Source organism: Streptococcus infantis (assembly GCF_047464155.1).
GTDB lineage: Bacteria > Bacillota > Bacilli > Lactobacillales > Streptococcaceae > Streptococcus > Streptococcus infantis_U.
On record NZ_JASHCL010000003.1, the window covers coordinates 227,512 to 285,182 of the forward strand.

General features: G+C 40.1%; 56 protein-coding genes and 1 pseudogene (2 of these 57 only partly in view). 44 read left to right on the plus strand and 13 right to left on the minus strand.

The window, feature by feature from the left end; translation table 11 throughout:
* The 11 genes from gndA to tig all read left to right on the plus strand — a co-directional run.
* Nucleotides 1-1,378 carry the 3' portion of an NADP-dependent phosphogluconate dehydrogenase gene (gene gndA, locus QM810_RS07365; RefSeq protein WP_414254380.1) on the plus strand. It extends 47 nt beyond the left edge of the window, so 1,378 of the gene's 1,425 nt are visible here — the last part of the coding sequence; its start codon lies off the left edge, out of view; the stop codon is at nucleotides 1,376-1,378.
* An 11-nt stretch (nucleotides 1,379-1,389) separates the two neighbouring features.
* On the plus strand, nucleotides 1,390-2,079 hold the full coding sequence (locus QM810_RS07370; protein ID WP_414254381.1) for a response regulator transcription factor: 690 nt from the start codon (nucleotides 1,390-1,392) through the stop codon (nucleotides 2,077-2,079).
* Between the two features lie 95 nt (nucleotides 2,080-2,174).
* Complete coding sequence (gene cbpF / locus QM810_RS07375) at nucleotides 2,175-3,170, plus strand: choline-binding protein CbpF (RefSeq protein ID WP_414254382.1); 996 nt, start codon at nucleotides 2,175-2,177, stop codon at nucleotides 3,168-3,170.
* Nucleotides 3,171-3,292: 122 nt separating this feature from the next.
* Nucleotides 3,293-4,171, plus strand: a complete 879-nt coding sequence (gene mvk, locus QM810_RS07380; RefSeq protein ID WP_414254383.1) for a mevalonate kinase — start codon at nucleotides 3,293-3,295, stop codon at nucleotides 4,169-4,171.
* Nucleotides 4,153-5,106 carry a diphosphomevalonate decarboxylase gene (gene mvaD / locus QM810_RS07385; protein ID WP_414254384.1) on the plus strand — a complete coding sequence of 318 codons (954 nt, stop codon included), beginning with the start codon at nucleotides 4,153-4,155 and terminating at the stop codon, nucleotides 5,104-5,106. Before mvk ends, mvaD begins: the two co-directional genes overlap by 19 nt.
* On the plus strand, nucleotides 5,093-6,106 hold the full coding sequence (locus tag QM810_RS07390) for a phosphomevalonate kinase (protein ID WP_414254385.1): 1,014 nt from the start codon (nucleotides 5,093-5,095) through the stop codon (nucleotides 6,104-6,106). The genes mvaD and QM810_RS07390 overlap by 14 nt, the downstream gene beginning before the upstream one ends.
* Entirely contained in the window at nucleotides 6,084-7,085 is a 1,002-nt protein-coding gene (gene fni / locus QM810_RS07395) for a type 2 isopentenyl-diphosphate Delta-isomerase (protein WP_414254386.1), read from the plus strand. Before QM810_RS07390 ends, fni begins: the two co-directional genes overlap by 23 nt.
* Before the next feature lie 94 nt (nucleotides 7,086-7,179).
* Entirely contained in the window at nucleotides 7,180-7,878 is a 699-nt protein-coding gene (gene liaF, locus QM810_RS07400; protein WP_414254387.1) for a cell wall-active antibiotics response protein LiaF, read from the plus strand.
* Complete coding sequence (locus QM810_RS07405; RefSeq protein ID WP_414254388.1) at nucleotides 7,875-8,873, plus strand: sensor histidine kinase; 999 nt, start codon at nucleotides 7,875-7,877, stop codon at nucleotides 8,871-8,873. The genes liaF and QM810_RS07405 overlap by 4 nt, the downstream gene beginning before the upstream one ends.
* Nucleotides 8,874-8,884: 11 nt before the next feature.
* Nucleotides 8,885-9,517 (plus strand): response regulator, encoded by a 633-nt coding sequence (locus QM810_RS07410; protein ID WP_414254389.1) that lies wholly within the window; start codon nucleotides 8,885-8,887, stop codon nucleotides 9,515-9,517.
* A 112-nt stretch (nucleotides 9,518-9,629) separates the two neighbouring features.
* Nucleotides 9,630-10,913 (plus strand): trigger factor, encoded by a 1,284-nt coding sequence (tig, locus tag QM810_RS07415; protein WP_414254390.1) that lies wholly within the window; start codon nucleotides 9,630-9,632, stop codon nucleotides 10,911-10,913.
* A gap of 47 nt (nucleotides 10,914-10,960) precedes the next feature.
* Here tig and QM810_RS07420 read toward each other — a convergent pair whose 3' ends face one another.
* The 3 genes from QM810_RS07420 to rnhC all read right to left on the minus strand — a co-directional run bounded on the left by QM810_RS07420 (nucleotide 10,961) and on the right by rnhC (nucleotide 14,916).
* Nucleotides 10,961-13,327 (minus strand): ATP-dependent RecD-like DNA helicase, encoded by a 2,367-nt coding sequence (locus QM810_RS07420; RefSeq protein ID WP_414254391.1) that lies wholly within the window; start codon nucleotides 13,325-13,327, stop codon nucleotides 10,961-10,963.
* An 89-nt stretch (nucleotides 13,328-13,416) separates the two neighbouring features.
* On the minus strand, nucleotides 13,417-14,031 hold the full coding sequence (gene lepB, locus QM810_RS07425) for a signal peptidase I (RefSeq protein ID WP_414254392.1): 615 nt from the start codon (nucleotides 14,029-14,031) through the stop codon (nucleotides 13,417-13,419).
* A 9-nt stretch (nucleotides 14,032-14,040) separates the two neighbouring features.
* Nucleotides 14,041-14,916, minus strand: coding sequence for a ribonuclease HIII (gene rnhC / locus QM810_RS07430; protein WP_414254393.1), 876 nt, complete (start codon nucleotides 14,914-14,916; stop codon nucleotides 14,041-14,043).
* A gap of 86 nt (nucleotides 14,917-15,002) precedes the next feature.
* Between rnhC and zapA the strand changes: the two genes are divergently transcribed.
* From zapA to QM810_RS07450, 4 genes are all read left to right on the plus strand, one after another.
* Nucleotides 15,003-15,305 (plus strand): cell division protein ZapA, encoded by a 303-nt coding sequence (gene zapA / locus QM810_RS07435; protein ID WP_006150060.1) that lies wholly within the window; start codon nucleotides 15,003-15,005, stop codon nucleotides 15,303-15,305.
* Complete coding sequence (locus tag QM810_RS07440; RefSeq protein WP_006150346.1) at nucleotides 15,302-15,850, plus strand: CvpA family protein; 549 nt, start codon at nucleotides 15,302-15,304, stop codon at nucleotides 15,848-15,850. The genes zapA and QM810_RS07440 overlap by 4 nt, the downstream gene beginning before the upstream one ends.
* Before the next feature lie 109 nt (nucleotides 15,851-15,959).
* A complete protein-coding gene (locus QM810_RS07445; RefSeq protein WP_414254394.1) occupies nucleotides 15,960-18,296 on the plus strand; it encodes an endonuclease MutS2 in 2,337 nt (778 codons plus the stop codon).
* 198 nt (nucleotides 18,297-18,494) lie between these two features.
* The gene (locus QM810_RS07450) at nucleotides 18,495-19,391 is read left to right on the plus strand and encodes a TDT family transporter (protein ID WP_414254395.1); all 897 of its coding nucleotides are present in this window, start codon (nucleotides 18,495-18,497) and stop codon (nucleotides 19,389-19,391) included.
* A 46-nt stretch (nucleotides 19,392-19,437) separates the two neighbouring features.
* Here the strand turns inward: QM810_RS07450 and QM810_RS07455 are convergent, their stop codons facing one another.
* From QM810_RS07455 to QM810_RS07465, 3 genes are read right to left on the minus strand one after another with little or no spacing between them, the layout of a single operon-like run.
* Nucleotides 19,438-19,779: a hypothetical protein gene (locus tag QM810_RS07455; RefSeq protein ID WP_414254396.1), complete on the minus strand. Its 342-nt coding sequence runs from the start codon at nucleotides 19,777-19,779 to the stop codon at nucleotides 19,438-19,440.
* 10 nt (nucleotides 19,780-19,789) lie between these two features.
* On the minus strand, nucleotides 19,790-20,332 hold the full coding sequence (locus QM810_RS07460) for a DUF3278 domain-containing protein (protein WP_414254397.1): 543 nt from the start codon (nucleotides 20,330-20,332) through the stop codon (nucleotides 19,790-19,792).
* 14 nt (nucleotides 20,333-20,346) lie between these two features.
* A complete protein-coding gene (locus QM810_RS07465; protein ID WP_178895353.1) occupies nucleotides 20,347-20,541 on the minus strand; it encodes a helix-turn-helix transcriptional regulator in 195 nt (64 codons plus the stop codon).
* 207 nt (nucleotides 20,542-20,748) lie between these two features.
* Between QM810_RS07465 and QM810_RS07470 the strand changes: the two genes are divergently transcribed.
* On the plus strand, nucleotides 20,749-21,582 hold the full coding sequence (locus tag QM810_RS07470; protein ID WP_414254398.1) for a metallophosphoesterase family protein: 834 nt from the start codon (nucleotides 20,749-20,751) through the stop codon (nucleotides 21,580-21,582).
* A gap of 63 nt (nucleotides 21,583-21,645) precedes the next feature.
* On the opposite strand, the pseudogene QM810_RS07475 reads toward QM810_RS07470, so the two are convergent.
* A pseudogene (locus tag QM810_RS07475) lies at nucleotides 21,646-21,869 on the minus strand (amino acid ABC transporter substrate-binding protein); the annotation flags it as partial.
* Between the two features lie 137 nt (nucleotides 21,870-22,006).
* On the opposite strand from QM810_RS07475, the gene QM810_RS07480 reads away from it, so the two are divergent.
* The 6 genes from QM810_RS07480 (at nucleotide 22,007) to brnQ (ending at nucleotide 27,126) form a co-directional block, all read left to right on the plus strand.
* Nucleotides 22,007-22,507, plus strand: a complete 501-nt coding sequence (locus QM810_RS07480) for a hypothetical protein (RefSeq protein ID WP_049494191.1) — start codon at nucleotides 22,007-22,009, stop codon at nucleotides 22,505-22,507.
* A 194-nt stretch (nucleotides 22,508-22,701) separates the two neighbouring features.
* Complete coding sequence (locus QM810_RS07485) at nucleotides 22,702-23,307, plus strand: nitroreductase family protein (RefSeq protein ID WP_045614292.1); 606 nt, start codon at nucleotides 22,702-22,704, stop codon at nucleotides 23,305-23,307.
* 9 nt (nucleotides 23,308-23,316) lie between these two features.
* A complete protein-coding gene (gene pepV, locus QM810_RS07490; RefSeq protein ID WP_414254399.1) occupies nucleotides 23,317-24,717 on the plus strand; it encodes a dipeptidase PepV in 1,401 nt (466 codons plus the stop codon).
* Nucleotides 24,718-24,770: 53 nt separating this feature from the next.
* Entirely contained in the window at nucleotides 24,771-25,361 is a 591-nt protein-coding gene (locus QM810_RS07495) for a uracil-DNA glycosylase family protein (protein WP_414254400.1), read from the plus strand.
* The gene (locus tag QM810_RS07500; RefSeq protein ID WP_414254401.1) at nucleotides 25,358-25,639 is read left to right on the plus strand and encodes a rhodanese-like domain-containing protein; all 282 of its coding nucleotides are present in this window, start codon (nucleotides 25,358-25,360) and stop codon (nucleotides 25,637-25,639) included. The genes QM810_RS07495 and QM810_RS07500 overlap by 4 nt, the downstream gene beginning before the upstream one ends.
* 164 nt (nucleotides 25,640-25,803) lie before the next feature.
* A complete protein-coding gene (gene brnQ / locus QM810_RS07505; protein ID WP_414254402.1) occupies nucleotides 25,804-27,126 on the plus strand; it encodes a branched-chain amino acid transport system II carrier protein in 1,323 nt (440 codons plus the stop codon).
* A 39-nt stretch (nucleotides 27,127-27,165) separates the two neighbouring features.
* On the opposite strand, the gene QM810_RS07510 is transcribed toward brnQ, so the two are convergent.
* Nucleotides 27,166-27,714, minus strand: coding sequence for a DUF1307 domain-containing protein (locus tag QM810_RS07510; protein WP_414254403.1), 549 nt, complete (start codon nucleotides 27,712-27,714; stop codon nucleotides 27,166-27,168).
* Between the two features lie 132 nt (nucleotides 27,715-27,846).
* Here QM810_RS07510 and QM810_RS07515 point away from each other — a divergent pair, with 132 nt between their 5' ends.
* The 11 genes from QM810_RS07515 to QM810_RS07565 all read left to right on the plus strand — a co-directional run bounded on the left by QM810_RS07515 (nucleotide 27,847) and on the right by QM810_RS07565 (nucleotide 41,160).
* Nucleotides 27,847-28,884 carry a M42 family metallopeptidase gene (locus QM810_RS07515; protein ID WP_414254404.1) on the plus strand — a complete coding sequence of 346 codons (1,038 nt, stop codon included), beginning with the start codon at nucleotides 27,847-27,849 and terminating at the stop codon, nucleotides 28,882-28,884.
* A gap of 1 nt (nucleotide 28,885) precedes the next feature.
* Entirely contained in the window at nucleotides 28,886-29,347 is a 462-nt protein-coding gene (locus tag QM810_RS07520) for an HIT family protein (protein ID WP_414254405.1), read from the plus strand.
* Between the two features lie 11 nt (nucleotides 29,348-29,358).
* Complete coding sequence (ldcB, locus tag QM810_RS07525) at nucleotides 29,359-30,096, plus strand: LD-carboxypeptidase LdcB/DacB (protein ID WP_414254406.1); 738 nt, start codon at nucleotides 29,359-29,361, stop codon at nucleotides 30,094-30,096.
* 277 nt (nucleotides 30,097-30,373) lie between these two features.
* Nucleotides 30,374-31,420, plus strand: coding sequence for a phenylalanine--tRNA ligase subunit alpha (gene pheS / locus QM810_RS07530; RefSeq protein ID WP_049494182.1), 1,047 nt, complete (start codon nucleotides 30,374-30,376; stop codon nucleotides 31,418-31,420).
* A gap of 130 nt (nucleotides 31,421-31,550) precedes the next feature.
* A complete protein-coding gene (gene pheT, locus QM810_RS07535) occupies nucleotides 31,551-33,956 on the plus strand; it encodes a phenylalanine--tRNA ligase subunit beta (RefSeq protein WP_414254407.1) in 2,406 nt (801 codons plus the stop codon).
* Nucleotides 33,957-34,151: 195 nt separating this feature from the next.
* Nucleotides 34,152-35,045 (plus strand): ABC transporter ATP-binding protein, encoded by an 894-nt coding sequence (locus QM810_RS07540; protein ID WP_414254408.1) that lies wholly within the window; start codon nucleotides 34,152-34,154, stop codon nucleotides 35,043-35,045.
* Nucleotides 35,042-36,241 carry an ABC transporter permease gene (locus QM810_RS07545; protein ID WP_414254409.1) on the plus strand — a complete coding sequence of 400 codons (1,200 nt, stop codon included), beginning with the start codon at nucleotides 35,042-35,044 and terminating at the stop codon, nucleotides 36,239-36,241. The genes QM810_RS07540 and QM810_RS07545 overlap by 4 nt, the downstream gene beginning before the upstream one ends.
* 177 nt (nucleotides 36,242-36,418) lie before the next feature.
* A complete protein-coding gene (rpoE, locus tag QM810_RS07550; protein ID WP_414254410.1) occupies nucleotides 36,419-36,994 on the plus strand; it encodes a DNA-directed RNA polymerase subunit delta in 576 nt (191 codons plus the stop codon).
* A gap of 267 nt (nucleotides 36,995-37,261) precedes the next feature.
* Nucleotides 37,262-38,869, plus strand: coding sequence for a CTP synthase (locus tag QM810_RS07555; protein WP_414254411.1), 1,608 nt, complete (start codon nucleotides 37,262-37,264; stop codon nucleotides 38,867-38,869).
* A gap of 97 nt (nucleotides 38,870-38,966) precedes the next feature.
* The gene (locus QM810_RS07560; RefSeq protein WP_414254412.1) at nucleotides 38,967-39,920 is read left to right on the plus strand and encodes a class I SAM-dependent methyltransferase; all 954 of its coding nucleotides are present in this window, start codon (nucleotides 38,967-38,969) and stop codon (nucleotides 39,918-39,920) included.
* Nucleotides 39,921-39,969: 49 nt separating this feature from the next.
* Nucleotides 39,970-41,160 (plus strand): acetate kinase, encoded by a 1,191-nt coding sequence (locus tag QM810_RS07565; RefSeq protein ID WP_414254413.1) that lies wholly within the window; start codon nucleotides 39,970-39,972, stop codon nucleotides 41,158-41,160.
* Nucleotides 41,161-41,219: 59 nt separating this feature from the next.
* On the opposite strand, the gene birA is transcribed toward QM810_RS07565, so the two are convergent.
* Nucleotides 41,220-42,155, minus strand: a complete 936-nt coding sequence (gene birA, locus QM810_RS07570; protein WP_414254414.1) for a bifunctional biotin--[acetyl-CoA-carboxylase] ligase/biotin operon repressor BirA — start codon at nucleotides 42,153-42,155, stop codon at nucleotides 41,220-41,222.
* Nucleotides 42,156-42,366: 211 nt separating this feature from the next.
* Between birA and QM810_RS07575 the strand changes: the two genes are divergently transcribed.
* On the plus strand, nucleotides 42,367-43,557 hold the full coding sequence (locus QM810_RS07575; RefSeq protein WP_414254415.1) for an O-antigen ligase family protein: 1,191 nt from the start codon (nucleotides 42,367-42,369) through the stop codon (nucleotides 43,555-43,557).
* A gap of 42 nt (nucleotides 43,558-43,599) precedes the next feature.
* Here the strand turns inward: QM810_RS07575 and QM810_RS07580 are convergent, their stop codons facing one another.
* Nucleotides 43,600-44,148 carry an NADPH-dependent FMN reductase gene (locus QM810_RS07580; RefSeq protein ID WP_414254416.1) on the minus strand — a complete coding sequence of 183 codons (549 nt, stop codon included), beginning with the start codon at nucleotides 44,146-44,148 and terminating at the stop codon, nucleotides 43,600-43,602.
* A 261-nt stretch (nucleotides 44,149-44,409) separates the two neighbouring features.
* Between QM810_RS07580 and QM810_RS07585 the strand changes: the two genes are divergently transcribed.
* From QM810_RS07585 to QM810_RS07615, 7 genes are all read left to right on the plus strand, one after another.
* On the plus strand, nucleotides 44,410-44,898 hold the full coding sequence (locus QM810_RS07585; protein ID WP_414254417.1) for a DUF5590 domain-containing protein: 489 nt from the start codon (nucleotides 44,410-44,412) through the stop codon (nucleotides 44,896-44,898).
* Nucleotides 44,895-46,073, plus strand: a complete 1,179-nt coding sequence (locus tag QM810_RS07590) for a pyridoxal phosphate-dependent aminotransferase (protein WP_414254418.1) — start codon at nucleotides 44,895-44,897, stop codon at nucleotides 46,071-46,073. The genes QM810_RS07585 and QM810_RS07590 overlap by 4 nt, the downstream gene beginning before the upstream one ends.
* Nucleotides 46,074-46,223: 150 nt before the next feature.
* Entirely contained in the window at nucleotides 46,224-47,567 is a 1,344-nt protein-coding gene (asnS, locus tag QM810_RS07595; RefSeq protein ID WP_414254507.1) for an asparagine--tRNA ligase, read from the plus strand.
* Nucleotides 47,568-47,837: 270 nt separating this feature from the next.
* Nucleotides 47,838-49,037 (plus strand): MFS transporter, encoded by a 1,200-nt coding sequence (locus QM810_RS07600; protein WP_414254419.1) that lies wholly within the window; start codon nucleotides 47,838-47,840, stop codon nucleotides 49,035-49,037.
* Nucleotides 49,038-49,104: 67 nt separating this feature from the next.
* Nucleotides 49,105-49,872 carry an epoxyqueuosine reductase QueH gene (locus tag QM810_RS07605; RefSeq protein ID WP_006154672.1) on the plus strand — a complete coding sequence of 256 codons (768 nt, stop codon included), beginning with the start codon at nucleotides 49,105-49,107 and terminating at the stop codon, nucleotides 49,870-49,872.
* A gap of 295 nt (nucleotides 49,873-50,167) precedes the next feature.
* On the plus strand, nucleotides 50,168-50,941 hold the full coding sequence (locus QM810_RS07610; RefSeq protein ID WP_414254420.1) for a class I SAM-dependent methyltransferase: 774 nt from the start codon (nucleotides 50,168-50,170) through the stop codon (nucleotides 50,939-50,941).
* A gap of 12 nt (nucleotides 50,942-50,953) precedes the next feature.
* On the plus strand, nucleotides 50,954-51,811 hold the full coding sequence (locus QM810_RS07615; RefSeq protein WP_301559069.1) for an Rgg/GadR/MutR family transcriptional regulator: 858 nt from the start codon (nucleotides 50,954-50,956) through the stop codon (nucleotides 51,809-51,811).
* Between the two features lie 324 nt (nucleotides 51,812-52,135).
* On the opposite strand, the gene QM810_RS07620 is transcribed toward QM810_RS07615, so the two are convergent.
* The 3 genes from QM810_RS07620 to QM810_RS07630 form a co-directional block, all read right to left on the minus strand.
* Complete coding sequence (locus QM810_RS07620; RefSeq protein ID WP_000775325.1) at nucleotides 52,136-52,669, minus strand: DUF402 domain-containing protein; 534 nt, start codon at nucleotides 52,667-52,669, stop codon at nucleotides 52,136-52,138.
* Between the two features lie 88 nt (nucleotides 52,670-52,757).
* Nucleotides 52,758-53,534, minus strand: coding sequence for a recombination regulator RecX (recX, locus tag QM810_RS07625; protein ID WP_414254421.1), 777 nt, complete (start codon nucleotides 53,532-53,534; stop codon nucleotides 52,758-52,760).
* A gap of 9 nt (nucleotides 53,535-53,543) precedes the next feature.
* Entirely contained in the window at nucleotides 53,544-54,320 is a 777-nt protein-coding gene (locus QM810_RS07630) for an aminoglycoside 3'-phosphotransferase (RefSeq protein WP_414254422.1), read from the minus strand.
* A 55-nt stretch (nucleotides 54,321-54,375) separates the two neighbouring features.
* Here QM810_RS07630 and rlmD point away from each other — a divergent pair, with 55 nt between their 5' ends.
* The 3 genes from rlmD to QM810_RS07645 all read left to right on the plus strand — a co-directional run.
* Nucleotides 54,376-55,743 carry a 23S rRNA (uracil(1939)-C(5))-methyltransferase RlmD gene (gene rlmD, locus QM810_RS07635; RefSeq protein ID WP_414254423.1) on the plus strand — a complete coding sequence of 456 codons (1,368 nt, stop codon included), beginning with the start codon at nucleotides 54,376-54,378 and terminating at the stop codon, nucleotides 55,741-55,743.
* A 117-nt stretch (nucleotides 55,744-55,860) separates the two neighbouring features.
* Complete coding sequence (gene tpiA / locus QM810_RS07640) at nucleotides 55,861-56,619, plus strand: triose-phosphate isomerase (RefSeq protein ID WP_000087902.1); 759 nt, start codon at nucleotides 55,861-55,863, stop codon at nucleotides 56,617-56,619.
* A 124-nt stretch (nucleotides 56,620-56,743) separates the two neighbouring features.
* Nucleotides 56,744-57,671 carry the 5' portion of an ABC transporter ATP-binding protein gene (locus QM810_RS07645; RefSeq protein ID WP_414254424.1) on the plus strand. 809 nt of this gene lie beyond the right edge of the window, so only the first 928 of its 1,737 coding nucleotides appear in the window; it begins with the start codon at nucleotides 56,744-56,746; the stop codon falls past the right edge of the window.

Consider the following 57,671-nt stretch of genomic DNA (forward strand, 5'->3'; position numbering starts at 1 on the left):
TAACCTTGCCCTTAATATCGAATCTCGTGGTTATACAGTTGCTATTTATAACCGTAGTAAAGAAAAAACTGAAGATGTGATTGCTTGCCATCCTGATAAAAACTTTGTGCCAAGCTATGATATCGAAAGCTTCGTAAACTCTATTGAAAAACCACGTCGTATTATGCTTATGGTTCAAGCAGGACCTGGTACAGATGCAACAATCCAAGCCCTTCTTCCACACTTGGACAAAGGTGATATCTTGATTGATGGAGGGAACACTTTCTATAAAGATACTATCCGTCGTAATGAAGAGTTGGCAAACTCAGGTATCAACTTTATCGGTACAGGTGTATCTGGTGGTGAAAAAGGTGCCCTTGAAGGACCATCTATCATGCCTGGTGGACAAAAAGAAGCTTACGATTTGGTAGCTGACGTTCTTGAAGAAATTTCTGCAAAAGCACCAGAAGATGGAAAACCATGTGTGACTTACATCGGTCCTGATGGAGCAGGTCACTATGTGAAAATGGTCCACAATGGTATCGAGTACGGTGATATGCAATTGATCGCAGAAAGCTATGACTTGATGCAACACTTGCTCGGTCTTTCAGCAGAAGACATGGCTGAAATCTTTACTGAGTGGAACAAGGGTGAATTGGACAGCTACTTGATTGAAATCACAGCTGATATCTTGAGCCGTAAAGATGATGAAGGTCAAGATGGTCCAATCGTAGACTACATCTTGGATGCTGCGGGAAACAAAGGAACTGGTAAATGGACTAGTCAATCAGCCCTTGACCTTGGTGTGCCATTGTCACTCATTACTGAGTCAGTATTTGCGCGTTACATCTCTACTTACAAAGAAGAACGTGTACACGCTAGCAAGGTTCTTCCAAAACCAGCCGCTTTCAAATTTGAAGGCGACAAGGCTGAATTGATTGAAAAAATCCGTCAAGCCCTTTACTTCTCAAAAATCATCTCATACGCACAAGGTTTTGCGCAATTACGTGTAGCTTCTAAAGAAAACAACTGGAACTTGCCATTTGCAGATATCGCTTCTATCTGGCGCGATGGATGTATCATCCGTTCTCGTTTCTTGCAAAAGATCACAGATGCATACAACCGTGATGCAGATCTTCCTAACCTTCTTTTGGATGAGTACTTCTTAGATGTCACTGCTAAGTACCAACAATCAGTTCGTGATATCGTAGCTCTTGCTGTTCAAGCTGGTGTACCAGTACCAACATTCTCAGCAGCGATTACTTACTTTGATAGCTACCGTTCAGCTGATCTTCCAGCGAACTTGATCCAGGCACAACGTGACTACTTTGGTGCTCACACTTACCAACGTAAGGATAAAGAAGGAACATTCCACTACTCTTGGTATGACGAAAAATAAGTAGGTCAGCCATGGGGAAACGGATTTTATTACTTGAGAAAGAAAGAAATCTAGCTCATTTTTTAAGTCTGGAACTCCAAAAAGAGCAATACCGAGTTGATCAGGTAGAAGAGGGACAAAAAGCCCTCTCCATGGCTCTTCAGACAGACTATGACTTGATTTTACTGAATGCTCATCTAGGGGATATGACAGCCCAGGATTTTGCAGAACAGTTGAGTCGGACCAAGCCAGCTTCGGTGATCATGGTCTTGGACCATCGAGAAGAATTGCAAGACCAACTTGAAACAATCCAACGTTTTGCTGTTTCATATATCTACAAGCCAGTCATTATCGATGATCTAGTGGCTCGTATTGCAGCAATTTTCCGAGGTCGGGATTTTATAGACCAACACTGTAGTCAAATGAAGGTTCCTACATCCTATCGAAATCTGCGTATGGATTTAGCAAACCACACTGTCTATCGTGGAGATGAGATGATTGCTCTCACACGTCGTGAATATGACCTTTTAGCAACCCTTATGGGAAGCAAGAAGGTCTTAACTCGTGAGCAGTTGCTGGAAAGTGTTTGGAAGTATGAAAGTGCGACCGAAACCAATATCGTGGATGTTTATATCCGTTATCTACGTAGCAAACTTGACGTAAAAGGTCAAAAGAGCTACATTAAAACCGTGCGTGGTGTGGGTTATACCATGCAGGAATAGAAAAGCAGTTGCAGTTATGTAACTGCTTTTTTTGAGTTTATTATATATTGACATATAGTCTTGTCTTTGCTACAATCATTTTGGAGGAAACAAGAATGAAATTTTTGAAAAAAATGATGCAAGTCGGTCTAACAGTATTCTTTTTTGGTCTGTTAGCAACAAGTACGGTATTTGCGGATGATTCTGATTCAGAAGGCTGGCAATTTGTCCAAGAAAATGGTAGAACCTACTTCAAGAAGGGGGAACTCAAAGAAACCTACTGGCGAGTGATTGATGGTAAGTACTATTATTTTGATCCTTTATCTGGAGAGATGGTTGTCGGATGGCAATATATACCTGCTCCACACGAAGGGGTTACGATTGGTTCTTCTATAAGGCAAGATGTTGCTTTTAGACCAGATTGGTTTTACTTTGGTCAAGATGGAGTACTACAAGAATTTGTTGGCAAGCAAGTTTTGGAAGCAAAAACTGCAACAAATACCAACAAACATCATGGGGAACAATATGATAGTCCAGCAGAGAAACGCGTTTATTACTTTGAAGATCAGCGTAGCTATCACACCTTAAAAACTGGTTGGATTTATGACGAGGGGCACTGGTATTATTTACAGAAGGATGGTGGCTTTGATTCTCGCATCAACAGATTGACTGTTGGGGAGCTCGCACGTGGCTGGATAAACGATGATTCAACTTGGTACTATCTAGATCCAACAACTGCTACAATGCAAACGGGATGGCAATATCTTGGTAACAAGTGGTACTATCTCCGTTCATCAGGAGCTATGGCAACTGGCTGGTATCAAGACGGCTCAACTTGGTATTATCTTGACACTGAAAATGGGGATATGAAAACAGGTTGGGCTTCTATCAATGGCTATTGGTATTACCTCCGTTCATCAGGAGCTATGGCGACAGGCTGGCTTCAAGACGGCTCAACTTGGTACTACCTCAACGTAAGTGATGGCGATATGAAGACTGGATGGTTCCAAGTTAACGGTAAATGGTACTATGCCTATAGTTCAGGTGCCTTGGCTGTGAATACTACTGTAGGTGGCTACTACGTCAACTATAATGGTGAGTGGGTTCAGTAATGAAAACAAGCGATTGTGAAGGAAACAATCGCTTTTTTTGTGAAAATATAATAAAATAGAAAGGAATAAAGTTCTAAAATTTTATCTAGAAAAAGACGATTTTCATCTGATAGTAGGATTAAATGACAAAAGAAGTTGGTGTCGGTCAGGCACATAGTAAAATTATTTTAATAGGAGAGCATGCAGTGGTTTATGGCTACCCAGCCATTTCCTTGCCTCTTTTAGAGGTTGAAGTGACTTGTCGGGTGGTTCCAGCAGCGACACCATGGCGTCTTTTTGAAGAGGACACCTTGTCTATGGCTGTTTATGCTTCCCTTGAGTATCTAACTATCCAGGATGCTTGCATTCGTTGTCAAATCGACTCGGCTATTCCTGAAAAACGTGGGATGGGTTCTTCAGCAGCCATAAGTATTGCGGCTATACGAGCGGTATTTGATTATTACCAAGCGGAACTTCCACATGATGTTTTAGAAATTTTGGTTAATCGCGCTGAGATGATTGCCCATATGAATCCTAGCGGATTGGATGCCAAGACCTGTCTTAGTGACCAGCCTATCCGTTTTATCAAGAATGTTGGTTTTGAAGAACTAGCCATGGACTTGTCGGCTTATCTGGTCATTGCAGATACAGGAGTCTATGGACACACTCGTGAAGCTATTCAAGTTGTAGAGAGCAAGGGTAAGGAAGCTTTACCTTTCTTGTATGCACTTGGAGAGTTGACCCAAGAAGCTGAAGAAGCAATTAAAACAAAAGATGCTGTGAAGCTGGGTGAAATTCTAACCAAAGCTCATGGAAATCTAAAAGAAATCGGAGTTAGTAGCCCTGAGGCAGATGCTTTGGTTGAGACTGCCCTTGAACATGGAGCTCTAGGCGCCAAGATGAGTGGTGGTGGTCTAGGAGGTTGCATCATTGCCTTGGTTGCTAATGCAAGCCAAGCGCATGAACTCGCAGAAAGATTAGAAGAGAAAGGAGCTGTTCAGACATGGATCGAAAGCCTGTAACAGTACGTTCCTATGCCAATATTGCTATTATCAAATATTGGGGTAAGAAAGCAGAAAAAGAGATGGTTCCTGCAACTAGCAGTATCTCTCTAACCCTAGAAAATATGTATACGGAGACGACCCTTTCTCCTTTGCCAGCAGATGCAGGCTCGGATGCCTTTTACATCAATGGTCAGTTGCAAAACGAAGCTGAGCATGCCAAGATGAGTAAAATCATTGACCGCTACCGTCCTGAAGGAGCAGGGTTTGTTCGTATCGATACTAAGAACAATATGCCAACAGCAGCAGGTCTTTCTTCAAGTTCCAGTGGTTTATCTGCCTTGGTCAAAGCTTGTAATGCATATTTCCAACTTGGACTGAATCGCAGAGAATTGGCCTTGGAAGCTAAGTTCGCATCTGGTTCTTCATCTCGTAGTTTTTATGGACCGATAGCAGCTTGGGATAAGGATAGTGGAGAGATTTATCCAGTTGAAACTGACTTGAAACTAGCTATGATTATGTTGGTCTTGGAAGACCAGAAAAAACCAATCTCTAGTCGGGATGGCATGAAACTCTGCGTGGAGACTTCAACAACATTTGAGGACTGGATTCGTCAGTCTGAGCAAGACTACAAGGATATGTTAGTCTATCTCAAGGAAAATGACTTTGAGAAAGTTGGAGTATTAACAGAAAAGAACGCTCTTGCCATGCATGCTACGACAAAAACTGCAAATCCGCCGTTCTCTTATCTGACAGATGCGAGTTATGAGGCTATGGATTTTGTTCGTCAGCTTAGGGAACAAGGAGAAGCTTGTTACTTCACCATGGATGCGGGGCCTAATGTAAAGGTTCTTTGTTTAGAAAAAGACTTGGAACATTTATCAGAACTCTTAGGTCAACGCTATCGCTTAATCGTTTCAAAGACAAAGGATTTGAGCCAAGATGACGATTGTTAAAACTTGTGGGAAGCTCTACTGGGCTGGTGAGTATGCCATTTTAGAACCAGGACAGTTGGCACTAATAAAAGCTATTCCCATCTATATGACAGCTGAGATTGAGTCCTCAGAAGTTTATCGACTCTACTCAGATATGTTTACTTATAGTGTAGACATGCGCCCGGATTCTTCCTATGCCTTGATTCAAGAAACAGTTGCCTTGGTGGAGGAATATCTGACTTCCCGAGGAGTTGAACTGCAACCTTTTTCTTTAGAGATTCGCGGGAAAATGGAGCGTGAGGGCAAGAAGTTTGGTCTGGGTTCTAGTGGTAGTGTTGTTGTCTTGGTCATCAAGGCCATGCTTGCTTTTTATGAAAGACCAGCCGAAAGAGACCTCTTGTTTAAACTAGCGAGTGCTGTACTTCTCAAACGTGGAGACAATGGCTCTATGGGAGACATCGCCTGTATCGTTTCAGAAGCCCTGGTACTCTATCAGTCATTTGATCGGGAGAAAGTGGCACAATGGCTAGAAAAGGAAGACTTGCCAACTGTATTAGCACGTGATTGGGGCTTTTTTATTAGGAGTGTTGAACCGGCCTTGGACTTTGATTTTCTGGTAGGTTGGACCAAGGAAGTAGCGGTGTCTAGTCACATGGTTAAGCAAATCAAGAACAATATGAATGCTAGTTTTTTGCGGGCTTCAAAAGAAACTGTAGGCTCTTTTGTGCAGGCTTTGCATGAAGGCCAAGAAGAAAAGATAATGGAGCTACTAGAACAAGCTAGTCAACTCTTAGAAAACTTGAGTTCAGATATTTACACCCCTTCTCTCAGACAATTAAAATATGCCAGTCATGACTTGAAAGCTGTTGCTAAAAGTAGTGGTGCTGGTGGTGGAGACTGCGGCATTGCCCTTAGTTTTGACCAAGATTCGACCACATTACTGAAAAAACGCTGGGCTGATCTAGGGATTGAGCTCTTATATCAAGAAAGGATAGGACATGACGATAAATCGGAAGGATGAGCACATCCGCTATGCCCTTGAACAAAAAAGTTCTTATAATAGTTTTGATGAAGTGGAGTTAATCCACTCCTCACTACCCTTATATGACTTAGATGAGATTGATCTTTCTACAGAATTTGGAGGGCGCAAATGGGATTTTCCTTTTTATATTAACGCCATGACAGGTGGGAGTGATCGGGGCAGAGAAATCAATCAAAAATTGGCTCAGGTGGCTGGGGCCTGTGGAATTTTATTTGTGACGGGTTCTTACAGTGCGGCACTTAAGAATCCATCGGATGACTCTTTCTCTGTCAAGTCAAATCACCCAGACCTCCTCTTTGGAACCAATATTGGCTTGGACAAACCTGTTGAACTGGGGTTACAAACGGTCCAAGAGATGAATCCCCTTCTCTTACAAGTTCATGTGAATGTTATGCAGGAATTGCTCATGCCAGAAGGTGAGCGTCAATTTAGATTGTGGCAAAACAATCTGAAAGATTATGCTGATCAAATCTCTGTTCCCCTTGTTTTAAAAGAGGTCGGCTTTGGTATGGATGTGAAGACCATTGCTAAGGCATACGAGATAGGCATACGTACGGTTGATTTGTCTGGCCGTGGGGGAACTAGTTTTGCCTATATCGAAAATCGTCGTAGCGGTCAACGGGACTACCTCAATGATTGGGGGCAATCGACCATGCAGGCTCTTATCAATGCCCAAGACTGGAAAGATAAGATGGAGCTTCTGGTAAGCGGAGGTGTTCGCAATCCACTAGATATCATCAAATGCTTGGTCTTTGGAGCCAAGGCGGTTGGACTCTCACGCACCATGTTAGAACTGGTTGAGAATTACTCAGTTGATGTCGTTATTTCCATTGTTGAAGGTTGGAAGGAAGACCTACGCTTGATTATGTGTGCCCTTAATTGTGCAAGGATTGAGGATTTGCAGCAGGTCGAGTATCTCCTTTATGGGAAATTAAAAGAAGCAAAAGATCAACTATAAGGAGGTCGGGATTTTGGTCCCGGTCTTTTTATCATTCCTCAGACTGATGTGACTTTTTGGTTTTGTGATACAATAACATAGAGAGGACGGATACATGCGAAAATTTCAAATTTTTCTATTTATTGAAGCTTGTTTATTGACAGGAGCTCTGATTATGATGGTATCAGAGCATTTTTCCCGTTTTCTACTAATATTGCTCTTGTTTTTACTGCTGATTCGATACTATACTGGTAGACAGGGGAATAACTTCATTTTAGTGGCAGTGAGCATTCTATTTTTCTTTATCATCATGCTCAATCCCTTTGTAATTTTAGCCATCTTTGTAGCTTTGATTTACAGCCTTTTCTTACTTTATCCTATGATGAACCAGGAAAGAGAAGATACCAATCTGATTTTTGAAGAAGTTGTGACGGTGAAGAGAGAGAAAAATCGCTGGTTTGGTAATCTTCACCATTTTTCAAGTTACCAGACTTGCCGTTTTGACGATATCAATCTTTTTCGTCTCATGGGGAAGGATACCATTCATCTAGAACGTGTGATTTTGAGCAATCATGATAATGTCATCATCTTGAGAAAACTGGTCGGTACGACTAGAATTATCGTACCAGTGGATGTAGAAGTCAGCCTCAGTGTTAATTCTTTGTATGGAGATTTAACCTTCTTTGACCAGCCTAAGCGAGCTTTGCGCAATGAACAATTCCATCAAGAAACGAGAGATTATCTCAAGAGTCCTAAGAGTGTTAAGATTCTTTTGACAACCATGGTTGGAGATGTTGAGGTGGTGAGAGGATGAAAAAGCAACCCTATATTTTAATTGGACTCACCTCATTTCTCTTTGTTGCTTTTCTATTTCGAAGCATTTTTAAGGTCTTAGATTTGGAGTGGACTTCTCTCTTCCAAGATTTAGAAAAGACAGAAAAAGTCCTCTTTCTAGCTTTGATGTTTAGCCTTGCCCTAGCTTTTTTATTAGTCCTATTTTGGACAATGGTTGACGAAATTTCAAGAAGAAGAATCCAAGCAAATCTTAAACGTCTGCTAGCTGGTAAAGAGATTGAAAGGCTTGGAGATGCTGATTTAGATGCAAGTTTTAGAAACTTGTCAGGAAAGCTTGGTTTGTTGACAGAAGCTATCCAAAAAGCAGACAATCAGGCCTTGGTCAAAGAAGAAGAAATTGTTGAAAAGGAGCGCAAGCGAATCGCGCGTGACTTGCATGATACGGTTAGTCAAGAAATTTTCGCTGCTCATATGATACTATCAGGTCTCAGTCAGCAAGCTTCTAAGTTAGACAGAGTGAAGATGCAGACACAACTCCAGAGTGTGACTGCTATTTTGGAGACTGCTCAAAGAGATTTGCGTATTCTACTATTGCATTTGCGTCCTATTGAACTGGAACAAAAGAGTTTGGTGGAGGGGATTCAGATACTCCTTAAAGAACTAGAAGAAAAAAGTGATCTAAAGGTAAGCTTTAAATATCAGGTAACTGCATTACCTAAAAAGATTGAAGAGCATATTTTCCGTATTGTCCAAGAATTGATCAGTAATACCCTTCGCCATGCTCAAGCTTCCTGTCTAGATGTTTACCTTTATCAAACCGAAACCGAGTTACAATTGAAGGTGACAGACAATGGTCGTGGTTTTCAGCTAAATGATGGAGACGAACTGAGCTATGGTTTACGGAATATCAAAGAACGAGTGGAAGATATGGCAGGGACCGTACAACTATTAACAGCACCCAAGCAAGGTTTAGCAGTTGATATTCGTATTCCCTTACTTGATTTAGATAAATAAGAGGAAGTAAGATGAAACTATTATTGGTAGATGACCACCAAATGGTGCGTCTGGGATTAAAAAGTTATTTCGAATTACAAGATGATGTAGAGGTTGTAGGAGAAGCAACCAATGGTGCGGAAGGGATTTCTATGGCCTTGGAGCTTCGTCCGGATGTGATTGTCATGGATATTGTCATGCCTGAAGTCAATGGGATTGACGCTACCCTAGCTATACTCAAGGAATGGCCAGAGGCTAAAATCTTGATTGTGACTTCTTACCTAGACAATGAAAAAATCATGCCGGTCTTGAATGCTGGGGCTAGGGGTTATATGCTTAAAACTTCGAGCGCAGATGAGTTGCTACACGCAGTTCGTAAGGTAGCAGCCGGTGAATTTGCTATTGAACAAGAGGTGAGCAAGAAGGTAGAATACCACCGTAATCACGTCGAACTACATGAAGATTTGACAGCTCGTGAACGAGATGTCCTTCAACTAATCGCTAAAGGCTATGAAAATCAGCGCATCGCAGATGAGCTTTTTATCTCTCTAAAGACTGTTAAAACTCATGTTTCAAACATCCTTGCTAAACTTCAGGTTAGTGACCGTACCCAGGTGGCTGTTTATGCCTTTCAGCACCACTTGGTAGGCCCTGACGAATTTTAGAGAAGTTTGAAAGCAACTTAAGCATGGAGGAAAAGCGCATCCATTACTTGAAAAAATTCGCTACTATATGGTATAATGGACTGTATTAAAAATTTTAAGGAGAAATGACAGAATGTCTGTATCATTTGAAAACAAAGAAACAAACCGTGGTGTCTTGACTTTCACTATCTCTCAAGACCAAATCAAACCAGAATTGGACCGTGTATTTAACTCAGTAAAGAAAACTCTTAATGTTCCTGGTTTCCGTAAAGGTCACCTTCCACGTCCTATCTTCGACCAAAAATTTGGTGAAGAAGCACTTTACCAAGATGCAATGAACGCTCTTTTGCCAGATGCTTATGAAGCAGCTGTAAAAGAAGCTGGACTTGAAGTAGTTGCTCAACCAAAAATTGACGTAACTTCTATGGAAAAGGGTCAAGACTGGGTTATTACTGCAGAAGTTGTTACAAAACCTGAAGTTAAATTGGGTGAATACAAAAACCTTGAAGTTTCAGTTGATGTAGATAAAGAAGTGACTGACGCTGATGTAGATGCTCGTATCGAACGCGAACGCAACAACTTGGCTGAGTTGGTTATCAAAGATGGTGCTGCTGAAAACGGCGACACTGTTGTTATCGACTTCGTTGGTTCTATCGACGGTGTTGAATTTGACGGCGGAAAAGGCGAAAACTTCTCACTTGGACTTGGTTCAGGACAATTCATCCCTGGATTTGAAGACCAATTGGTTGGACACTCAGCTGGTGAAACTGTTGACGTTATCGTAACATTCCCAGAAGACTACCAAGCAGAAGACCTTGCAGGTAAAGAAGCTAAATTCGTGACAACTATTCACGAAGTTAAAGCTAAAGAAGTTCCAGCACTTGATGATGAACTTGCAAAAGACATCGACGAAGAAGTTGAAACTCTTGACGAATTGAAAGAAAAATACCGCAAAGAATTGGCTGCTGCTAAAGAAGAAGCATACAAAGATGCCGTTGAAGGTGCAGCAATCGATAAAGCTGTAGAAAATGCTGAAATCGTTGATCTTCCAGAAGAAATGATCCACGAAGAAGTTCACCGTTCAGTAAATGAATTCCTTGGCAACTTGCAACGTCAAGGTATCAACCCTGACATGTACTTCCAAATCACTGGAACTACTCAAGAAGACCTTCACAAACAATACGAAGCAGAAGCTGAGTCACGCACTAAGACTAACCTTGTTATCGAAGCGGTTGCGAAAGCTGAAGGATTTGACGCTACTGAAGAAGAAATCCAAAAAGAAATCGAGCAATTGGCTGCAGATTACAACATGGAAGTTGCCCAAGTACAAAGCTTGCTTTCAGCAGATATGTTGAAACACGATATCACAATCAAAAAAGCTGTTGAATTGATTACAAGCACTGCAACAGTAAAATAATCTGAAAAGATAAAAAGCCCACCGGATTCGGTGGGTTTTCTTATGCTTTATTTTCCGAAAAACTCCTGAAGGTCATCCTGGCTAATTCCAATCATAGCTGGGATACTAGACCAGTTTTCTTCGGTCAGGATGTAGGATTGATGAGGGGTAGATTGATTTGTGGTTTCAAGAATAGGCTCATTTACTTCTTCAGAGCTTTTAGTTAAGTTGCTGAAACGTTCAATTAAATAGGTCTTGCGAGCTGTTCCGATGTGCTTGGTCGCATAGTCAAAGGCCTGTAGTTCACCAAGTAGGATGAGTTTGCTTTTGGCGCGAGTGATAGCAGTGTAGATGAGATTTCGCTCCAGCATGCGCTTGCTAGCACTGGTAATCGGTAAAATCACAACTGGAAACTCACTACCCTGAGACTTATGGATACTCATAGCATAGGCCAGACGAATTTTGTACCATTCATTTCGAGGATAGGATACCTCGTTGCCATCAAAATTGATCATGATTTCATCTTGCTTGGATTCAGTGTATTTTCCAGGAATCAGGTCTGTAATATAGCCTAAGTCTCCATTAAAGACATTGACTTCTGCGTCGTTAACGAGATGAATGACCTTATCGCCTGTGCGATAATGAAACTGACTTGCTTCAAAACTAATTTGTCCCTTTTGCAGAGGATTGAGCAGTTCTTGCATGAGTTGATTGATGGCATCAATTCCTGCTGTACCACGGTACATAGGAGCTAGAACTTGGATATCACGAGCAGAAATGCCACTTCTAATAGCAGCATCTAGGATTTTTTCAATGGTCGCAGGGATATGGTTACTAGCGATTTCAAAGTAGGAACGATCTGCTTTTTTCTGAGTGAAATCTGCAGGTAAAATTCCCTGACGAATCTGACTAGCAAGGGTGACGATGGTTGATTCTTCGCTCTGACGGTAGATTCTTTCCAAGCGTGTTTGAGGAATACTCGAAATCTGGAGTAAGTCAGCTAATACTTGACCAGGACTAACAGAAGGTAACTGATCGCTATCTCCAACTATGAGAATTTTACTATTAGAGGAGATATTGGAGAAGAGTTGGTTGGCTAGCCAGGTATCCACCATTGAGAACTCATCCACAATGATAAAATCAGCATCTAGATAATCTTCCAAATGACTGGTGTCGTCGTCTCCAGTCATCCCCAAGTGGCGGTGAATGGTTGCACTAGGCAAGCCTGTCAATTCATTCATGCGACGAGCGGCGCGACCGGTTGGAGCAGCTAGGAGAATCGGTAGATTGCTCTTTTTCTTGAGATCAAGTCCTTCCATTAGAGCATAAACACCAATAATCCCATTGATAACAGTGGTTTTACCCGTACCAGGTCCACCTGTCAGGATAAAGACCTTGTTTTGGATAGCGTCGCAGATAGCCTGTTTTTGAATAGCATCGTATTGGATGCCTAATTCCTTCTCAACAGTTGCGATATGCTCCTGGATGGTTTTTATTTCATGTTTATTGGGTTCTTCTTTTTCAAGGATGCGAATGAGGTGATTGTGAATCCCTTCTTCAGCGAAAAAGAGACTGTTGTCAAAGATTTTGGTGTCAACCTGTTGAACTTTTTCCTCTTCAATAAGATTGGATAATTCTTGAGCAAGTTGACTGGGTTCTAATTCTACTGGACGTGAGGATTCAAGCAAATTTAGAGTCTTCTCCAATAAATCTCTAGCTTCAACATAAGTATCCCCACTTTCCATACAAGCATTTAAAAGACTATGAACGAGCCCTGCTCGGAAACGTTCTGGAGCCTGACTTTCAATCCCCAATTCTTGCGCCAATTGGTCAGCGATAGTAAAGCCCAAGCCCTTGATATCTTCTACCAGTTGGTAGGGATAATTTTCAACGATATCGATGGTTTCCTCTTTATAGGTATCCTGGATTTGAATAGCTAATTTATTGGGAATTCCGTAGTTGGCAAGCTTGACCAAGACCATTTCTGTCCCGTAGTTGAGGCGAAGCGTGGAAACGAAGGCCTCACGACTTTTAGAAGGCAGCCCTGAGATGGTTTTGAGTTTCTCAGGATGCTCTAGGATTTCATCAATGGTATTTTCTCCATAGAGTTCTACTATCTTTTGAGCGGTTTTAAGACCAATTCCCTTGAAATGACTACTAGAGAAATACTTGACCAATCCCTTACTAGTTGGTTTTGCTCTTTCGTAACGGGTAATTTGTAGTTGTTGACCATATTTGGAGTGTTGGACAATCTGCCCCCAAAAAGTGTATTCTTCTCCCTCGATGATATCAGCCATGGTCCCTGTAACAATGATCTCGAAATCATCAAACTCCTCAGCATTGGTATCCTCTATATCTAAGAGTAGAATACGGTAAAAATTGCTGACATTTTCAAAAATAATACGTTCAATCGTACCTGTAAAATAGACTTCCATATAATTCCTTTACATTCCTAAATGAAATCAAATCATTCAGAATAGAATGAGAAGAGGCTGAGATTCGTGTTCTCGGCCTCTTAGTGTTATTAGAATGTTCCGATACGTTTGAGTGGCCAGAAACGGAATTTAGCCTCTCCAATGATATCTTTTTCTTTAAAAGTACCAACATGTCGACTGTCACTAGATACTAGACGGTCATCACCAAGTAGGAGGTATTCTCCCTTTGGAACAGTGAAGGTAAAGCTAGTATTGAAATTAACATCTAAGGTAAAGGCATCAGCTTTTTCAGCAAGGCTTCTGAAATATTCGCCTTTTTTTCCATCCCAACTTTCTCCAGTATAGGTGCTTTGAAGTTTATCCTCTTTAAAGCGTTTGAGATAATCAGCTAGGTAAGGCTCATCAGTTTCTTGGTCATTGACGTAGAGCTTATCATTTTCGTAACGGATGGTATCACCTGGCAATCCGATGACTCGCTTCACGATGTCTTTATTCCCTTCATCCTCATGAGCGACAACTATATCAAAGCGATCGATAGGGAGATGTTTGACAACGAAGAGAATCTCTCCATCAGCTAGAGTAGGGTCCATGGAGTGTCCTTCTACACGAACATTGCTCCAGAGAAAGAGACGGCTGAGACCTACTAATGCAATAATCAGGAAGAAAATTCCCCATTCTCTTATAAATGATTTTAAATATTTCATGGTTCACCTCTATAGAAGTTTTTTGGCTTTTTCAGTATTTTTAAAATGAAGTTTGGCGCAGAAGTTGAGGCCTTTCATTCCATAAGCTTGTAAAATTTGACTGGCAACCTTATCAGAAGCGGCACCAGCCCCACTCGGAAGTTGGTAGCCAAGCTCTCGCCCTAGGTTTTCAAGATTTTCTAGGAAGAGATCACGCGCAATAATGGAGCTAACTGCAACAGCCAAGTACTTGCCCTCAGCTTTTTCCTCTAGCGTGATTGGATTAGGAAAATGATTGGCTTCATTTTTTAGATACTTTTCATAATTTTGTGAGCTAGTAAAGGCGTCAATAACAATTTTTTCAGGTTCAACTCCCTTTTGAAGGAGGAGATAGATTGCTTGATTGTGAAGAGCTACCTTGACCGAAACAGCATTATAACGTTCCCCAATGACTTCGTTATACTTACTTGGCGAAAGAAGGAGTGCTTGATGCTGAATCCTCTCCTTAAGAAGGGGAGCAATCTGACGAATCTTTCGGTCAGTTAGTGTTTTAGAATCTCCAACCCCAAGTTTTCGTAAAAAGTCATGCTGATCAGGAGTTACAAATGACGCCACTACAGCCAGACCACCGAAGTAGGAACCATTTCCAACCTCATCTGTTCCAATCAAGGGGAAATTCTGCCCGCTAACTACTTGTGCTACTTGATAACCGAAAAAGCTAGCAAAGCTTTCAGCGGCTTCCCCTTGCAATAGGACTTTCCCAGATGTATAGACGGAAACACTGGCTTGAGGAAGTTTTAAAAAGTAGCGAATATAGGGATTTTTACTAGGAGTGAGTGCATGTTGATGCTTTTGAACAAAATCCTGAATTTCCTTTTCACTCGGAGTTAATGTGATACTTGCCATAGTCTCTATTGTACCATAAAAGCGCTAGAATTGGTTAAAACTGACAAACTTAGTGAAATTTGGTATAATATCGTGAGGTGAATTTTATGGCAAATTTAAATCGATTCAAGTTTACATTTGGGAAAAAAACATTAACGCTGACAACTGAACATGACAATCTTTTTATGGAGGAGATTGCCAAGGTTGCGACGGAAAAATATGAAGCAATTAAAGAACAAATGCCTGGAGCTGATGATGAGACAATAGCTATCCTCTTAGCAGTTAACTGCCTATCTACCCAGCTTAGCCGTGAGATTGAGTTTGATGACAAGGAGCAAGAATTAGAATCGCTCCGTTATAAGGTGGTTGCGGCTAAACAGGAGCAGAGTAAGATTGAGGATTCCCTATGATTTCTATCCTTCTCTTATTAATCCTTGCTTGGAGCTTTTATATTGGCTATCGCAGAGGAATCGTATTACAAGGATTTTATCTTGTGGCAACGATTGTCTCTGCTTATTTTGCAAGCAAGTCTTACCAGTCTTTAGGACAGAAGTTCAACTTACTAATCCCATATGCTAATCCTCAGGAAGGACAGGGTACCTTCTTTTTCCCATCCAATCAACTCTTCCAATTGGATAAGGTTTTTTATGCGGGTATCGGTTTTCTCTTGGCCTTTACAGTCTTTTATTGCATCAGTCGTTTGCTTGGTCTTTTTGTAAACCTGGTGCCAACTAAGATACTTGATGGGAAATACTACCGTATCGGTGCGGGTGTTCTATCAGTCGGAGTAACCTTATTTGTCCTTCAGATGATGCTAACGATCCTCGCGACTGTACCATTACAAATTGTTCAAAATTCACTTGAGAATAGCTTTGTAGCTAGACATATCATCCAAAGCATTCCATTCACAACCAGTTTGATTAAGCAGCTTTGGGTTACCAAATTAATCGGATAAAAAGGGCGGGAACTATTCCTAGCCTTTTGTTTACAATTTCAAAAGTAAGAGATTGATTTAAAAACTTGAAAATGACAAAAAGCCATAACTTTTTTACTAAGGAAATGAAATGAATACAAAAATACTAGAAACGTTAGAATTTAACAAGGTCAAAGCTCTATTTGAACCCCATCTTTTGACCGAGCAGGGAATAGAGCAGTTAAAAGAACTTGCTCCAACGGATAAAGGTGACAAGATAAAACAGGCTTTCGCAGAGATGAAGGAGATGCAGGAGCTTTTTGTGGAGTATCCTCATTTTAGCATTTCAGCAACAAAAGACATTGCTGCAACCTGCAAACGTTTGGAGATGGGGGCTGACCTTAATATCGAGGAATTTCTTCTTCTCAAACGTGTCATATTTGCCAGTCGTGAATTGAAAAACTTCTATGACAATCTTGAAAATGTACGCTTGGATCACTTAGCAAATTGGTTTGAGAAACTTCACGACTTCCCACATCTACAAGGTAATCTCCAAGCTATCAATGAAGCAGGCTTTATCGAAAATTTTGCCAGTGAAGAATTAGCACGAATCCGCCGTAAAATCCATGATAGTGAAAGTCAAGTCCGTGATGTCCTGCAAGACCTTCTCAAACAGAAGGCGCAGATGTTAACAGAAGGGATTGTCGCTAGTAGAAATGGTCGCCAAGTTCTTCCAGTTAAAAATACCTATCGGAACAAGATTGCTGGGGTCGTTCACGATATTTCTGCCAGTGGGAACACTGTTTATATCGAACCTCGTGAAGTAGTTAAGCTAAGTGAGGAAATTGCTAGTCTTCGTGCAGATGAACGCTATGAGATGATGCGTATCCTCCAAGAACTCTCTGAACGAGTAAGACCGCATGCGGCTGAAATTGCCAATGATGCCTGGATTATTGGACGTTTGGATTTGATTCGCGCCAAGGTACGTTTTATCCAAGAAACTGGAGCAGTGGTCCCTCAAGTCTCTGAGGAACAGGAAATTCAACTCCTCCATGTTCGCCATCCCTTGGTTAAGAATGCTGTCGCAAATGATGTGCACTTTGGGAAAGATTTGACAGCTATCGTTATTACAGGTCCTAATACGGGTGGTAAGACCATTATGCTGAAGACCTTAGGCTTAACGCAGGTCATGGCTCAGTCTGGACTGCCAATTCTAGCTGATAAAGGTAGTCGTGTAGGGATTTTTGAGGAGATTTTTGCAGACATCGGAGATGAACAATCCATTGAACAAAGTCTTTCAACCTTCTCTAGTCACATGACTAATATTGTTGATATTCTGGGTAAAGTCAACCAAAACTCGCTCTTGTTACTGGATGAGCTTGGAGCAGGAACTGATCCTCAGGAAGGGGCAGCCCTTGCAATGTCTATCTTAGAAGACTTGCGTTTGCGTCAAGTCAAGACTATGGCAACCACTCACTATCCTGAGCTCAAGGCTTACGGGATTGAAACAGCCTATGTTCAGAATGCCAGTATGGAATTTGATACAGCTAGCCTGCGCCCGACTTATCGCTTTATGCAAGGAGTTCCAGGTCGAAGCAATGCCTTTGAAATTGCCAAGCGTCTAGGCTTGTCAGATGTCATTGTAGGTGATGCTAGCAAGCAGATTGACCAAGACAACGATGTCAATCGTATCATTGAGCAATTAGAAGAGCAGACACTTGAAAGTCGTAAACGTCTTGAGAATATTCGCCAAGTCGAGCAAGAGAACCTCAAGATGAATCGTGCGCTTAAAAAACTCTACAACGAGCTTAATCGTGAGAAGGAAACAGAACTCAATAAGGCGCGTGAGCAAGCTGCTGAGATTGTTGAATTGGCTCTGGCAGAAAGTGATGATATTCTAAAAAATCTTCATAGCAAATCACAACTAAAACCACATGAGATTATCGAAGCCAAGGCTAAGCTCAAAAAATTAGCTCCTGAAAAAGTTGATCTTTCTAAAAACAAGGTTCTCCAAAAGGCCAAGAAAAAACGAGCTCCAAAAGTTGGAGATGATATCATCGTTTTAAGCTATGGTCAACGAGGTACCTTGACCAATCAACTCAAGGATGGTCGTTGGGAAGCCCAAGTTGGCTTGATCAAGATGACCCTTGAGGAAAAAGAATTTGACTTGGTACAAGCTCAGCAAGAAGCACCAGTCAAGAAGAAACAAGTCAACGTGGTCAAGCGCGCTGTTGGTAAAGCACCGCAGGCTAGACTTGATCTTCGTGGCAAACGCTATGAGGAGGCTATGGAAGCCTTGGATGACTTTATCGATCAAGCCCTGCTCAACAACATGGCTCAAGTAGACATCATCCATGGTATCGGTACAGGAGTCATCCGTGAAGGAGTAACTAAATATCTCCAAAGAAACAAGCAAGTCAAGAGCTTTGGCTATGCGCCACAAAATGCAGGTGGTTCTGGAGCGACTATCGTTACCTTTAAAGGCTAACCAAGCTATAGAATGAAATGTTAAAAGAGTACCTATCAAGTGATAGGTACTCTTTTGATGAATTTATTTTAATCATTATTGTTAGTGAGTATTTTAAAAGGGGACAATCGTTTTATAGCCAAAAAAAATTGATGAAGGCTTGTCTAGCTGAGCTTTAATTATGCTATACTGATAGTAACGTTATTTTCGGAGGTTAACATGAAGAAACTCCCCTTAGCCTTTTCAGGTTGCTTATTGGGATTAGCTGGTGCAGGAAATCTTATCTTAGATACCTTCCCATTTCTTTCTCATTTGCTTAGTTTGTCAGGCTTGATTCTATGGTTTTGTTTTATTTACAGTCATCTTAGTGATTGGCAAGTAAGCAAGCAAGAACTGAAGAAAGCACCCCTCTTGTCAGGAATGGCGACCTTTCCCATGGCAGGGATGATTTTATCGACTTATTTATTGCGAGTGTTACCTATGAGCTTGAGTATCATTGCACAAGTTCTCTGGTGGTTTGCCTTTCTACTGGATGTAGGTTTAATTATCTACTTTACTATCAATTACGTTCAGACTAAGCCAAGGGCTAGTGCTACACCGACTTGGACTGTTCTTTATGTAGGAATAGCAGTAGCAAGCTTGACCTACCCCGTGGTGGGGATAGTTGGTATTGCCTATGGAGCTTGGATTTTTGGTTTTATCTTAACCCTCATCCTGTATCCTCTCATTTATCAAGATTTGAAAAAGAATCCATTGCCACTAGCTTTAATGGGTCAAGAAGGAATCTATTGTGCTCCATTTTCTCTACTGTTGGCAGCACTGGTTCGGATAGGAGGCCCAGGTCTTCCTAACTGGGTTTTACTGGTCATGATCCTTGCATCACAGGCCTTCTTTTTCTTTGTTCTTAGTCGCTTACCAAGGATTTTAAAACAAGGTTTCCAACCAGCCTTTTCAGCCCTAACCTTCCCAACCATCATCACGGCAACTTCATTGAAAATGGCCCAAGGCATTCTGCAGTTTCCGGTTCTCAACCTCCTCGTTTGGTTAGAGATTATCATTTGTTTAACAATCCTCATCTACGTATTAGTAGAGTATATACGATATTTAAGGAACTAAAAGACCCCTAGCACGGAGAAGTGTTAGGGGTTTGTTTTTCTACAGATTAATAACAATCTTTTTGCTTAACTTCTTTAAAGAGTTGATAGAGAGTATAGAAGTAGACTAGACTAAAAACGATACAGATAGTTAGAAATAGTAGATATCTCCAATCCATAGAATTCGTTATTAGTTGTGGGAGAGATACGAGGATAAAGCAGAGAGATGCGTTTAAGAGGCGTATTTTTTTTGATGTGATTTTCTGAAACCTTTGTCCCTTATTCAAGACCGGAAGGGCTAAAAGGAAGATGATCAGAAAAGGACGTGTAACTTGACCATAAACTAGGAAAAAGGTAACAAAGATGCTGACCAAAATATTACTGAGAATTAAAGTTTGTAATGATTTCATAATTTTCCTCCTAATAGTCGTCTTGATCTTTTTTGGCTTTTCGAATGCGAAGCCAGACGACAGGTTGCATCATTAATCCGAAAAAGAAGGCTGCGAAAAGAATTGATGTGAAATGACCTAGATTGAAAAGAGAGGCGAAATAGTCCTTGCTATCATCTATTAAGACATTGAGAAGTGGCATGCCAAAGAACATAAAGACTCCATAGATAAGTCCAGCTTTAAGACCAGGGTAGCGCAATTGTTTTTGTTCTTTCTGGCTCAACATATCAGGGTCGATAGCAGTAATACCTGTTTTTTTAGTTTGAGTGCTGACATAGATAGCACAAACCATAGAAACCAGAAAGATGATGATTGGATATCCAAATGCGACGATTTGTGGATATTTATAAGCAAGGACAAAGGGAATGAGATTGCCAAAAACCATGAGGTAGAAGAGAACCATAAAGATTTTATTTCCGATGCGGTCCGCCTCGCGGCGTTTGTGTTCATCAAGTGGTCCAGAAATGCCGTATGTGCGTTTGATGAGTTTTTCAGTGAGAGTTTCTTTTTTCATTTTTCTTCTCCTTATTAAAATTCGTCCTCCCAAAAGAGACTGTTGAGGTCTGTTTGGAGGCTATGAGCGAGATTGAGACAGAGTTCCAGGGTAGGATTGTACTTGTCATTCTCAATCATGTTGATGGTTTGTCTAGAGACACCGATATCTTTGGCAAGTTCGAGCTGGGATATGCCCAATTCCTTGCGGAATTCTTTCACACGATTCATGCTTCCTCCTTATTTGATTATGTCACATATATTTGACTATAGTATATCTTTTAAAAAATAAAATGTCAACTATTTTTGACATATTTTTAAAAGAATCTTGGTGATAATATTTCTATGTGAAAATCTTCTACGATTTTATGCTATAATGAAGAAAAATAAGAGTGATTTGGATACCCTGAATGCTATCCAATAAAGAAAGAGCAGAAAATGAACCATAAGATTGCAATTTTATCAGACATTCATGGCAATACGACAGCCTTAGCTGGAGTGCTTGAGGACGCTAAAAATTTGGGAGCGACTGAATATTGGCTCTTGGGAGATATTTTTCTTCCTGGGCCGGGAGCAAATGACTTGGTGGCTCTTTTGAAAGACCTTCCCATTACAGCATCTGTTCGAGGCAACTGGGATGATTGTGTGTTAGAGGCTTTAGATGGGCAATATGGTTTAGAGGATCCCCAAGAAATCCAGCTTATGCGATTGACCCAGTATCTGATGGAGCATCTAAACCCAGAGCATATTGATTGGTTGAGAAATCTACCTATGGTAGCCAAGAAAGAAGTAGAAGGCTTGCGCTTTTCTCTTTCACATAATTTACCTGAGAAAAATTATGGTGGTGATTTGCTGGTTGAAAATGATACCGAAAAATTTGACCAGCTACTTGATGAAACTACTGATGTAGCCGTCTATGGTCATGTTCACAAGCAGTTGCTTCGTTATGGTAGCCAAGGTCAACAAATCATCAATCCAGGTTCGATTGGTATGCCTTATTTTGACTGGGTAGGGCTGAAAAATCACCGTGCCCAGTATGCCTTACTTGAGGTTGAAAATGGTGAATTAGTCAATATCCAATTTCGTAAGGTTGTTTATGACTATGAAGCAGAGCTAGAATCAGCCAAGACCAAGGGCCTTCCCTTTATCGAAATGTATGAAGAATTGCGGCGAGAGGACAACTATCAAGGCCATAATAGAGATTTGTTAGCTAGTTTAATTGAAAAGCATGGCTATGTGGAGGATGTGAAGAATTATTTTGATTTTTTGTAAGAGTTGCTTTGATTAACAGATACTAAATAAACGATTGGACTAGCCAATCGTTTTTAATATATCTTATTGTAATTGAGATTGATCTGGTAGGTAGGAACCACCGAGATAGGTTTTGCTGAGTTTTTCAAGGGTTCCGTCTTGGTAGAGTTCTTTGAGGACCTTGTAAAATTGTTCTTTAATTTTTTTCCATCGCTTGAGAAGATAATGTAGTTATTTGGATTATCATTGCTTTCCAAGTCGACTACGTTCAAGTCTAAACCTCGGTCTTGGATAATCTTTTGAACATTTTCGATAAATTTAATATAGATTTTAAAAATAGTGAACTCAATGAGCTTTTTAGCTTCAATAATTCGGTAAATGTTTGACAATAAAACTATTTTATTTTAAAATATAGGTATCATAAAACTATTTAAAGGAGATAGTCATGAAAAAACTTCTTACTGCGGGCCTTGTGCTCTTATCAGTTGCAACTTTAGCAGCTTGTGGAAATAAATCTTCTGATTCTGCAAGTAAAGTTTCAAGCACGACTGAACAAACATCAGCTTCATCAAAAACAGATAACTCAAAGACAAACACATCTGAAGTTACTCTTCTAACAGATGAAGAAATTGACAACGCTAAAACAATTGGAGATATGAAAACTCTTTTTGGTAAGTTGATTGACGGCTATAAGAAATATGTTGAAGAAATCGGTGACAAAGTTCCTGAGGCTCAAAAAGATGCTTATAAACAACAAGTGGAACCTGCTCTTAACTCACTAGAAACTTCAAGAAAGGCATTTAATGATGGCTTGTCAAGCGCTGGTTCTGATGATACAGAAATGCCAGAAGAAGCACGTACTGTTTTCCTTCAACAATTGAAGACTGCACGTGATGCTATGAAACAAGCGATTGAATCTGCAAGTAAAATTGTATCAGCGCAATAATATGAGTAAAGTAGGCGACTAATCGTCTACTTTTTCTTGTGCAGAAAGTTTTTATTATGGCTTACAACTAAATCGAAAAGTTTGTAATTCCTGGTTAAGAGATGGGATAAAGGTCTCTACTTATGAAAAATCTATGCAAGCTCTTTCAAAATGTGGTAAAATGGAAGCAGTAGAATTAGAAAAGGAACTTGCTTATGAAATTTCTTGAATTAAACAAAAAACGTCATGCGACTAAGCATTTTATTGATAAACCAGTTGATCCCAAGGATGTTCGAACAGCTATTGAGATCGCAACCTTGGCACCGAGTGCTCACAACAGTCAGCCTTGGAAGTTTGTTGTGGTTCGCGAGAGAAATGCTGAACTAGCAAAATTGGCTTACGGTTCAAACTTTGAGCAAGTAGCATCTGCCCCTGTAACCATTGCCTTGTTTACAGATACTGACCTAGCTAAACGAGCTCGCAAGATTGCCCGTGTTGGTGGAGCAAAGAACTTCTCAGAAGAACAACTTCAGTACTTTATGAAAAATCTTCCAGCTGAGTATGCACGTTACAATGAACAACAAGTCAGTGACTACTTGGCTCTTAATGCAGGATTAGTTGCGATGAACTTGGTCCTTGCATTGACTGACCAGGGAATTGGTTCAAATATTATACTAGGTTTTGATAAATCAAAAGCTAATGAAGTCTTGGAAATTGAAGAACGCTTCCGTCCAGAGCTTTTGATTACAGTAGGATACACAGACGAGAAGTTGGAACCAAGCTACCGCTTGCCAGTAGATGAAATTATCGAGAAAAGATAGGAAGTAAAAATGACAGTTATTGATTTTACAACAGAAGTAGAAAAACGCAAAGAAGACCTCTTGGCTGACTTGTTTAGCCTTTTGGAAATCAACTCAGAACGTGATGACAGTAAGGCCGATGCGCAGCATCCATTTGGACCTGGTCCAGTAAAAGCCTTGGAGAAATTCCTCGAAATCGCAGACCGTGATGGCTACCCAACAAAAAATGTCGACAACTATGCAGGTCATTTCGAGTTTGGTCAAGGAGAAGAAGTTCTCGGAATCTTTGCCCACATGGACGTAGTGCCAGCAGGTAGTGGTTGGGACACTGACCCTTACACTCCAACTATCAAAGATGGTCGTCTTTATGCGCGTGGTGCTTCTGATGACAAGGGGCCAACTACAGCATGTTACTATGGTTTGAAAATCATCAAAGAATTGGGACTTCCAACTTCTAAGAAAGTTCGTTTCATCGTCGGAACTGACGAAGAGTCAGGTTGGGCAGATATGGACTACTACTTTGAGCATGTAGGGCTTGCAAAACCAGACTTTGGCTTCTCTCCAGATGCTGAATTCCCTATCATCAATGGTGAAAAAGGAAATATCACAGAATACCTTCACTTTGCTGGTGAAAATACTGGTGCAACACGTCTTCACAGCTTTACAGGTGGTTTGCGTGAAAACATGGTGCCAGAATCAGCAACTGCAGTCGTTTCAGGGGACTTGGCTGACTTGCAAGCTAAACTAGATGCCTTCGTTGCAGAGCACAAACTCAGAGGAGAAATTCAAGAAGAAAACGGTCAGTACAGGGTTACTGTAATTGGTAAATCAGCTCATGGAGCTATGCCTGCTTCAGGTGTCAATGGTGCGACTTACCTTGCTCTCTTCCTCAGCCAATTTGCTTTTGAAGGACCTGCAAAAGACTACCTTGACATTGCTGGAAAGATTCTCTTGAATGACCACGAAGGCAAGAATTTGAAGGTTGCTCATGTGGATGAAAAGATGGGAGCCCTTTCTATGAATGCGGGTGTCTTCCGCTTTGACGAAACAAGTGCTGACAATACTATTGCCCTCAACTTCCGTTATCCAAAAGGAACAAGCCCAGAGCAAATCAAGTCAGTTCTTGAAAGCTTGCCAGTTGCTTCAGTCAGCCTTTCTGAACATGGTCACACTCCTCACTATGTGCCAATGGAAGATCCACTCGTTCAAACCTTGTTGAATGTTTACGAAAAACAAACAGGTCTTCAAGGTCACGAACAAGTCATCGGTGGAGGAACTTTTGGACGTCTATTAGAGCGTGGTGTAGCCTACGGTGCTATGTTCCCAGATTCTATCGATACTATGCACCAGGCCAACGAATTTATCGCCTTGGACGATCTTTTCCGTGCAGCAGCCATCTACGCTGAAGCTATCTATGAATTGATCAAATAATGATTTAGAAGTCTGAGATTTTATGCTTAGACTTCTTTTTGGAGGGAAAGTAGATGTCTCAAATCGAAAACATCAAGCAAGCCATTATGGCGGATCCACAGAATGCCAGCTATACTGAGCAAGGAATCGAGCCTCTTTTTGCAGCACCAAAGACTGCTCGTATCAATATCATTGGGCAAGCTCCTGGACTCAAAACTCAAGAAGCAGGACTTTACTGGAAGGATAAAAGTGGTGACCGCTTGCGAGAGTGGCTAGGTGTGGATGAAGATACGTTTTATAATTCAGGTTACTTTGCAGTCATGCCTATGGATTTCTACTTTCCAGGTCATGGAAAATCGGGTGACCTACCACCACGTCCCGGTTTTGCAGAAAAATGGCATCCAAAACTTTTGAAGGAATTGCCAGATATTCAATTAACACTCTTGATTGGGCAGTATGCTCAGGCTTACTATCTGCATGAAAAGGTCAGTGGCAAGGTGACAGATCGTGTGCATCGCTTTAAAGATTATTTGCCTGATTATTTCCCTCTGGTACATCCGTCACCACGCAACCAAATCTGGATGAAAAAAAATCCTTGGTTTGAAGAAGAAGTGGTTCCTGATTTGAAAGATAGAATCCAAAAAATTCTCGGAGAAGAAAAATGAAAGAAATTACTTTTAACGATTTTTACCAACTTTATCAGAATAGCCCACTTTCTGTGCTGGACGTGAGAGAAGTAGAGGAATTTGAAGCTCTTCATTTAGAAGGTGCTCATAATTTCCCTCTCAGTCAACTGGCAGATACTTATGTACAACTGGACAAAGACCAGCTTTATTACGTGATTTGTAAATCAGGAATGCGTTCAGCACGCGCTTGTCAATTTTTAACAGAACAAGGATATGAGGTTATCAATGTCCAAGGTGGCATGGATGCTTTAGAATAAGAAAAACTCCCTTTGAGACCGAAAATAAGAAAGGTTTTAAAGGGAATTTTTTTTGCTCTAAAAATCAGAAAATTGAAAACATTTTAGAATTATTTCAAGATAGCCTTTTCATGCCTTTAAACATGTTATACTAAGAAAGTATTTTAATGTTATAAGGAGAGTTTATGGCTAAAAAAGGTGCTTTAACAGGATTACTTCTGTTTGGAATATTTTTTGGAGCAGGTAACTTGATTTTCCCTCCAACTCTAGGCGCACAGTCTGGAGAAAACTTCCTTCCTGCCATTGCAGGATTTGTATTTTCAGGTGTTGGGATTGCCGTCCTAACTTTGATTATTGGGACCCTTAATCCTAAGGGCTATATCTATGAGATTTCTAAGAAAATCTCTCCATGGTTTGCGACGATTTATCTTGCAGCTTTGTACTTGTCGATTGGTCCATTCTTTGCCATTCCACGTACAGCAACAACATCGTTTGAGGTCGGTATTAGTCCCCTCCTAGCTGAAGCAGATAAGGGTTTAGGTCTGATTGTCTTTACCATTCTCTACTTTGTTGCAGCCTATTTAATCGCCCTTAATCCTTCAAAGATTTTGGATCGTATTGGACGAATCTTGACTCCAGTATTTGCGATTTTGATTGTTGTCTTGATTATCCTTGGGGCCTTTAAATATGGTGGGAACGCACCGCAAGCAGCATCAGGTGCCTACCAAACTTCAGCTTTTGGTGCAGGTTTCCTTGAGGGATATAATACACTTGATGCACTTGCTTCTGTTGCCTTCAGTGTTATTGCCGTACAAACCTTGAAACAACTTGGTTTCTCAAGTAAGAAAGAGTACATTTCAACCATTTGGGTAGTTGGAATCGTTGTAGCTCTAGGATTTAGTGCTCTCTATATCGGGTTAGGATTCCTTGGGAATCATTTCCCAGTAACAGAAGAAGCGATGAAGGGTGGAACTCCTGGAGTTTATATCTTGTCTCAAGCGACTCAAGAAATCTTTGGTTCTACTGCTCAGCTTTTCCTTGCAGCTATGGTAACCGTAACTTGCTTTACAACTACTGTAGGGTTGATTGTGTCAACTGCGGAGTTCTTTAACGGACGTTTCCCACAAATCAGCTACAAGGTTTATGCGACTGTCTTTACCTTGATTGGTTTTGCCATTGCAAACCTTGGTTTGAGCGCCATTATCAAGTACTCAGTGCCAGTACTAGTTGTCTTGTATCCAATCACCATTGTGATTGTTATGATTGTGATTGTGAACAAATTTGTACCACTTTCAAAACCAGGGATGCAATTGACTATGGGACTTGTAACTGCTATTGCCATAGCTAGCGTCTTAGGAAGTTCATTTGAAGTGACCTTCCTTGCCAACATTGTGAATGCTCTACCATTTGCTAAGGCTTCATTGCCATGGTTAGTACCAGCGATTATCGGAATTTTACTTTCTCTTGTTCTTCCTAACAAACAAGAAAGTGAAGCTTTTGAGATGTAATAAAAAACCTTGGCATCTGCCAAGGTTTTTTTATTACTCTTAGTTCGTTTTTTCAGTATACCCAAGATCCTCAAGCATTTTTTTAGTTTTTGCAAAACTTACACGTTTTCCAGCTCCAGAATATTCATTTGGCATTGCTTTTTTCATCTCATCAAGATTGACTACAGTCATGTCAATGACCATGGTATGGACGACTTTTCCATCTTTGAATTCGATATTTTGTGTAACGCCCTTAATTCCTTCATACCCTTTATAAGTTTTCACGATAAGTTCTTTAATCTCATCGGCGCTCTTATTGAGTATTTCAGGTTCAAAAACATTATAAACTTCTTGTTTCATAACATCATCGCCTTCAACAGTGTATGTCAAGGTAGAATGTCTTCCTGGATTACTGTCATGAACAAAGGCTACAGTTTTTGATTCAGCTTTCTTTTCTGTAGTTTCAGCCTCAGTAGTTTCAGTTTCGGTAGTTTTTACTTCACTTGTTTCTGCTTTTAAGGAGTTAGAAGTTGTTGATTGTTTAGAACATCCCAACAAGAATGCCAACGGTAAGGCTAAGAGAAGCGTCATTTTGAAATATCTATTCATATTTTTTCCTTTCATCATAAGAACTACTTTTATTATACCATAACATACTTTCATTATCAAAGTATGTCAGTTTTTCCTTTTTACACATACTAAAATGGGAAAAGTGATATAATGGTAAGAAGAGGTGAAGAAATGAATCAAACTGTAGAATATATTAAAGAACTAACTGCTATCGCGTCGCCAACAGGTTTTACGCGTGAAATTACGAATTATTTGGTTGAGACGCTTGAAAAACTAGGTTATCAACCTGTCCGTACTGCCAAAGGTGGTGTCAACGTAACAATCAAAGGTGAAAATGACGAGCAACAACGCTATGTGACTGCCCATGTGGATACTTTGGGAGCTATCGTTCGTGCTATTAAACCAGACGGTCGCCTCAAAATGGACCGTATTGGAGGCTATCCTTGGAATATGATTGAAGGTGAAAACTGTACGGTTCATGTGGCTAGTACAGGAAAAACAGTTTCAGGTACGATTTTGATCCACCAAACTTCTTGCCATGTATACAAGGATGCGGGGACAGCTGAACGTACGCAGGACAATATGGAAGTACGTTTGGACGAAAAAGTAACCAATGATAAGGAAACACGCGCACTCGGTATCGAAGTTGGAGATTTTATCAGCTTTGACCCACGAACTGTGGTGACTGATTCAGGCTTTATCAAATCGCGTCATTTGGATGATAAGGTCAGCGCAGCTATTCTCCTCAATCTCCTTAAAGTCTATAAAGAAGAAGGAATTGAACTTCCAGTTACTACGCATTTTGCCTTTTCAGTCTTTGAAGAAGTGGGGCATGGTGCTAACTCAAGTATCCCTAGTCAAGTTGTCGAATATCTAGCTGTGGACATGGGAGCAATGGGAGATGATCAGCAGACAGACGAGTACACAGTCTCTATCTGTGTCAAGGATGCTTCAGGTCCTTATCACTATGAATTCCGCCAACATCTGGTTGCTCTAGCAAAAGAGCAAGACATTCCATTTAAACTAGATATCTATCCATTTTACGGTTCAGACGCTTCTGCAGCCATGTCAGCTGGAGCAGAGGTTAAGCACGCCCTTCTTGGTGCAGGTATTGAGTCTAGTCACTCTTACGAGCGTACTCATATTGATTCTGTAGTTGCTACTGAGCGTATGGTAGATGCTTATCTTAAGAGTGACTTGGTGGAATAAGATGTGCTTGATTTGTGATCGAATTGATCTAATAAAGTCTGGTGATAATCCCTACTTTGTGAAGGAATTAGAAACGGGCTATGTTGTCATCGGAGACCACCAGTATTTTGAAGGCTATACTCTATTCTTAGCCAAGGAACATGTCATAGAATTGCATCATCTACATCCAACTGTCAAACTCCGCTTTTTAGAGGAAATGAGTCTGGTTCAGGAAGCTGTCTCTAAGGCTTTTACTGCTGAAAAGATGAATGTAGAGTTGTTGGGAAATGGAGACGCTCATGTTCACTGGCATATTTTTCCAAGACGAGCTGGTGATATGAAGGGACACGGACTTAATGGGCGTGGTCCAGTCTGGTGGGTTCCTTGGGAAGAAATGGTTGCTGAAGAATATCAAGCTAAGGGAAGCAAATTAGAAGACTTGATTGCAAGATTATCTGAGACTTTAAACCAGATGAATAAATGAAAGGATAACAGATGAAAAAAAGATACCTTATCTTATCAGGATTATTAGCCTTAACATTGGTAGCATGTTCGCAAGAAAAAACAGAGACTTCTGACGCAAAAACTTCTTCAGAGCAAACTACTGTTCAAGAAAAAACTGAAAGCATAAGGGAGCAAGAAGTTACAACTAGTAGCGAGGAAAGTAAACAAAAGAAAGCAGAAGTGGTTAACAAAGGAGACCACTACAGCATTCAAGGTAAGTACGATGAGATTGTTGTAGCTAATAAGCATTATCCAATGTCCAAAGATTACAATCCTGGAGAAAATCCTACCGCTAAGGCAGAACTGTTGAAACTCATTGCAGCTATGCAACAAGCAGGATTCCCGATTAGCGACAACTACAGTGGTTTTAGAAGTTACGAAACTCAAACTCAGCTTTATCAAAACTATGTAGATAAAGATGGCAAGGCTGAGGCTGACCGCTATTCTGCAAGACCTGGTTACAGTGAACACCAAACTGGCCTTGCCTTTGACCTAATTGGAACAAATGGAGACTTAGTCACTGAAGAAAAGGCTGCCCAATGGCTTTTGGACCATGCGGCTGACTATGGCTTTGTCGTCCGTTATCTAAAAGGTAAGGAAAAAGAAACGGGCTATATGGCTGAAGAATGGCACCTTCGCTACGTCGGAAAAGAAGCCAAGGATATCGCTGCAAGTGGTCTCAGCTTGGAAGAGTATTACGGCTTTGAAGGTGGGGACTATGTTGATTAGTCGCAAAATATCTTGCAAGAACGCTTGAAATTTGATAAAATGAATAATAATTAAATAGGAATCTGCAAGACTAGTATCTCAGGGGAAGTATATCAGGGAGGAGAGCCGTGACTGAAAGCTCTCTATATGAAAGCTGGGTGAATTCACTTGCGAAGGGATTCAGAAATAAAGGTCTGACTTGTCAGATGAAAACGGATGGTACCGCGTGTCAACGCTCCGAGTGGAGTTTTTGGCATGTGGTTTTCTTTTTATCTTACGAGAGACTGATGGAGGAATTATGTCAACTATTGAAGAACAATTAAAAGAGCTTCGTGAAGAAACGCTAGCTAGCTTGAAGCAGATTACTGCTGAAAATGAAAAAGAGATGCAAGAATTGCGTGTCTCAGTCCTTGGTAAAAAAGGTTCATTGACTGAAATCCTTAAAGGGATGAAGGACGTTTCTGCAGAAATGCGTCCTGTTATCGGAAAACACGTCAATGAAGCTCGTGATGTCTTAACAGCCGCTTTTGAAGAAACAGCTAAGCTCTTGGAAGAAAAGAAAGTAGAAGCTCAACTAGCAAGTGAGAGCATCGATGTGACGCTTCCAGGTCGTCCAGTTGCGACTGGTCACCGTCACGTTCTCACACAAACTAGTGAAGAAATTGAAGATATCTTCATCGGTATGGGTTACCAAGTCGTGGATGGATTTGAAGTGGAGCAAGACTACTACAACTTCGAACGTATGAACCTTCCAAAAGATCACCCAGCCCGTGATATGCAGGACACTTTCTACATCACAGAAGAAATCTTACTTCGTACCCACACGTCTCCAGTTCAGGCGCGTGCGATGGATGCCCATGACTTTTCTAAAGGTCCTTTGAAGATGATCTCACCAGGACGTGTATTCCGTCGTGATACAGACGATGCAACCCACAGTCACCAATTCCACCAAATCGAAGGTTTGGTTGTAGGGAAAAACATCTCTATGGCTGATCTTCAAGGAACTCTTCAGTTGATTGTGCAAAAAATGTTTGGTGAAGAGCGCCAGATTCGTCTGCGTCCATCTTACTTCCCATTTACCGAGCCATCTGTTGAGGTTGACGTTTCATGCTTCAAGTGTGGAGGAGACGGCTGTAACGTATGTAAGAAAACAGGTTGGATCGAGATTATGGGTGCCGGTATGGTTCACCCACGTGTCCTTGAGATGAGTGGCATCGATGCAAGTGTTTACTCTGGTTTTGCCTTTGGTCTTGGTCAAGAGCGTGTCGCTATGCTTCGCTACGGTATCAACGATATCCGTGGATTCTACCAAGGCGATGTCCGCTTCTCAGAACAGTTTAAATAAGATTGAAACCTGAAACACAGTCCTATACAGTACTAATCATCTTCTCTCAATGAGAAATGGTGAGGACTGCCTCAAAGAAAAAGAAAGGAATTGAAAAGGTCTCTCTTACTGGGATCTTACAATCAGAATTATGTTAGTATCTTATAAATGGTTAAAAGAATTGGTGGACATTGATGTGCCATCACAAGAGTTGGCTGAAAAAATGTCAACCACAGGGATCGAAGTAGAAGGTGTGGAATCACCAGCTGCTGGTCTCTCAAAAATTGTCGTCGGAGAAGTCCTGTCTTGTGAAGATGTGCCAGAAACACACTTGCATGTCTGCCAAGTCAATGTGGGTGAAGAAGAAGCCCGTCAAATCGTCTGTGGAGCACCAAATGTGCGTGCAGGCATCAAGGTCATGGTGGCTCTTCCAGGTGCTCGTATCGCAGATAACTACAAGATTAAAAAAGGGAAAATCCGTGGCTTAGAGTCACTCGGGATGATCTGTTCACTTGGTGAGTTGGGCATTTCTGACTCCGTTGTACCAAAGGAATTTGCAGATGGGATCCAAATCTTGCCTCAAGATGCTGTTCCAGGAGATGAAGTCTTCTCTTACCTAGACTTGGATGATGAAATCATCGAGCTTTCTATCACTCCAAACCGTGCAGACGCTCTTTCTATGCGTGGGGTAGCACACGAAGTAGCCGCTATCTACGACAAGGCAGTCAACTTTAAAGAATTTGCTCTTTCAGAAACAGACCAAGCTGCAGCGGACGCTCTTTCTGTCAGCATTGACACAGACAAGGCTCCATACTATGCAGCCCGTATCTTGGACAATGTGACGATTGCACCAAGTCCACAATGGTTGCAAAATCTTCTCATGAATGAAGGCATCCGTCCAATCAATAACGTGGTGGACGTGACCAACTATATCCTTCTTTACTTTGGTCAGCCTATGCATGCCTTTGACTTAGATACCTTTGAAGGAAGCGAGATTCGTGTGCGTGAAGCGCGTGAAGGTGAAAAATTGGTAACTTTGGACGGGGAAGAACGTGAGTTGGAAACAAATGACTTAGTCATCACTGTTGCTGATAAAGCAGTAGCCCTTGCAGGTGTCATGGGTGGACAAGCTACAGAAATCTCTGAAAAATCTAGTCGTGTCGTCCTTGAAGCTGCTGTTTTCAATGGCAAATCTATCCGTAAGACTAGTGGTCGCCTCAACCTTCGTTCAGAATCTTCTTCTCGCTTTGAAAAAGGCATCAACGTGGCAACTGTCAATGAAGCCCTTGATGCGGCAGCGAGCATGATTGCAGAGCTTTCAGGAGCAACTGTTCGTAAGGGGATCGTTTCAGCAGGTGAGCTTGACACTTCTGATGTGGAAGTTTCTTCAACTCTTGTTGACGTCAACCGTGTCCTCGGTACAGAGCTTTCCTACGCCGATGTAGAAGATGTCTTCCGTCGTCTTGGATTTGGCCTTTCTGGAAATGCTGACAGCTTCACAGTAAGAGTTCCACGTCGCCGTTGGGATATCACTATCGAAGCGGATCTCTTTGAAGAAATCGCTCGTATCTACGGTTATGACCGCTTGCCAACTAGTCTTCCAAAAGACGATGGGACAGCAGGTGAGTTAACAGCGACACAAAAACTCCGTCGTCAAGTTCGGACTATTGCTGAAGGGGCTGGATTGACTGAAATCATCACCTACGCTCTTACAACTCCTGAAAAAGCGGTTGAGTTTACGATTCAGCCAAGTCATTTGACAGAGCTCATGTGGCCAATGACTGTGGACCGTTCTGTTCTCCGTCAAAATATGGTTTCAGGTATTTTGGATACAGTAGCTTACAACGTAGCGCGTAAGAACAAAAACTTGGCTCTTTATGAGATTGGAAAAGTCTTCGAGCAAACTGGTAATCCAAAAGAAGAATTGCCAAACGAAATCAATAGCTTTGCCTTTGCCTTGACTGGCTTAGTTGCTGAAAAAGACTTCCAAACTGCAGCTATACCGGTTGACTTCTTCTATGCTAAGGGAATCTTGGAGGCTCTCTTTGCTCGCTTGGGTCTTGAAGTGACCTATACAGCAACCTCTGAAATTGCTAGTCTCCACCCAGGACGTACAGCCTTGATTTCACTTGGTGACCAAGTAGTCGGTTTCCTCGGTCAAGTACACCCTGTTACGGCTAAGGCTTACGACATTCCAGAAACTTATGTGGCGGAGCTTAACCTTTCAGCTATTGAAGAAGCCCTTCAACCAGCTGCTCCATTTGTGGAAATTACGAAGTTCCCAGCAGTCAGCCGTGATATCGCCCTTCTCCTCAAGGCAGAAGTAACTCACCAAGAAGTGGTAGACGCCATCAAAGATGCTGGCGTGAAGCGTTTGACAGATATCAAACTCTTTGATGTATTCTCAGGTGAAAAACTGGGTATCGGTATGAAATCAATGGCTTATAGCTTGACTTTCCAAAATCCAGAAGATAGCTTGACTGACGAAGAAGTCGCACGCTATATGGAAAAAATCCAAGCTTCACTTGAAGAAAAAGTGCATGCAGAAGTGCGTTAAAAGTCTAAAATCCATCCCTAGGGGTGGATTTTTTATCTTTGCAAATGCCGAATATTGGAAAGATAAATAAATGTAAATTTTATTATTTTTGGTATGAAAAAATCCAAGCAAATTCTACTAATAAAAATGTACATAAATCCTTGTAATGACTAAAAAAAGGAGTATAATGAGGGTAAGATTAGTAGGAGGTGGAACATGTTAGAAATCCGCAATCTTGAAAAAAGCTTTGGCCCTAAGCAAGTCTTGTTTGGCGTTGACTTTCAAGCTAAGTCTGGAAGAATTTTAGGTCTAGTTGGGAAAAATGGAGCTGGGAAAACAACCATTTTCCACAGTATTTTGAAATTTTTAGAATATCAGGGAGAGATTCAGTTTGATGGTCAGGAAATTCGTCAGGAAACCTATGCTCGGATTGGCTATCTACCCGAAGAACGTAGTCTCATGCCTAAATTGACAGTTCTCGAACAGGTGCGCTATCTTGCAACCTTAAAAGGCATGGATGCTAAAGAAGTCAAAGAAAAACTCCCTCAATGGATGGAAAAACTGGAAGTCAAGGGGAAACTGACAGACAAGATTAAGAGTCTCTCAAAAGGGAATCAACAAAAGATTCAGCTAATCATTACTTTAATGCATGAACCAGATTTGATTATCCTAGATGAACCTTTTAGTGGTCTGGATCCAGTCAATACCGAATTGCTCAAGCAGGTCATCCTCAAAGAAAAAGAACGTGGTGCAACCATTATCTTTTCAGACCACGTCATGACCAATGTCGAAGAGCTATGTGATGATATCCTGATGATTCGTGATGGGCGTGTCGTCTTGCATGGACCAGTCCAAGATGTTCGTAATCAATACGGCAAAACGCGACTCTTTGTTGCAAGTGAAAAGAGTCAGGAAGACTTGGAAAAGCTCCCACATGTCATTCATGCTAGCTTGACCAAGCAGGGAATTTGGAAGCTCATCCTAGATGATGAAAATGCTGGACAGGAGCTCTTTGCTATCTTGACTCAAGGACACTATATCGCGACCTTTGACCAGCAAGCTCCGACAATCGATGAAATCTTTAAACTAGAATCAGGGGTGGAAGTATGAGAAATATGTTGGTTGTAATCAAAGAAACTTATCTACGTCATGTCAAATCCTGGAGTTTCTTCTTTATGGTAATCTCGCCTTTTCTCTTTATCGGCTTATCTGGCGGAATTGGCTATCTCCAAGGTTCCTCTCTGGCTCAGAATAATAAGGTGGCAGTAGTTAGTTCGGTGCCTGCTGTAACAGAGAGTCTTAAATCGACCAATGGCATTAATTTTGACTATAAGGATGAAGCAAGCGCCCAAGAAGCCATCAAGGATGAAAAAATAAAAGGTTATTTGACCATTGATCAAGAAGGTAGTGTCCTCAAGGCAGTCTATCACGGTGAAACTTCACTAGAGAGTGGCATTAAGTTAGCTGTGACCACTAAGTTGAATGAGCTTCAATACCAACTCAATCGTTTGGAGGCACATTTATCTCAGGAACAGGAACAACACTTGGCACAAACGATTCAATTTACAGAGCAGATTGATGAAGCTAAGGAAAATAAAAAAATGGTCCAAACCTTTGCGGCTGCAGGACTAGGCTTCTTCCTCTATATGATTTTGATTACTTACGCTAGTGTCACCGCTCAAGAAGTAGCCAGTGAAAAAGGAACTAAAATCATGGAAGTGGTCTTCTCAAGTATTCGAGCTAGCCATTACTTTTATGCACGTATGATTGCCTTACTTCTTGTTATTTTGACTCATATTGGTATTTATGTTGTAGGTGGATTTGGAGCAATCTTATTCTTTAAAGATATGCCCTTATTAGCAAATTCAGGTGTTTTAAACCACTTGGGAGAAGCCTTTTCGGTCAATACCTTGTTATTTGTCTTAGTCAGTCTCTTTATGTATGTGGTCTTGGCTGCCTTTCTGGGCTCAATGGTTTCTCGACCTGAAGACTCTGGTAAAGCCTTGTCGCCTTTGATGCTTTTAATTATGGTAGGTTTTATTGGGGTAACCGCCTTAGGAACTTCTGGCGATAATTTGGTTTTGAAGATTGGTTCTTATATCCCGTTCATCTCAACCTTCTTTATGCCTTTTAGAGCTATTAATGGCTATGCAAGTAGTATAGAAGCATGGATTTCTCTTGCCATAACAGTCATTTTTGCAGTAACTGCAACAGTCTTTATTGGACGTATGTATGCTAGTTTGGTCCTCCAGACGGATGATTTAGGCATCTGGAAAACCTTTAAACGAGCTTTGAGCTATAAATAAAGTATTGGACCTGTGAGCCTATCTCTCAGGTCTTTCAATTAGCTGAAATATTTCACAATAATTTCTTCTAAACCTTTGACTAATAACGAAAATTATCGTACAATAAAGAGTACATGATAAAATGAGACCAGAGTTTGTATGCTTTGGCGTTAGTAGTAAAAAATGAGGAGAAACGCTTTGGAATTAGAAGTATTTGCTGGGCAAGAAAAAAGTGAACTATCTATGATTGAGGTGGCTCGTGCCATCTTGGAACTCCGTGGTCGCGATCACGAAATGCATTTTAGCGATTTGGTTAATGAAATCCAAAACTATCTTGGCACCTCTAATAGCGATATTCGTGAAGCACTACCTTTGTTCTATACAGAATTGAACTTCGATGGTAGCTTTATCTCTCTTGGAGATAACAAATGGGGACTTCGTTCATGGTATGGAGTAGATGAAATTGACGAAGAAATCATTGCACTTGAGGAAAGTGATGATGAGGAAGTAGCACCTAAAGCTAAGAAAAAACGCGTTAATGCCTTTATGGATGGAGATGCTGATGCCATTGATTATGGCGCAGATGATCCAGAGGATGAGGACGCTTACGAAGAAGATCCAGCTCTTTCTTACGATGATGAAAATCCAGATGATGAGAAGAACGAAGTAGAAGCCTACGACGCTGAAATCAACGAAATCGCACCAGATGACCTTGGAGAAGATGTGGATCTCGTTGAAGAAGATGACGAAGATTCTGAGGAAGAGGAAGAATAATACCAAACAACAAGGAAATCTCCTTGTTGTTTTCTTTTCTGCAGTAGAACTATAAATCTAGCAAAGAGTGACATTTGACAAATGTGCCAAATTGAGGTAAGATATTGTTCGGGCACCTCTTTTAGAGGTCGGAGCTCCCTAGTAATTAGGGAGCTATTTTTGTTTTTCTGGGAACTTTTATCCTGGATTGTGGTTATTGATGAAGGTCTTGTTTACTATCTCCCCTACTAGCGAACAGGACCTTGAGCATTTTAGAAAGAGGAATCTATGTCTACGAAATATATTTTTGTAACTGGTGGAGTGGTGTCGTCTATTGGGAAAGGTATCGTTGCAGCGAGCCTTGGGCGTCTTTTGAAGAATCGTGGTTTGAAGGTAACTATTCAAAAATTTGACCCTTATATCAATATCGACCCAGGGACCATGAGTCCATATCAGCACGGGGAAGTATTTGTAACTGATGATGGGGCTGAGACAGACTTGGACCTGGGACACTATGAACGTTTTATCGATATCAACCTCAATAAATTCTCAAACGTGACAACTGGTAAAATCTACAGCGAAGTCCTTCGCAAGGAACGTCGTGGAGAATACCTTGGAGCAACTGTCCAAGTCATTCCACATATTACAGATGCCTTGAAAGAAAAAATCAAGCGTGCTGCCCTAACGACTGACTCTGATGTTATTATTACAGAGGTTGGGGGGACAGTCGGCGATATTGAATCCCTTCCATTCTTAGAGGCGCTTCGTCAAATGAAGTCTGATGTCGGCGCAGAAAATGTCATGTATATCCATACCACCTTGCTTCCTTACCTCAAGGCAGCTGGAGAAATGAAGACCAAGCCGACTCAACACTCTGTCAAAGAATTACGTGGTTTGGGAATCCAGCCAAATATGTTGGTCATTCGTACAGAAAAACCTGCAGGACAAGGGATTAAAAACAAACTAGCCCAGTTCTGTGATGTAGCGCCAGAAGCTGTTATCGAGTCATTGGACGTGGATCATCTTTACCAAATTCCTCTTAATCTGCAAGCACAAGGCATGGATCAAATCGTCTGTGACCATTTGAAGATTGATGCACCTGCAGCAGATATGACAGAGTGGTCAGCTATGGTTGATAAGGTTATGAACCTCAAAAAACAAGTCAAAATTGCACTTGTTGGTAAATATGTCGAGTTACAGGATGCCTACATCTCAGTTGTTGAAGCCTTGAAACACTCTGGTTATGCAAATGATGCAGAAGTAAAGATTGATTGGGTCAATGCTAATGACGTGACAGCTGAGAATGTTGCAGAACTCCTAGCTGATGCTGATGGAATCATCGTTCCAGGTGGTTTTGGTCAACGTGGCACTGAGGGTAAGATTCAAGCGATTCGCTATGCTCGAGAAAATGATGTACCAATGTTGGGGGTCTGCTTGGGAATGCAATTGACCTGTATCGAGTTTGCCCGTCATGTTTTGGGACTTGAAGGAGCTAATTCAGCAGAGCTAAATCCTGATACCAAATACCCTATCATCGATATCATGCGTGATCAGATTGATGTTGAGGACATGGGTGGAACCCTTCGTTTGGGACTTTATCCTTCTAAGTTGAAACGTGGTTCCAAGGCAGCTGCAGCTTATCATAATAAAGAAGTGGTCCAACGTCGCCACCGCCACCGTTATGAGTTTAACAATGCCTTCCGTGAACAGTTTGAAGGAGCAGGATTTGTCTTCTCAGGTGTTTCACCAGACAATCGCTTGGTCGAAATTGTTGAAATCCCAGAAAACAAATTCTTTGTGGCTTGTCAGTATCATCCAGAACTTTCAAGTCGTCCAAATCGTCCAGAAGAACTCTACACTGCATTTGTAACAGCAGCTGTTGAAAATAGTAAATAGTAGAATAAACCTTTGAGAGTCATCTCAGAGGTTTTTAATTTGTTTTCAGTATTATGAAAATCTGGAAAATCAGCTCTGAATTTGGTAAGATAAGATTATGGATTTTGAAAAAATTGAACAAGCATATACCTATTTATTAGAAAATGTCCAAATCATTCAAAACGATTTGGCGACTAGCTTTTATGACGCCTTGATAGAACAAAACGGGATCTATCTCGATGGTCAAACCGCTCTGGAGCAAGTCAAAAAAAATAACCAAGCCTTGAAACGTTTGGCACTTCGAAAAGAGGAGTGGTTACGGACCTATCAATTTTTGTTAATGAAGGCAGCTCAAACAGAATCTCTTCAAGCCAATCACCAGTTCACACCGGATGCGGTTGGTCACTTGATGATTTTTATCATAGAGCAACTTTTTCCTGCTGAAAATATGAGTCTATTAGAGTTGGGTTCTGGAATGGGAATTCTGGGCGCTAGCTTCTTAACGTCCATGAACAAAAAGGTAGACTATCTGGGAATAGAACTTGATGACCTCTTGATTGACTTGGCGGCAAGCATGGCGGAAGTAATGGATCTTCAAATGGGCTTTGTCCAAGGAGATGCAGTACGTCCACAAGTATTAAAAGAAAGTGATATCATTGTAAGTGACCTGCCTGTCGGTTACTATCCAGATAATCAGACAGCCTCGCGTTATCAAGTGGCAGCCAAGGACGAACATACCTATGCGCATCATCTGTTAATGGAACAATCACTCAAGTATCTTAAAACAGGTGGTTATGCGATTTTTCTAGCTCCAACGGACCTCTTGACGAGCCCTCAGAGTGAACTTTTAAAATCATGGCTGACTGAAAAAGCCCAACTAGTAGCAATCATAGCTTTACCAGAGGATCTCTTTGCACACGGAGCTCAGTCTAAAACAATTTTTGTTCTACAGAAGAAGACGGGAGAAGGGATTGAACCATTTGTTTATCCACTTACGAGTCTTCGTGACCCTGAAATTTTGATGGAATTTAAGGAAAATTTTCAAAATTGGTGTCAAGAACATGAAATCTAATATAAATTTTGATATAATAGTTGAAAACGCTTAAAAAAGGGGAAACATTATGACAAAAACCATTGCAATTAACGCTGGAAGCTCAAGCTTGAAATGGCAACTCTACCAAATGCCAGAAGAAAAGGTACTTGCAAAAGGTTTGATTGAGCGAATCGGATTGAAGGATTCTGTTTCTACAGTTAAATTTGATGGTCGTTCTGAAGAACAAGTTCTTGATATTGAAAACCATACCTTAGCTGTTAAGATTTTGCTTGATGACTTGATTCGTTTTAATATTATTAAATCTTATGATGAGATTACTGGTGTTGGACACCGTGTCGTTGCAGGTGGTGAGTACTTCAAAGAGTCTACAGTTGTTGAAGGCGATGTCTTGGAAAAAATTGAAGAGCTAGGACTTCTTGCTCCATTGCACAACCCTGCAAATGCTGCTGGTATTCGTGCCTTCAAAGAATTGTTGCCAGATATCACAAGCGTAGCAGTCTTTGATACATCATTCCACACAACAATGCCAGAAAAAGCATATCGTTATCCATTACCAACTAAGTACTATACAGAAAACAAAGTTCGTAAATATGGAGCTCACGGAACAAGTCACCAATATGTTGCTCAAGAAGCAGCAAAACTATTGGGCCGTCCACTTGAAGAGTTGAAATTGATCACGTGCCATATTGGTAACGGTGCTTCTATCACAGCTGTTAAGGGAGGTCAATCAATCGATACATCAATGGGATTCACTCCACTTGGTGGTGTTATGATGGGAACTCGTACAGGAGATATTGACCCAGCTATCATTCCTTATTTAATGCAATATACAGAGGACTTTAACAAGCCTGAGGATATCAGTCGTATTCTTAATCGTGAGTCAGGATTGCTGGGTGTTTCAGGTAAGTCTAGTGATATGCGTGATGTGATTGCTGCAATGGAAGCAGGGAATCATGATGCTGCTTTGGCCTTTGAAATGTATGTTGACCGTATCCAAAAACATATTGGCCAATACTTGGCAGTCCTAAACGGGGCAGATGCTATTATCTTTACTGCTGGTGTTGGTGAAAATGCAACGCTTGTCCGTGAGAAAGTCATCTCAGGAATTTCTTGGTTTGGTTGTGATGTAGATCCAGAGAAAAATGTTTTTGGTGTTACTGGAGATATCTCTACTGATGCTGCAAAAATTCGTGTCCTTGTCATTCCAACGGATGAAGAACTTGTCATTGCGCGTGATGTGGAACGTTTGAAAAAATAAACGATAAGAAAATCGACCTCTCTATCGAGAAGGTCGATTTTTATGTTGTTGACGAGTGTTTACCATTTGGTAAGCGAAACCTCGCCACTGTTGAGCCAAATTTTTTCACCAGTAGCTAATTCTATCTGCAGTTGGCCCTGATCCGAAATGTCACACGCTTTTCCTGTGATTATTTCCTGATCTTTCTTGAAGGAAACTTCTTTTCCTAAAACGATGGAGCATTTTTTATAGAGATAAAGCAGTTCATCGGCATCTGTTTCGTAGAAACATTTCCAAATTTCAGCAATCAGTTCATTGCGTGTAATGGGGCTACTTTTAGAAAAGAGACTTCCAGCTTTTCCTTGCAGATTTTTGGGAAAATCAGCGATAGAAAAGTTGATTCCAACACCAATAATAACATCTGTAACAAGGCCGGTTTCGATAGAAGTAATGGCTTCTGTTAGGATACCGGCTATTTTTTTCTGATTTAGATACAGATCATTTACCCATTTGATGTCTAAATCAATCAAGCTCAAATTTTTAACAGCCTTATAAATAGCAGCTGCAGTTAAGAGTGTATAAGCTGGTAAATCTAGATAAGAAAGATTGGGTTTGAGGTGGAGAGACATATAGATTCCCCCCTTGTCTGGAGAGTAGTAGGGGCGTTGAAATCGACCACGGCCCATCGTTTGGCTAGTTGAAAGGTAGAGTGTATCTCCTTTGGCACCAGCTTCCATGGCCTCCTTAGCATCACTTTGGGTTGATTTGGTGATAGGTTTAAATTGAACTGAGATTGGGCTGTTAGCTTCTATTTCTTGAGGTAAGATTAGGTCACCATGAAGAAGTTTGTAACCACGGTTTTTGATGCTGTCAATTTCTAAACCTTCTTGTTGGAGGCGTTGGATAGCCTTCCAAACAGAGGTGCGAGAGAGGTTTAATATTTCAGCGATTTTCTCTCCGCTTAAATAATCTGTTTCATGAGCTAAGATTTTGTAAACTTCTTGGTAGGATTTCATACTAGGTCCTTTCTGAAACAACTAGATTTATTGTACCATATTTTTAAAAAAGGATGCGTGGTTTAAGAGATATCTTCACCCACTATAAAATTTTACCTAGTTTTAGTTAGGGTGCCATGGACAAAGTGGTTTTCAAATCATTTGAAAAATGGTAAAATGTTTTAATAGTTTATTTATCTGAGCTTTATAGCGCAGAGAGAAAGGATCTGTTGTGAAATCAATAGGTATCATTGAAAAATTGAAAGGCTTGTCTAAGCAAGAACTAGTCTTGCTAACTGTTATTCTAAGTATTTTCTTGCCTTTTTATATTTTCGTTATTATTTTTATCGCCTACTTAATAGGTCTTATATTTACAGGAGAGATGAAGGGGATATTAAAACGATTATGCCACCATTCTATCTTGCTTATATTTATTGGCTATAGTGGTGTTATCTCTCTTTTAGCTCAAAATATGATGGGGTTGGTTTCCACTTTAGGGATGTTCCTCTTTGCGATTTTCTTTTACTATTACCAGGCTCATCTAACCCCTAAATTTTTTAGATTAGTATTACAAGGAATTTTATCGCTTAGTGTGCTAGCTTCAGTTTTCGCAGCTCTGGAGCATTTTCAAATCGTTAAGAAATTTGATTATACCTTCTTATCACCAAAGATGCAGGTTTGGCACCAGAACCGAGCAGAAGTAGCCTTCTTTAATCCAAATTATTATGGAATTATCTGTTGTTTCTGTATCATGATTGGATTTTACTTAATTAGCACAACTAAATTGAGATGGTTAAGAATTTTCTCTCTGATTGCGATTTTTGCGAATTTATTTGGACTCAACTTTACTCAAAATAGAACAGCTTTTCCAGCCATTATCTTTGGTGCGATTATTTATCTGTTCACAACCATTAAAAACTGGCGTGCCTTCTGGCTCAGTATTGGAGTATTTGGTGTTGGTCTAGCCTTCCTCTTCTCGAGTGATTTGGGAGTTCGAATGGGAACGCTCGATTCATCTATGGAAGAACGAGTATCTATCTGGAATGCGGGTATGACCTTATTCAAACAAAACCCCTTCTGGGGTGAGGGTCCCCTAACCTATATGCACTCTTACCCTCGTATTTTTGCTCCTTATCATGAACATGCTCATAGTATTTACATTGATACGATATTGAGTTACGGTGTAGTAGGGACGGTATTATTAGGGATTGCCTCTTCAGACCCAATCCGAAAATTAATCGATATGAGTCAGGAGCCGAGCAAGCGTCCGATTGTTGGTCTTTATCTTTCGTTTTTAACAGTAGTTGCTGTGCATGGAATTTTTGATTTGGCCCTCTTTTGGATTCAATCTTCCTTCATCTTCCTTTTGGTAATGTGTAGTTTGCCATTAAAACATAGTATGATCGGTGAATTTGTTGAATAAACAAAAAGATAGTAGAAATGAGATTTTCTACTATCTTTTTTATTATTGAATAGCTTGAAGTAAATCTTCCGCTTGCTTTTCTAGAGAAGCAGCGACGCTATCTTCGAGGACTAATTGACCATCTGCCCAGGCAGAATCATTGATACGAGATGCAGTAAATTCACCTACAATTTGTGTACGGATAAATGGCAAGAGGTCTTTGTAAATTGCAAAGAGTTGATCATGACCTGCATTAGCTACAGAAGATACCGTAACAATCTTATCTTGAAGAGCAGATGCTCCACGAGTGTCAGATAAGTCAATTGCGCGTGAAAGCCAATCTAGTAAGTTTTTTACAGTCCCTGGAATTGAGAAGTTGTAGACTGGAGAGAAAATCCAGATAGCATCAACAGCTTGAACTGCTTCACGTGCAGCTGCAACAGTTGAAAGTGTAGGAACTTCAAAATCTTGGCTAAAGAGAGGAATAGCTGAGTAGTCAAGGTAGCTAACCTCAGCCTTACCTGCAAGAGCTTTTTCGGCTTCTAGTGCCATTTGGTGGTTGAATGAACCTTCGCGTAATGAACCAACGATAAATAATACTTTTTTAGACATAGGATGTCTCCTTTTAATTTTATTCAGATTTACTCTGTTGTTATAATATATGTTACAACAAGGCAAAATTATTTGCAAGAAATTTGCTCAAAATATAAAAAGTATTAAATTTGAAGCTATCAATCATGAGATTGTAGATAAAGAAAAGCCTATAGCTCAATAGTTGGAGCTTATATTTGAATGCCTGAAAGTAGGTTAGAGTTCAAGAATCTCCCCCTTAATTCACTTGTAATTCAATAGGATAGATGGTAAAATAGACGAGTGAAAAAGAGACAGAAAAAAGAAAAAAATTCCCTATTATTTCAGTACATTATTGGTATAACTTTGTTAACTCTAGTCACCACTTCTTCCTTTCTCTACTTGGTATGGCTTAGTATGAAACCTTATCAAACTGCAAAAGTCGAAGGGGAAAAACTTGCCAAGCAGTATGCAAATCTAGAAATGGTTAGCCAGGTTGATATCTTCAATGGTTTAGAAAGCTATTATAGTGTTTTTGGTCAAGATAAGAATCAGAAACCAGTTGCTGTCTTAATAGAGAAAAGTAGCAATAATATTTACGTATATCAACTAGAAAATGGTACTTCTCAAGAAAAAGCAGAAGCAGTTGTCAGAGAAAAAGGAGCAACTGAGATCGACAAGATTACTTTCGGGCGGTACGCTGATAAGCCCGTCTGGGAAATCGAGTCTGGAGGAGACTATTATCTAGTAGATTTTGAATCTGGTAGCCTAATCGAAAAGGAGAAGCTATGAAACTATCCAAGCGTGTATTAGAAATGGAAGAAAGTGTCACTCTGGCTAGTGATGCAAGAGCAAAGAAGTTAAAGGCTGAAGGAAAAGATGTTCTTTTCTTAACTTTAGGTCAGCCCGATTTTCATACTCCTGAAAATATTCAAGATGCTGCTGTTGCGGCTATTCGAGATGGACGAGCTTCTTTCTATACGGTAGCTTCAGGTTTGCCTGAATTGAAAGCAGCGGTTAATACTTATTTTGAACGTTATTATGGTTATTCTGTGGCGGCAAACGAAGTCACTTTTGCTACAGGTGCCAAGTTCTCCCTTTATACTTTCTTTATGGCTGTGATTAATCCAGGTGATGAGGTCATTATTCCAACACCTTACTGGGTTAGCTATGGGGATCAGGTTAAGATGGCAGAAGGTGTTCCAGTCTTTGTCCAAGCCAAAGAAGACAATCACTTTAAAGTAACTGTGGAGCAATTAGAAGCAGCTCGTACAGATAAGACCAAGGTCTTGGTTCTCAATTCCCCATCTAATCCTACCGGTATGATCTATTCTCGTGAGGAACTCTTGGCTATTGGGAATTGGGCTGTTGAGCATGATATTCTCATCCTAGCAGATGATATTTATGGTCGTTTGGTCTATAACGGAAATGAGTTTGTGCCAATCTCTAGTCTATCAGAAGCGATTCGCAACCAAACCATTGTCATTAACGGGGTATCAAAAGCCTACGCAATGACAGGTTGGCGTGTAGGTTATGCAGTGGGTGATCCAGAAATCATTGCTGCTATGAGTAAACTAACAGGTCAAACGACTTCAAACCTGACTGCGGTATCTCAATATGCAACGATTGAAGCGCTAACTGGACCGCAAGACTCTGTAGAAACTATGCGTCAGGCTTTCGAGGAACGTTTGAATACCATCTATCCACTCTTGTGTGAAGTCCCTGGTTTTGAAGTTGTCAAACCACAAGGAGCTTTCTATCTCTTTCCAAATGTCAAAAAAGCTATGGAGATGAAAGGTTATAGCGATGTAACAGCATTTACAACGGCTATCCTTGAGGAAGTTGGTCTGGCCTTGATTACAGGAGCCGGATTTGGAGCACCAGAAAATGTTCGTCTCAGCTACGCAACAGACTTGGAAACTCTAAAAGAAGCCATTCGTCGTTTGCACCAATTTATGGAAAAATAAGAAGTTAAACCTCCGTCCTTTTGGCGGAGGTTTTTGTAGCTAAAAACTTATGAATTTCTATCAAACAAGCTAGCTATCAGCCATTATTTGTGGTACAATAGTGGGTAATAATGTCTTTGGACAAGTTAAACGAAAAAAGGAAGATAAATGATGACAAAACGTGTAACAATTATCGAAGTAAAAGATTACGTTGGTCAAGAAGTCACTATCGGTGCTTGGGTTGCCAACAAATCAGGAAAAGGGAAAATTGCTTTCTTGCAATTGCGTGATGGAACTGCCTTTTTCCAAGGAGTTGCTTTTAAACCAAACTTTATCGAAAAATTTGGAGAAGAAGTAGGTCTTGAAAAATTTGACACCATCAAACGCCTAAGCCAAGAAACATCTGTTTTCGTGACAGGGATTGTTAAAGAAGACGAGCGTTCTAAATTTGGTTACGAGTTGGATATTACAGACATCGAAGTTATCGGTGAATCTCAAGATTACCCAATCACTCCAAAAGAGCACGGAACAGACTTCTTGATGGACAACCGTCACTTATGGCTTCGTTCACGCAAACAAGTAGCTGTCATGCAAATCCGTAATGCTATTATCTATGCAACTTATGAATTCTTTGATAAAAATGGCTTCATGAAGTTTGATAGCCCAATTCTTTCAGGAAATGCAGCGGAAGATTCAACTGAATTGTTTGAAACGGACTACTTTGGAACACCAGCCTACTTGAGCCAATCAGGTCAGCTTTATCTGGAAGCTGGTGCTATGGCCCTTGGTCGTGTATTTGACTTTGGTCCAGTATTCCGTGCTGAAAAATCAAAAACTCGTCGTCACTTGACTGAGTTCTGGATGATGGATGCTGAGTACTCATACTTGACACACGATGAGTCACTTGACTTGCAAGAAGCTTATGTGAAAGCTCTTCTACAAGGTGTTCTTGATCGTGCCCCTCAAGCCTTGGAAACCTTGGAACGTGATACAGAGCTCTTGAAACGCTACATTGCAGAGCCATTCAAACGTATCACTTACGATCAAGCCATTGACCTCTTGCAAGAGCATGAAAATGATGCAGATGCTGACTACGAACATCTCGAGCATGGCGATGACTTTGGTTCACCACACGAAACTTGGATTTCAAATCACTTTGGTGTACCAACCTTTGTCATGAACTACCCAGCAGACATCAAGGCCTTCTACATGAAACCAGTTCCTGGTAATCCAGACCGCGTTCTTTGTGCGGACTTGCTCGCACCAGAAGGGTACGGAGAAATCATCGGTGGTTCAATGCGTGAGGAAGACTACGATGCCCTTGTTGCGAAGATGGAATCACTTGGTATGGATCGTACAGAATATGAATTCTACCTTGACCTTCGTAAATATGGTACAGTACCACACGGTGGATTTGGTATCGGTATCGAGCGTATGGTAACTTTTGCAGCTGGGACAAAACACATCCGTGAAGCCATTCCGTTCCCACGTATGTTGCACCGTATCAAACCTTAATAGCTATAAAAACGCCGTCTGGCGTTTTTATACTCTTCGAAAATCAAATTCAAACTACGTCAGCTTCACCTTGCCGTATCTATGTTACTGACTTCGTCAGTTCTATCCACAACCTCAAAACAGTGTTTTGAGCAGCCTGCGGCTAGCTTCCTAGTTTGCTCTTTGATTTTCATTGAGTATTACTTTAAATGAAAGAGTTGGAGAAAATGTAGGCAACTCTCAGTAAGTCTTTTAGAAAAACTCATATTATATATTGAAAGAGAGAAAACGATGTTTAAAAGAACTTACAAACGCAATATTCCACTCCTGGCAGGACTGGAATTCACATCTTATTTTGGGATTACCAGTTTTTGGATTTTGTTTTTTATCCAAAATGGTCTTTCCTTACTTCAAATTGGTCTATTAGAAAGTATCTTTCATGGGACAAGTCTCTTATGTGAAATCCCATCTGGTATGTTGGCCGATCGATTTAGCTACAAGACCAATCTCTATTTGGCTCGCTTGGCCAGTATTGTATCCTCTATCTTGATTTTGTTTGGTCAGGGGAATTTTTGGATCTATGCTCTTGCCATGATGGTCAGTGCTTGGTCCTATAATTTTGACTCGGGAACCAGCACCGCTTTCTTATATGATTCTGCGGTAGAAGCGGGTCAAAAAGACCGTTATCTTCAGATTTCTAGCTTTTTGTCTGGTGTGGCAGAAGTGACTCGAACCCTAGGTACAGTTGTGGCAGGATTCTTTATTCACGGAGCCTTGGCTTGGACCTATCTAATCGCTATTGGCTTATCATTTCTTTCTATAATCTTGATTTATTTGATGAAAGAACCAATGGCTAAGAGAGAAATAAATGAAATCTTAACCTTTAAAAAGATTGTCCTGCAAGTTCGAAAAGAATGGCATGAAAAACCAGTACTCTTTTATTGGATGCTGACTTATCAGCTAGTCGGAACACTCATGTGCATGTTTTACTTTTACTATCAGCAGAAAATAAGTGACTTAGCAGGATGGCAGGTATCGCTGGTCATGCTGATTGGTAGTGGCTTAAATCTTATAGCAGTTTATGTAGCTAGTCAAATTGGTAAAAAATGGAATAGCAATCGAGTTTTTCCGACTCTTGTTGCACTAACGGGTTTAGCCTTGTTGTTGGTGTTTTTTGGAACTCCCTTTGCTTTTCTTCTCGTATATCTTTTAACCGATACACTCTATGCAGTTTATCAGCCTATCTATTTCAATGACTTACAAGGCTATTTACCGTCTAGTGTAAGAGCAACTATGCTTAGTATCAATTCTATGCTCTTTAGTTTATCTATGATTGTCATTTTCCCACTGACAGGTTGGTTGATTGATCGTTGGGGTCTTGTAGCTGTCTTTTTAGTTCTAGGTCTTATCTTGCTTTTAATCTGCCCTATCCTAATAATCGGTCTGACAAGAATGGGCAAGGTATTAAATCAGAACTTAAAAACTGGATAAAGCATGAAACCTTATTTGCCCAAAGAGCCTTCTTGTGATAAAATAACAAGAAGAAAAGGAGAAGAGCATGATTGATGTAGAAGAAATTCTAAGCAAGATGAATCCCAATCAAAAGATCAACTATGACCGTGTCATGCAAAAGATGGTCCAAGTTTGGGAAAAAAATGAAGAAAGACCAACTATTCTCATGCATGTCTGTTGTGCTCCCTGTAGCACCTACACTCTAGAGTACTTGACCAAGTATGCGGATGTGACCATTTATTTTGCAAATTCAAATATCCATCCCAAAGCTGAGTATCATAAGCGTGCCTATGTAACCAAAAAATTTGTCAGTGATTTCAATGAGCGAACTGGAAATAAGGTCCAATACCTAGAAGCTCCCTATGAACCCAACGAATACCGTAAACTGGTTCGAGGTTTGGAAGAAGAACCTGAAGGTGGGGACCGTTGCAAGGTTTGCTTTGACTATCGTTTGGACAAGACAGCGCAAGTGGCTATGGACTTAGGCTTTGACTACTTTGGCTCAGCCCTAACCATCAGTCCTCACAAAAATTCGCAAACGATTAATAGTATTGGAATTGATGTGCAGAAAATCTACACCACTCACTATCTTCCGAGTGATTTTAAGAAAAATCAAGGTTATAAACGCTCTGTAGAAATGTGTGAAGAGTACGACATTTATCGCCAATGTTACTGTGGCTGTGTCTATGCAGCTCAAGCTCAAAATATTGACTTGGTACAGGTCAAGAAGGATGCAACCGCCTTTATGGTTGATAAGGATATCGAGAAAGATTATTCTCACATCAAATTTACTGTTACAAAGTTAGATATTTAGACGAAAACCTGCCTCAAGGCAGGTTTTTTACTAGGGAAAGGTGATGGAGAGAAATCGATGGACCAATCTTTGAATTCCTACTCCTAGAATCTCAATCCTTTAATAAATCAGTGCATCTTAAAACTTGTGGATGAAAAATGAAGTTTTGATCAAAGGTTTTTTTTTGGAATTTAGAAGACTGATAAACAGTTCAATACTGCAGTAAAATTATTCCTTTTTGCATTTATACAACTTATTTAGCACTGTGTTTATTCTTGTGATATAATGTCAAATTATAGAGTGGAGGTCATTTTAAATGATTGATGAAGTAATTGAACAATATAAAAGTCATGATAATCTTGATATACGAGTGGAATTACATAAGAGGTATTCTAAAAATAAATTGGGATTTAACAATTGGATATTTTCTAACTACCAAAATACTGATGAGGTAACGATTCTAGAATTGGGATGTGGTACAGGAGAACTGTGGAAAAGTAATCTTGATTCAATAGACAAGATGAAGCAATTGATTATAACGGATTTTTCTAATGACATGGTAGAAACTACGAAGTTAGTGATTGGGAATAGAGATAATGTCAACTATGAAAGAATGGATATCCAAAATATTTCTTTTAAAAATGAAACTTTTGATATTGTTATTGCTAATATGCTTCTACATCATGTAAATGACATTGATAAAGCTATCTCTGAAGTGAATAGAGTATTAAAAAAAGGAGGAATTTTTTATTGTGCTACATTTGGTGAAAATGGAGTTGTAGATTATTTGGCAAGCTTATTTAAAGATGTGGTTAATCAAAATTTGGAAAATAAAACTTTTACTTTACAAAACGGGAAGACTTTTTTAAATAGGTATTTTGACACTGTGGAAAAATTAATTTATGATGATGAGCTACAGGTGACAAGTATAGACGATCTAGTTCAATATATTCAATCCTTGAAAGGAATTTCCGAAATAGGTTCACTAGAAGAGGAAATAATTCGTAATAGATTAGAAAGTGAGTTTAATAATGGTATGTTGATTATTCCTAAAGAATATGGTATGTTTATCGCTCGAAAAGAAAGTTAAGGGAACGAAATTGTGAAAAATTACGGAGAAGCTTTTAGATATTTTAGAAAATTAAACGGATATTCTTTAGAGTATGCTGCAGCTGATTCTATATCTAAATCTCAACTTTCTAGATTTGAAAGGGGAGAAAATGAAATTTCTCTTTCAACGTTTTTTGAATTATTATCAAATATCAATGTTTCGATCGAGAATTTTTGTAATTATCTAGAACATTATAAAAGATCGGAGCTTGATGATTTTTTGGTTAATTTATCTCCAAATTTTTATAGTTTGAATACTAAAGGATTGGAGGAAATAAAAAATGAGCAACAAAAACTTTTTGAGAAGAGTGGAGAAAAAACTTATAGAATAAATACAATTATGGTTCAGGGACTATTAAATCAGATAGATTGTAATTATGTAGTTAGTAGAGATGATCTAAATTTAGTATATGACTATTTATTCCAGAAGGAACGATGGGAGTCCTATGAGATAGCGCTGATTGGTAATTTATATCATCTTTTTGAAATAGATTATATCTACAGGGTCGGAAAAGAAATACTAGAGCGTACACATTATTACGAAAAAATCGGTAAGAATAGAAATTTAGTTGTGTCAGCTTGTTTAAATTTTTGGTTCTGTTGCCTTGAAAATTCACATCTATCATATGCAGACTACTTTGAAATGAAATTAAGAAAATTATTAAAAGATGACACAAAAGTCTTTGAAAAATCTACATTCAAGTTTGTAGAAGGATATAAAATATACCTGATCGAATCTAAAGAATCTGGAATTAAACAAATGCAAAATGTCATTAAATACTTTGAGTTTATTGAATCTAAAAATATTGCTTTATATTTTCAAAAACGATTAAATGAGCTGGTAGATTAAATAGCATTTTCTCTGTTAAGGTATCCTTTTAAAATGTTGTACTAAAAGATTGATGTTATATAGAAATACAAAAACTAAATAATTTGATACGAAGGTGATCTGAATTCTTTTATAGCAATCATCTTCGTATTTTTGTATTAAACGATATAAGTTTGTTGTAAACTTACAAGGAACAAAGAAATTAAAAAAATATTAGTCTATCCATTTATTTTGTATATCTCGCGAATTCTATCATAATGGATTTATTCCTTTTTGTGTTTATACAACTTATTTTACACTACCAAAAAAACGAGGTCAGGATTTTAATCCTGACCTCTGACAACTTTACCGATTCTTTAGTTCTACGTAGCGTTTGTACCAAATGTTGACATAGGCTTCTGAGAAAGGACCTCGCTCATTGTTAATCCAATCAACAAGAATCTTTACATGCTCTTTCAGAATATAGTCTAGATCAGAAGAATACTTCATTTTTCGCTTATGTCGTTCATACTCCTCAACGTCCAAGAGGCGTTTTTCACCATCTGTAAAAACTTTAACATCCAAATCATAGTCAATGTATTTTAAAGCTTCTTCATCCAGATAGTAAGGACTTGCCATATTGCAGTAGTAGGAGATACCATTTTCACGAATCATAGCGATAATATTAAACCAATATTTCTTGTGAAAGTAAACAATAGCCGGTTCTCGAGTCACCCAACGACGACCGTCACTTTCGGTAACAAGTGTGTGGTCGTTGACGCCGATAATAGCGTTCTCTGTTGTTTTTAGTACCATGGTGTCCCGCCAAGTACGGTGGAGACTCCCATCATGCTTATAACTTTGAATTGTAATAAAGTCGCCTTCTTTTGGAAGTTTCATAACTAACCAACTTTCTACAATTTATAAGTTTATCGTTTACTATTGTATCACATTTTTGTTTAAAGTTCTTAGTTTTTTCATGAAAAAATTAAAGATATTCTCTGAGAGCGCTGGCTATATCCGAAAAATCATAACCTTTTCTTGCTAAAACTTGTGTCAAACGTTGTTTCAGTTCGTATCCTTCATACTTTCGTGAATATTTCCGATATTGCTTGTCCAACTCTTTAAAAATTAGTTCCTGAACAGTTTCCTCTTCTACCTGACTATCCAGTTGGTCAAAGGCTGTTTTAGCTTCTGAGTAGGAAAATCCTTTATTGGTTAGGATTTGGATAATCTTATCCTGTAGAGCACGGGCAGGTAATTTATCCTGGTATTTTTTCAGTAGTTTTTCAGCCGTGCGTTCAGCGACTTCCATCATATCAAATTCTTGTAAGACTTCTTGGATGATGGATTTGGCAACTCCCTTTTGAGAAATCTTCTGCATCAGCATATAGCTTCCCTTGTCACCAGATAGCTGATTAGAGTTGATAATAGCATAGGCATATTGTCTGTCATTTATCCAGTTGTCATCTTTTAGAGATTGGATGACTTTGGGTATGATGTTCTCATCGATTTCATGTTTACTTAGATAATCTCGGACTTCTTTTTCAGTACGAGCCTTGAAGGATAAGTGGTAGAGTGCTAGATTCTTTCCGTAGGAAAATTGTGCAAAGGTCTGGATTTCTGCAAACTCTTCGGGACTAATGTCCTTATCTTTGGTCAACATAAAGCGAACAATGGTATCCTCGGTAATGTAGCAAGTTTTGTCGCTATCAAGCTCTAGCAGATAGAGTCTTTTTTTCTTTTCTAGTTTTGTGATTTTCATGGTTTTCTTTTATCCGAATGCTTCAAAGGCAGCAACGAGTCGAAGTTTAAGTATATTGACCTGTTCTCTCCCGTAATAGTCAAGAAATAGTTCAGCGTATTTAGGGTCCTTTAGGTTATAGTTGAGGGACCAAACTGCCCAAAAGAGATCGATATGTCGGTCACTAAAATCAGCCAAACCAAGGTCAATAAAACAAGAGAAGTGGTCAGCATCTTTTAGAATAAAGTTTGGTAGACAGGCATCACCGTGAATAAAGGCATCTGTTTCTAAAAGGTGCCCTTGTTCTTGGATGAGTTGGAAGGCCTCTTCGCGACTGTTAATCTGGAATTGGGGTAGGAGCGCCTTGGCATAGAACTCCCCTTTTTCATAGTTTTTAATGGCTCTTTCTTTATAGGCTTTTAAATGATTTTCTGATGGAAAATTTTGTGGGTTTAAGTTGTGAAGCTTTTTAAGAGCCTCTGCCATTGTTCGGCAGATTTTTTCTGGCTGGTCTAAAAAAGCGAGAGCATCATGACCAATAGCCTCTTTAGTCAGGAGGTAGTCTTTATCTGTAGATAGATAGTGGATGACTGGAGTTCCTATTCCCTCTTGTTCAAACCAACTTGCAATGCTAGCTTCTCGCTCTAAACTTCCCTTTCGATCTATTTTCAAGTAGTAACCTGAGTCAAGATAGAGGACCCTTGCTCCTGAATGAGAAGAGCTGTCAGAAAGGGTTGCTCCCTCTATATAAGTTCGTAATTGCTCAGGAAAATCCAATGGGGAAAAATGAGATGTCTTTGTATTCATGGTTTTATTGTAACATATTCTTAACCATTGAGAAACTACGTGGTATAATAGACTTATGAGTCTTAAAGTCAAACAAAAAATTCCATTAAAAATCAAGCGCATGGGGATTAACGGGGAAGGTATCGGATTTTACCAGAAAACACTCGTTTTTGTCCCAGGCGCCCTCAAGGGTGAAGATATCTATTGTCAGGTGACTTCTGTCAAGCGTAACTACGTTGAGGCTAAACTGCTTGAGGTCAATAAAAAATCTAAATTTCGAGTAGTTCCAGACTGTACTATTTATAATGAGTGTGGAGGCTGTCAAATTATGCACCTACACTATGACAAGCAGTTGGAATTCAAGACAGATCTTCTCCATCAAGCTCTGAAGAAATTTGCCCCTGCTGGCTATGAAAACTTTGAGATTAGACCAACTATTGGCATGCAGAAACCAAAGTATTATAGGGCTAAACTGCAATTTCAAACACGAAAGTTTAAGGGTCAAGTCAAGGCAGGATTATATGCTCAAAATTCCCATTATTTGGTCGAGTTAAAAGACTGCCTAGTCCAAGACAAGGAAACACAAGCGATTGCCAATCGCATTGCTGAGCTCCTAACCTACCATCAAATTCCGATTACGGATGAACGGAAAATCCTTGGAGTTCGAACCATCATGGTTCGTCGAGCCCGGAAAACTGGGCAAGTTCAGATTATCATTGTGACCAATCGCCAATTGAACCTGACTCAATTTGTGAAAGACCTAGTCAAGGATTATCCTGAAGTAGTGACTGTCGCAGTCAATACCAATACTGCTAAAACTAGTGAGATTTATGGGGACAAGACAGAGATTATTTGGGGGTGGGATAGTATACGCGAGGGTGTTCTAGACTATGAGTTTTCTCTTTCACCAAGAGCTTTTTATCAGCTCAATCCTGAACAGACGGAGATTCTCTACAGTGAAGCCGTTAAAGCTTTAGACGTGACTGAGGATGACCATCTGATTGATGCTTATTGTGGTGTTGGGACCATAGGTTTTGCCTTTGCTAAAAAGGTTAAAAGTTTGAGAGGGATGGATATTATTCCAGAAGCCATTGAGGATGCCAAAGAAAATGCTAAGCGTATGGGGTATACCAATACCCACTATGAAGCAGGAACTGCAGAAGAAATTATCCCTCGTTGGTACAAGGAAGGCTATTGTGCCGATGCTTTGATAGTAGACCCGCCACGTACAGGTTTAGATGATAAGCTCTTGGATACCATTGTCACATACGCTCCTGAAAAGATGGTTTATGTATCCTGTAATGTGTCTACCTTGGCGCGTGATTTAGTCCGTTTGGTTGATGTCTATGACCTACACTATATCCAGTCCGTTGACATGTTTCCACACACGGCTAGAACAGAAGCCGTGGTCAAATTAACGAGGCGTAAGTCAGCTTCCAAATAGAAAGAATAACTGGAAAGTTTTTGAAAAGAAGACTTCTAGTTACAGAGTAAGATTTGCAAGCTCCCTATATTTATGATAAAATAAGTAGAAAATAAAATGAAAAAAGAGGTATGTGAAATGTCACGTAAACCATTTATCGCTGGTAACTGGAAAATGAACAAAAACCCAGAAGAAGCAAAAGCATTCGTTGAAGCTGTAGCATCAAAACTTCCTTCATCAGACCTTGTTGAAGCAGGTATCGCAGCTCCTGCAGTTGACTTGACAACTGTTCTTGCTGCTGCTAAAGGTTCAAACCTTAAAGTTGCTGCTCAAAACTGCTACTTTGAAAATGCAGGTGCTTTCACAGGTGAAACTAGCCCACAAGTTTTGAAAGAAATCGGTACTGACTACGTTGTAATCGGTCACTCAGAACGCCGTGACTACTTCCACGAAACAGATGAAGACATCAACAAAAAAGCAAAAGCAATCTTTGCAAACGGTATGCTTCCAATCATCTGTTGTGGTGAGTCACTTGAAACTTACGAAGCAGGAAAAGCTGCTGAATTCGTAGGTGCTCAAGTTTCAGCTGCTCTTGCAGGATTGACTGCAGAACAAGTAGCTTCATCAGTTATCGCTTATGAGCCAATCTGGGCTATCGGTACTGGTAAATCAGCTTCACAAGACGATGCACAAAAAATGTGTAAAGTTGTTCGTGACGTTGTAGCAGCTGACTTTGGTCAAGAAGTAGCTGATAAAGTACGTGTTCAATACGGTGGTTCAGTTAAACCTGAAAACGTTGCAGAATACATGGCTTGTCCAGACGTTGACGGAGCTCTTGTTGGTGGTGCATCACTTGATCCAGAAAGCTTCTTGGCATTGCTTGATTTTGTAAAATAAGCTTCAAATATCTGAGACAGACAGTTTCCTCCCTCGAGGTTAAGACTGCCTGTCTTCTTTTTGGTAAAATGGCGTGCGAAAGCACGCTCTTTTCTACGTTTCAGAAGAAAAAGAAAGGAGAATCATGCTTTATATTTGGTCTTATCTCAAACGTTATCCCAAGTGGTTAGTTTTAGACTTTCTCGGGGCGATTTTCTTTGTCATTGTCAATCTGGGTCTACCAACTGTTTTGGCTCGCATGATTGACCAGGGAATCAATCAAGGTAATGAAGAAAAACTCTATTTTTGGGCCATCATCATGTTGGTTATTATTGTCTTGGGAACATGTGGGCGGATTGTTCTAGCCTATGCTGCTAGTAAACTGACTACCAATATGGTTAAGGATATGCGAAATGATGTCTATGCTAAGTTGCAAGAGTATTCTCATCACGAATATGAACAGATTGGTGTATCTTCACTGGTTACTCGTATTACCAGTGATGCCTTTGTTCTCATGCAGTTTGCTGAACAAACGCTTAAGTTGGGTGTTATCACACCCATGATGATGTTGTCGAGCATTCTCATGATTTTCTTGACTAGCCCTTCATTAGCTTGGATTGTCGCTTTTTCCGTTCCTTTTCTAGCTGTTGTAGTTTTTTATGTGGCAGTTAAAACGCGTCCCTTATCTGAGAAACAGCAGAAAACACTGGACAAGATTAACCAGTATGTCCGTGAAAATTTGATGGGCTTGCGAGTGATTCGTGCCTTTGCTCGTGAAGATTTCCAAGAAAAACGTTTCGAAGAGAAAAATGCGATCTATGCGGATAATTCAAATCGTTTGTTCAAATTGACTGGTTTGACAGAGCCACTTTTTGTGCAAATCATTATTGCCATGATTGTAGCTATCGTTTGGTTTGCTCTAGATCCTCTCAAGCAAGGAAGTTTGCAGATTGGGGATTTGGTAGCCTTCATCGAGTATAGTTTCCATGCTCTCTTGTCCTTCCTATTCTTGTCAAACCTCTTTACCATGTATCCTAGAACTGCGGTATCCAGTGAGCGTTTGAAGGAAATCA

Excerpts from the sequence above, each read along its gene's own strand:
- QM810_RS07540 (WP_414254408.1), top strand. The coding sequence starts at position 34,152 with ATGTTAGAAATCCGCAATCTTGAAAAAAGCTTTGGCCCTAAGCAAGTC.
- QM810_RS07410 (WP_414254389.1), top strand. The coding sequence starts at position 8,885 with ATGAAACTATTATTGGTAGATGACCACCAAATGGTGCGTCTGGGATTA.
- cbpF (WP_414254382.1), top strand. The coding sequence starts at position 2,175 with ATGAAATTTTTGAAAAAAATGATGCAAGTCGGTCTAACAGTATTCTTT.
- QM810_RS07545 (WP_414254409.1), top strand. The coding sequence starts at position 35,042 with ATGAGAAATATGTTGGTTGTAATCAAAGAAACTTATCTACGTCATGTC.
- QM810_RS07580 (WP_414254416.1), bottom strand. The coding sequence starts at position 44,148 with ATGTCTAAAAAAGTATTATTTATCGTTGGTTCATTACGCGAAGGTTCA.
- ldcB (WP_414254406.1), top strand. The coding sequence starts at position 29,359 with ATGAAAAAAAGATACCTTATCTTATCAGGATTATTAGCCTTAACATTG.
- QM810_RS07440 (WP_006150346.1), top strand. The coding sequence starts at position 15,302 with ATGATTTCTATCCTTCTCTTATTAATCCTTGCTTGGAGCTTTTATATT.
- QM810_RS07560 (WP_414254412.1), top strand. The coding sequence starts at position 38,967 with ATGGATTTTGAAAAAATTGAACAAGCATATACCTATTTATTAGAAAAT.
- QM810_RS07630 (WP_414254422.1), bottom strand. The coding sequence starts at position 54,320 with ATGAATACAAAGACATCTCATTTTTCCCCATTGGATTTTCCTGAGCAA.
- QM810_RS07465 (WP_178895353.1), bottom strand. The coding sequence starts at position 20,541 with ATGAATCGTGTGAAAGAATTCCGCAAGGAATTGGGCATATCCCAGCTC.
- birA (WP_414254414.1), bottom strand. The coding sequence starts at position 42,155 with ATGAAATCCTACCAAGAAGTTTACAAAATCTTAGCTCATGAAACAGAT.
- QM810_RS07450 (WP_414254395.1), top strand. The coding sequence starts at position 18,495 with ATGAAGAAACTCCCCTTAGCCTTTTCAGGTTGCTTATTGGGATTAGCT.
- QM810_RS07605 (WP_006154672.1), top strand. The coding sequence starts at position 49,105 with ATGATTGATGTAGAAGAAATTCTAAGCAAGATGAATCCCAATCAAAAG.
- rlmD (WP_414254423.1), top strand. The coding sequence starts at position 54,376 with ATGAGTCTTAAAGTCAAACAAAAAATTCCATTAAAAATCAAGCGCATG.
- QM810_RS07420 (WP_414254391.1), bottom strand. The coding sequence starts at position 13,327 with ATGGAAGTCTATTTTACAGGTACGATTGAACGTATTATTTTTGAAAAT.
- rnhC (WP_414254393.1), bottom strand. The coding sequence starts at position 14,916 with ATGGCAAGTATCACATTAACTCCGAGTGAAAAGGAAATTCAGGATTTT.
- QM810_RS07390 (WP_414254385.1), top strand. The coding sequence starts at position 5,093 with ATGACGATTGTTAAAACTTGTGGGAAGCTCTACTGGGCTGGTGAGTAT.
- QM810_RS07565 (WP_414254413.1), top strand. The coding sequence starts at position 39,970 with ATGACAAAAACCATTGCAATTAACGCTGGAAGCTCAAGCTTGAAATGG.
- QM810_RS07495 (WP_414254400.1), top strand. The coding sequence starts at position 24,771 with ATGTCTCAAATCGAAAACATCAAGCAAGCCATTATGGCGGATCCACAG.
- asnS (WP_414254507.1), top strand. The coding sequence starts at position 46,224 with ATGACAAAACGTGTAACAATTATCGAAGTAAAAGATTACGTTGGTCAA.
- lepB (WP_414254392.1), bottom strand. The coding sequence starts at position 14,031 with ATGAAATATTTAAAATCATTTATAAGAGAATGGGGAATTTTCTTCCTG.
- QM810_RS07510 (WP_414254403.1), bottom strand. The coding sequence starts at position 27,714 with ATGAATAGATATTTCAAAATGACGCTTCTCTTAGCCTTACCGTTGGCA.
- QM810_RS07610 (WP_414254420.1), top strand. The coding sequence starts at position 50,168 with ATGATTGATGAAGTAATTGAACAATATAAAAGTCATGATAATCTTGAT.
- QM810_RS07485 (WP_045614292.1), top strand. The coding sequence starts at position 22,702 with ATGAAATTTCTTGAATTAAACAAAAAACGTCATGCGACTAAGCATTTT.
- QM810_RS07515 (WP_414254404.1), top strand. The coding sequence starts at position 27,847 with ATGAATCAAACTGTAGAATATATTAAAGAACTAACTGCTATCGCGTCG.
- QM810_RS07620 (WP_000775325.1), bottom strand. The coding sequence starts at position 52,669 with ATGAAACTTCCAAAAGAAGGCGACTTTATTACAATTCAAAGTTATAAG.
- tig (WP_414254390.1), top strand. The coding sequence starts at position 9,630 with ATGTCTGTATCATTTGAAAACAAAGAAACAAACCGTGGTGTCTTGACT.
- QM810_RS07405 (WP_414254388.1), top strand. The coding sequence starts at position 7,875 with ATGAAAAAGCAACCCTATATTTTAATTGGACTCACCTCATTTCTCTTT.
- fni (WP_414254386.1), top strand. The coding sequence starts at position 6,084 with ATGACGATAAATCGGAAGGATGAGCACATCCGCTATGCCCTTGAACAA.
- recX (WP_414254421.1), bottom strand. The coding sequence starts at position 53,534 with ATGAAAATCACAAAACTAGAAAAGAAAAAAAGACTCTATCTGCTAGAG.
- QM810_RS07555 (WP_414254411.1), top strand. The coding sequence starts at position 37,262 with ATGTCTACGAAATATATTTTTGTAACTGGTGGAGTGGTGTCGTCTATT.
- QM810_RS07470 (WP_414254398.1), top strand. The coding sequence starts at position 20,749 with ATGAACCATAAGATTGCAATTTTATCAGACATTCATGGCAATACGACA.
- tpiA (WP_000087902.1), top strand. The coding sequence starts at position 55,861 with ATGTCACGTAAACCATTTATCGCTGGTAACTGGAAAATGAACAAAAAC.
- mvk (WP_414254383.1), top strand. The coding sequence starts at position 3,293 with ATGACAAAAGAAGTTGGTGTCGGTCAGGCACATAGTAAAATTATTTTA.
- QM810_RS07500 (WP_414254401.1), top strand. The coding sequence starts at position 25,358 with ATGAAAGAAATTACTTTTAACGATTTTTACCAACTTTATCAGAATAGC.
- mvaD (WP_414254384.1), top strand. The coding sequence starts at position 4,153 with ATGGATCGAAAGCCTGTAACAGTACGTTCCTATGCCAATATTGCTATT.
- QM810_RS07520 (WP_414254405.1), top strand. The coding sequence starts at position 28,886 with ATGTGCTTGATTTGTGATCGAATTGATCTAATAAAGTCTGGTGATAAT.
- pepV (WP_414254399.1), top strand. The coding sequence starts at position 23,317 with ATGACAGTTATTGATTTTACAACAGAAGTAGAAAAACGCAAAGAAGAC.
- QM810_RS07460 (WP_414254397.1), bottom strand. The coding sequence starts at position 20,332 with ATGAAAAAAGAAACTCTCACTGAAAAACTCATCAAACGCACATACGGC.
- QM810_RS07600 (WP_414254419.1), top strand. The coding sequence starts at position 47,838 with ATGTTTAAAAGAACTTACAAACGCAATATTCCACTCCTGGCAGGACTG.
- zapA (WP_006150060.1), top strand. The coding sequence starts at position 15,003 with ATGGCAAATTTAAATCGATTCAAGTTTACATTTGGGAAAAAAACATTA.
- liaF (WP_414254387.1), top strand. The coding sequence starts at position 7,180 with ATGCGAAAATTTCAAATTTTTCTATTTATTGAAGCTTGTTTATTGACA.
- QM810_RS07455 (WP_414254396.1), bottom strand. The coding sequence starts at position 19,779 with ATGAAATCATTACAAACTTTAATTCTCAGTAATATTTTGGTCAGCATC.
- pheT (WP_414254407.1), top strand. The coding sequence starts at position 31,551 with ATGTTAGTATCTTATAAATGGTTAAAAGAATTGGTGGACATTGATGTG.
- QM810_RS07370 (WP_414254381.1), top strand. The coding sequence starts at position 1,390 with ATGGGGAAACGGATTTTATTACTTGAGAAAGAAAGAAATCTAGCTCAT.
- QM810_RS07480 (WP_049494191.1), top strand. The coding sequence starts at position 22,007 with ATGAAAAAACTTCTTACTGCGGGCCTTGTGCTCTTATCAGTTGCAACT.
- QM810_RS07445 (WP_414254394.1), top strand. The coding sequence starts at position 15,960 with ATGAATACAAAAATACTAGAAACGTTAGAATTTAACAAGGTCAAAGCT.
- pheS (WP_049494182.1), top strand. The coding sequence starts at position 30,374 with ATGTCAACTATTGAAGAACAATTAAAAGAGCTTCGTGAAGAAACGCTA.
- brnQ (WP_414254402.1), top strand. The coding sequence starts at position 25,804 with ATGGCTAAAAAAGGTGCTTTAACAGGATTACTTCTGTTTGGAATATTT.
- QM810_RS07590 (WP_414254418.1), top strand. The coding sequence starts at position 44,895 with ATGAAACTATCCAAGCGTGTATTAGAAATGGAAGAAAGTGTCACTCTG.